The following is a 56,401-nucleotide window of genomic DNA, read 5'->3' as shown; positions in this document are numbered from 1 at the left end:
ATGAGATGGGTATCGCCCTAATTCCGCCTTTCCTCATTCAGCGGGAATTGGAGCAGGGGAGGCTGGTAGTCGCTAACAGGTACGCACTGTCTAGCGACAGGGCCTACTATCTGATGATTCCAGAGCGCAAGGTTGAGTCCGCCTCGCTTCGCGCCTTCAGGGACTGGCTTGTCAGCCAGGCGCAGCTCTACATCGCCTCAGAGCGATCTGAAGCAGCAAACCTACCCCTGTAGTCAATTATTTTGAACACCTACAGATGTAATTTAATGTCGCATTGAAGACAACTGTGCCGGTGAATCGAAAAACCCTTTGAAAGCCTCTAGAAATGGGGCTTTCAGAAGGATTTACGACATCTACCAAGCAATTCGCGAAATCATCGCAAAAAATTTCGAAATCTCCCCTAATCTGCCAATAGCCCATGTTTTATGGGCTGCGGGCTGTTGCTTGCGACATACGGTCACAGGGTGACTTGTAGTTTTAACTTCGTTTCGCTTCATAACTGGTTGAAGGCCTCTGGGTTCGCCTGCAAAATGCGTCGCCCGTCCTGGATTCGGTGGGCTCGGCGCTCAACAGCCGCCCCAGCGCACCATCCGCAGTGCGCTGGTTTCTACAAATACAAAAGGTCACCGCAGGAGAAATAGTCGTGCACATTGGTGTTCCTCTCGAGACGCAGACCGGTGAGACAAGGGTCGCTGCGACCCCAGAAACCCTCAAGAAACTGATTGGCCAGGGCCATCAGGTTACCGTCCAACGGGGGGCAGGGCTGAACGCCAGCATTCCGGACAGTGCCTATGAGGCCGTGGGTGCTTCCTTGGGAAGCGCAGCCGATGCCTACGGCGCCCAATTGGTGCTCAAGGTGGTGGCACCCAACGACCAGGAACTCGCCCTGATCAACAGTGGCAGCCTCTTGTTGGGCATGCTCAACCCCTTCAACAGCGAACTGATCAGCAAAATGGCCGAACGCGGAATCACCGCCTTCGCCCTGGAAGCTGCGCCGCGCACCTCACGGGCGCAAAGCCTGGACGTGCTGTCATCACAGGCCAACATCGCCGGCTACAAGGCAGTGTTGCTGGCCGCTCATCATTACCCCCGCTTCATGCCCATGCTCATGACCGCCGCCGGTACCGTCAAAGCTGCACGAGTGCTGATTCTGGGCGCGGGCGTTGCCGGGTTACAGGCGATTGCCACGGCAAAGCGCCTGGGTGCGGTGATCGAGGCGTCCGACGTACGCCCAGCGGTGAAGGAGCAGATCGAGTCGCTAGGCGCCAAGTTCATCGATGTGCCTTACGAAACCGATGAAGAGCGTGAATGCGCCGAGGGTGTCGGCGGCTACGCCCGGCCGATGCCGGCCAGCTGGATGCAACGTCAGGCCCAGGCGGTGCACGAACGGGCCAAGCAGGCCGATATCGTCATCACCACCGCTTTGATCCCAGGCCGCAAAGCACCGACGTTGCTTAGCGCCGAGACAGTGGCGCAGATGAAGCCAGGCTCTGTGGTCATCGACTTGGCAGCTGCCCAAGGCGGTAACTGCCCGCTGACCGTTGCCGACCAAGTGGTACAGGCCAGTGGTGTGACCATCGTCGGCCCAACCAACCTGCCGGCGCAGGTGGGTGCCGATGCCTCGGCGCTGTATGCGCGCAACCTGCTGGACTTCATGAAGCTGCTGTTCGACAAGGACGGCGCGCTGGTCATCAACCTCGAAGACGACATCGTCGCGGCCTGCCTGATGTGCCGCGATGGCCAGGTCGTCCGCAAGAACGGCTAAGGAGCACGACAAATGGAAGACATGCTGATTTCTCACGGCATCTACAACCTGATCATCTTCGTGCTGGCCATCTATGTGGGCTACCACGTGGTGTGGAACGTTACCCCAGCCCTGCATACCCCGTTGATGGCAGTCACCAACGCCATCTCGGCGATCGTCATCGTCGGCGCCATGCTGGCCGCAGCCCTCACCGTGACCCCGGCCGGCAAGCTGATGGGCACTCTGGCTGTGGCATTGGCTGCGGTCAATGTGTTCGGTGGCTTCCTGGTCACCCGTCGCATGCTCGAAATGTTCAAGAAAAAAACCAAAAACGAGGCGCAGAAGTAAGCATGAGCATGAATCTGGTAACGCTCCTCTACCTCGTCGCCTCCATATGCTTCATCCAGGCGCTCAAGGGCCTATCGCACCCGACTACCTCGCGGCGCGGCAATCTGTTCGGCATGATCGGCATGGGGATCGCGATCCTTACAACCGTTGGCCTCATCTATAAGCTTGCGGCGCTCTCGGTTGGTAACGGCGGGGCTACAGCCGGCATCGGCTACGTCATCGTTGGTTTGCTGGTCGGCGGCACCGCAGGCTCCATCATGGCCAAGCGCGTCGAGATGACCAAGATGCCGGAGCTGGTGGCCTTCATGCACAGCATGATCGGCCTGGCTGCGGTATTCATCGCCATCGCCGCCGTGCTGGAGCCACAATCGATGGGTATCGTCGCTGCAATCAGCGACCCGATCCCCACGGGTAACCGCCTGGAGCTGTTCCTGGGGGCGGCCATCGGTGCCATTACTTTCTCAGGTTCTGTGATCGCTTTCGGCAAGCTGTCGGGCAAGTACAAGTTCCGTCTCTTCCAAGGCGCGCCCGTACAGTTCAGCGGCCAGCACAAGCTCAACCTCATTCTCGGCTTGACGACTATCGCTCTGGGCCTGCTGTTCACCTTTACCGGGCACTACAGCGCCTTCACCTTGATGCTGGTACTGGCCTTCATCATGGGTGTGCTGATCATTATTCCGATCGGCGGTGCCGACATGCCGGTGGTGGTATCGATGCTCAACAGCTATTCGGGATGGGCTGCCGCCGGTATTGGCTTCTCACTGAACAACTCGATGCTGATCATCGCCGGCTCCCTGGTGGGTTCGAGCGGTGCGATCCTCTCGTACATCATGTGCAAGGCGATGAACCGCTCGTTCTTCAATGTGATCCTTGGTGGCTTTGGTGGCGATGTCGATGCTGGCGCCGCCCAAGGGTCGAAGGAGCAACGCCCGGTGAAATCCGGTTCGGCCGACGATGCCACGTTCCTGTTGAGCAACGCCGACAGCGTGATCATCGTTCCGGGCTATGGCCTGGCGGTGGCGCGCGCCCAGCACGCACTCAAGGAGCTGACCGAAAAGCTGAGCCACAATGGCGTGACCGTGAAATACGCCATTCACCCGGTGGCAGGGCGCATGCCTGGGCACATGAACGTACTGCTGGCCGAGGCCGAGGTGCCATACGACCAGGTGTTCGAAATGGAGGACATCAACGCCGAATTCGGCCAAGCCGATGTGGTGCTGGTACTGGGCGCCAACGACGTGGTCAACCCGGCGGCGAAGAACGATCCCAAGTCACCCATCGCCGGGATGCCTATCCTCGAAGCGTTCAAAGCCAAGACCATCATTGTCAACAAGCGCTCCATGGCCAGCGGTTATGCCGGTTTGGACAACGAACTGTTCTACCTGGACAAGACCATGATGGTATTCGGTGACGCCAAGAAGGTCATCGAGGACATGGTCAAAGCGGTGGAGTGACAACCACCACGGCAAACCAGCGTAACTAAAACAAGCCCCGGCCAGAATCTGCCGGGGCTTTTTTTGTTGATCCGGATCAACGGCTCTATTCTCAGGCTTCTCATACGACCATGGTCGCGGGACGGCATGGGGCGAAATCTCTAGACTGCGCTGCAGTAGTTTCAGTAGCCCGAGATAACAATCCATGTACCGTGATCGTATCCGCTTGTCCTCCCTGCACAGCAAGGTAATGAGTGCGGCTGATGCCGCTGGTCTGATCGAGGATGGCATGACCGTCGGCATGAGCGGTTTCACCCGCGCCGGCGAAGCCAAGGCTGTGCCCCATGCCTTGGCCGAACGCGCCAAGCTGTCGCCGCTGAAAATCAGCCTGATGACTGGCGCCAGCCTGGGCAACGACCTTGACAAGCAACTGACCGAAGCCGGCGTACTGGCTCGTCGCATGCCGTTCCAGGTCGACAGCACCCTGCGTAAGGCGATCAATGATGGCCAGGTGATGTTCATTGACCAGCACCTCTCGGAAACCGTCGAGCAGCTGCGCAACCAGCAGCTCAAGTTGCCGGATATCGCGGTCATCGAGGCGGTGGCCATCACCGAGCAGGGCCATATCGTGCCGACCACCTCGGTGGGCAACTCGGCCAGCTTCGCAATCTTCGCCAAGCAAGTGATCGTCGAGATCAACCTGTCGCACAACACCAATCTCGAAGGGTTGCACGACATCTATATTCCGACCTATCGCCCGACGCGCACGCCGATCCCACTGGTCAAGGTCGATGACCGGATTGGCAGCACCGCAATCCCGATCGACCCTGCAAAAATCGTCGGTATCGTGATCAGCGACCAGCCCGACTCTCCATCCACCGTGCTGCCGCCGGATAACGAAACCCAAGGCATTGCCGACCACCTCATCGACTTCCTCAAAAAAGAAGTGCAAGCGGGGCGCATGACCAACAGGCTCGGGCCCTTGCAGGCTGGCATCGGCAGTATCGCCAACGCAGTCATGTGTGGCCTGATCGAATCGCCGTTCGAAGACCTGACCATGTACTCGGAGGTACTGCAGGATTCGACCTTCGACCTGATCGACGCCGGCAAGCTACGCTTCGCCTCGGGCAGCTCGATCACCTTGTCGACCCGCCGCAACGCCGACGTGTTCGGCAACCTGGAGCGTTACAAAGACAAGCTGGTCCTGCGCCCGCAGGAGATCTCCAACCACCCCGAGGTGGTGCGCCGCCTGGGCATCATCGGTATCAACACGGCGCTGGAGTTCGACATCTACGGGAACGTCAACTCGACGCATGTGTGCGGCACTAGAATGATGAACGGCATCGGTGGCTCGGGTGATTTTGCCCGCAATGCTCACCTGGCGGTATTCGTCACCAAGTCGATCGCCAAGGGCGGAGCTATTTCCAGCGTCGTTCCGATGGTCAGTCACGTAGACCATACAGAGCACGATGTCGACATCCTGGTTACCGAGCAAGGCTTGGCTGACCTACGCGGCCTGGCTCCCCGAGAGCGCGCTCGAGCAATCATCGACAACTGTGTGCATCCAGATTACCGCGCGGCACTGAACGATTACTTCGAGCGCGCCTGCCAACGTGGTGGCCACACCCCGCACATCCTGCGCGAAGCGTTGAGCTGGCACGAAAATCTTGAAGAAACAGGACGCATGCTCGCCAGCTGAGTCCGTACCCACCCGCATCATTCAGGCCTTGTTGCACGCGCTGGAAGCCAAGGCCTGAACAGTTGACTCTCCCGCCTAAACACTTACGCAGCAAATCCAATAAAACTGTACTTCTGTACTGGTATTATTCGGGCCGCGTCGTGGTTAAAACAGCGAAAACCCCATAAATTGCACCAAAAACGCGCACACCAGTACAGTTTCGCCTAATTCGAGTGCAACAGTAGGGTTAAACAGTTAACTGGCCCATCTCATTACTGTTGAACTGTATCTACTGTTATGGACAGCAGGGGAGGATCATTGGCATCAGTTAAATCACTACCTAATCCCGCCATAAGCGGAAGGATGAAGCATCATGGAACGTACCCTCAGTTCCGGTCTGGTTTTTGAAAGCAATGCCCAGCAGTCCCAGGCCTCCCTGCCACTGCGCGCACTCTCCACTCTGCTGCTGTGGCAGCGCCGCATGTCGAGCCGCCGTCAACTGGCCCGCTTGGATGCCCGCCTGCTTGCAGACGCCGGTATCAGCGAGTCGCAGCGTTACGAAGAGCTAAGCAAGCCATTCTGGCGTTAAGCTCTGCTGGTCGGCTCTAGCCGGCACAGCTAATTTCCCGAAACCCGTTGCAGGAGACTGCAACGGGTTTTTTTTGCCTGCGAATTGGGGTGAGGAAGAAAAAACCTCCGACAGGTACAGTTAGTGACTTGTCACTAATCACCATAACAGTTGCACGCTGCAATGGTCGTCTGACCTTGCAAGGGGTGACCCCGTGACACGTTTCGCTTAGCATTCTGTCAGTTACGGTTGTCAAACCCGTACCGTAACGGGCAGTGCCAACGTCCATAGAGCAGAACCCTACCCAGGAGCAAACCGACATGTCCCACAAATATCTGATTGGTGCCGCCCTGTTGCTCGGCATGGTCAGCACTGCCAACGCCAGCAGTTTCGTCGTCACCACCGACGCCGTAGTCCGAGCCGTTGCCGCCTCCACCGACGCGACCTCAGACCTGACCTCATCTCTACGCGACGACAAAATCGTCCAGGCCGCGCGTGACGACGCCGCTAGCTTCGTGGGTAGCCAAGGCGCTATCCGTGGTGCCCGGCTGGAAAGTGCTTTACTGCACATCCGTTCGACCCAGCCACAACTGCAAGCCAGTGACGCCCAGTTGGCCCAGGCAATCCTGGCAATTTGACGATCACCTTGTCAGGCAGGCGCGTAGGCCAGGGCCTTCGCACTTGCGCTAGCCTCAGCTGCTCATTCATCCAGCCGCCGAACATGCTCATGCGTTATCTGTTGCCGTTACTGTTGACCGCTGGCATGGCCAGCGCCCAAGCCATGGATACCACCACCCAAGGCCTTGTCATTACTGGCTACGTGACCAGCCAAGTCACCACTGCCCCGTTTGATCGCAAGTTGGTCGGGCAAGCTCGGGACGACGCCGCGGTCTTCGTTGCCACAGATGGTTTGATACGCGGGGCGCGTCTGGAAGCCGCGCTCGACTCGCTGCGGCACACTGGTGTACGGCAATCTGTCGGCGACCTTGAACTGGCAGAAGCGATTCTCGTCCAATAACCAATCCTTACTCCCTGTATTCTTCGGAGATGCTCCATGCGTAAATCGCTGATTGCCGCTTCCCTCGGCACGTTGCTGCTGGCCGATCTGGCCCATGCACAGACCCTGGTGGCCACCAGCAACATCATCGTGCGTGCCTTTGGCCGCTCGATCGACTTCACCTCTGACACCACAACCTCGATCCGTGATTCCAAAGTTGTGCGCGAAGCCCATGACGATGCCGCCAGCTTCGTGGCGAGCAATGGTGATATTCGTGGCGCGCAACTGGAAGCGGCTTTCAGCACCTTGCGCGAGCGCGTACCTCAGGCGCGTGACGCCAGTGATCAGGTACTGGCAGAAGCCATCCTCGCACTGTGAAGCGCGTGCGTGCCTGGCTGCTCGGCTGCGCTCTGACGCTGCTAGGCACTCCCGCTTTTGCCGACCTGCAGCTCGAACTGCAGGCGGCAGGCCTGTCCTCACAACAAGCCCTAGCCAGCCAGGCTTTGCTCGACGAGGCCATGGCGAAGCTGCCCCCACGCTTCAAGCAACAGCTCGATCGCCGCGTGCAGGTCAGCTGGAGCGACAACATGCCAGCCGACGCCTACGGTCAGGCATCGCTGGTTTCCACGTTGCAGCTCAACCGTCGCCTCTTACCGGGGCTGACCGATGGCAGTGCAGCCACCCAACGCACCAACCGCCCCCATGGCACCGTGCGCGAAGAACTGCTCGCAACCGTGCTGCACGAGCTTACCCATATTTACGACCGCGCACGCCTGTGGCCCAGCGCGGAGCGCTCGCTGATCGCCCGCTGCGCCCGCCAGCAAAACACGTTGGGCAAAATAGGCCAGCTCCCAGCGTGCCGCGGCCAGGCAGAGCGCCGCTTCACGCTAAGCGATGACCCTCGCTTGCTGGACCTGGCCGGTTGGCCGCAATACGTTGGGCGCCGAGGTGAGCGTGAACAGCACAACGCCCAGTTCATGCGCAGCCCAGACAGCTACGAGCTGAGCAGCCCCAAGGAATACATCGCGGTCAACATGGAGTACTTCCTCCTCGACCCGAGCTATGGATGCCGTCGACCGGCGCTGAACCAGTACCTGCGTGATCATTTCGGCTGGGCGCCCCAGCAGACCACCTGCGCCCAGGGCCTGCCGTTCATTAACGCGGGCAGTGATTTTGCCCGCCAGCCGCTGGGTGAAATCGACCCCGAACGGGTCTATCAGGTCGACTTCCTGCTTGCCGAAGCCAATCAGAACCTGGTCAGCCGCTGGGGGCACAGCATGCTGCGCCTGGTGATCTGCAAGCCTGGTCGCCCACGTGGCCCCGACTGCCGTCTGGACCTCGACCAAAGCCTGGTGCTGTCCTATCGGGCCTTCGTCAACGATGTGCAGCTATCCAGTTGGGATGGGCTGGTCGGTGTCTACCCGTCTCGGCTGTTCGTACTGCCGCTGGGTCAGGTCATCGATGAGTACACTAAAACAGAACTGCGCAGCCTGGCCTCGGTGCCGCTGAAGCTCAACCGCGAAGAGATCGAAAACCTGGTACGCCAGGCTGCCGAGATGCACTGGAGCTACGATGGCAATTATTGGTTCTTGTCCAACAACTGCGCCGTGGAATCCTTGAAGCTGCTACGCAGTGGGACTGCCAACCCAGGCCTGAACGACCTCGATAGCATCATGCCGAACGGTTTGCTGGCGGTGCTCAAGGGCAGGGGACTGGCCAATACCAGTGTGCTCGATGACCCCCGGGAAGCTTTGCGCCTGGGTTATCGTTTCGATTCCTACCGTGAACGCTATCAGGCCATGTTCGATGTGCTGAGAAAGCAGCTACCAATCAAGCAGACCGAAGTCGAGGACTGGCTGGCGCAAGATGCAGAGCAAAGGCGCCCCTGGTTCGACAAGGCCGACCTGCGCACCAGTGCTGCCTTGCTTCTGCTCGAACAAGCCAGCCTGCGCCGGCAGCTGCTGCTAGCACAAGATGAAGTCAAGCAACGCTATTTGAACGCTGCAGCGATAAAGGACGGCAATATCAACAAGGCTGACGAGACGCTAAGGCAGATGCTCGCCAACAGTGGCTTCCTAAGCCGCCCGGCCGAGTTGCTCGACAGCCAGGGCTATGGCTTGCCACAACCGCAAGAGCGCCGCCACCTGGAGCAGGTCAGTGCCGAGCGCCAGGCAAAACTGCTGCGCCTGAGCAATGACCTGAATAAAGAGGTGAGGGCGCTGCTGGAGCCGTCGCGGGCCAAAGAAATCGCTGCGGTGGAAACCAATGTGAAACAGATCGGCGAGCACCTGCGGGCCTTACACAAGGCCGCTGGCGGCCTGCAGCTGCCCTGATACCTGCAACCGGCCTTGAGCGGCTGAGGCCGCCCAGGGCCGGCTAGCACGGCGCACTGTTAAAGATTTTCCTCAGGCTCCCCAGGCAGCTGCTCATCCAGGTGCAGCCAAGGCAGCTTGCTGGAAGTCCAGATATGTCGCTTGGCGGGTACCTGCTCCGGGTAATCCAGGGTCGCGACTGTCACATCGATGCTACCCGGGCTGTGCTCGGTCACCAGTGCTACGTGGGCACCACATTCCCCGCAGAAGTAGCGCTTACAACTGGTCGGCGCCATGTAGCATTGGGGCCTTCCCGCCAACCATCTGAAAGCAGAACGGGGCAGGGTGACCCAGGTCACCACCAACCCACCGCTGACCCGCCTGCAGATCGAACAATGGCAATGGGCGGCATCTGCCAACTCGCCCTGCAGCCGATAACGTAAAGCGCCGCAATGGCAGCCACCCTCGTGCATGTCCTGCATCACCTACCTCCCGTCGCCGTCTTTGCGGCGAAAGCTGGCTGAAAGCTTGTCCCCCTAGGATAGCTCCCACTACCGGCACAAGACCGGTCAGCCAGGGCACCGAAACCTATTCGAGCGCTGGCCCATCAACAACAACAATGGTGATTTCTGATGTCTTCCTGCGCCCGCCCTTCTGCACCAACCTTCCGCACGCTCCTGGCACAGCGTCAAACACGCTGACCCGCCCGAATCGAAAACCCTTTCGCCGCGCCCCGCCTGGAGTATTGCCATGCTGACCTTCCTCGGCTTTGCCATGGTCATCACCTTCATGTACCTGATCATGACCAAGCGCCTTTCGGCCTTGATCGCGCTGATCCTGGTACCGATCCTGTTCGCCCTGTTCGGTGGTTTTTCCGCCAAGATCGGCCCAATGATGCTCGAAGGCATCAGTAAGCTCGCACCCACTGGTGTGATGCTGATGTTCGCCATCCTCTACTTCGCCCTGATGATCGACTCCGGCCTGTTCGACCCGGCCGTGCGCAAGATCCTCAAGCTGGTCAAGGGTGACCCGCTAAAAGTCTCGGTCGGCACTGCCGTGCTGGCTCTGGTCGTGTCCCTCGACGGTGACGGCGCCACCACCTACATGATCTGCTGCGCCGCCATGCTGCCGCTGTACAGCCGTTTGGGCATGAGCCCGCGAATCATGGCCGGCCTGATCATCCTGGCCGGCGGCGTGATGAACATGACCCCGTGGGGTGGCCCGACCGCCCGTGCTGCCAGCGCTCTGCACGTGGACCCGTCGGACATCTTCGTACCGATGATCCCGGCGATGGCCTTCGGCGTGGTGGCAATCCTTGCCATCGCCTACATGTATGGCAAGCGTGAGCGCGCACGTCTGGGTGAACTGCACTTGCCGACCGATGACATCGACCACAGCGACATCAGCGTGTCGCAGTTCCCTGAAGCGCGCCGCCCCAAACTGATCTACTTCAATGGGGCCCTGACCGCCGCCCTGATGGTGGCCCTGATCGCCGGCGTGCTGCCGCTGCCAGTGCTGTTCATGATTGCCTTCAGTATCGCCATGATCGTCAACTACCCATGCCTGCAACAGCAGAAGGACCGCATCGGGGCCCACGCTGGCAGCGTGCTGGCCGTGACCGGGCTGATCTTCGCGGCCGGTATCTTCACCGGCATCCTGTCAGGTACCGGGATGGTCGATGCCATGTCCAAGAGTCTGCTGGCGGTCATCCCTGACGCCCTGGGCCCGTACCTGGCCGTGATTACCGCGATCGTGAGCATGCCGTTCACCTTCTTCATGTCCAACGACGCCTTCTACTACGGCGTGCTGCCGGTGCTGTCGGAAGCGGCGAGCCATTACGGTATCAGCCCGGTGGAAATGGCTCGCGCCTCGATCGTCGGGCAGCCGGTGCACTTGCTCAGCCCATTGGTGCCGTCGACCTATCTGCTGGTGGCCCTGGCCGGTATCGAATTTGGCGACCACCAGCGCTTCACGCTCAAATGGGCAGTACTGGTCTGCGTATGCATAATGCTGGCCGCGCTGCTGATGGGCATTTTCCCGCTGTTCAGTAGTCTTTAATAAACACGCATCACCCCACGCGGTGCACCGGTGAAAAGGTGCACCGCCTTTATCGTTCGAAGGAATACACATGGAATGGCTGACCAGCCCGGAAATCTGGGTTGCCTTTTTCACCCTCACGGCGCTCGAGATCGTACTCGGGATCGACAACATCATCATGATCTCGATCCTGGTCAGCCGCATGCCCAAGCACATGCAGCCGCGCACCCGGATCTTCGGCCTGGCCTTGGCCATGGTCACCCGCATCATGCTGTTGCTGTCGATCACCTGGGTCATGCGCCTGACCAACGATCTGTTCGTGGTGCTCGGCCAGGGCATCTCTGGCCGTGACCTGATCCTGTTCTGTGGCGGCCTGTTCCTGCTGTGGAAAAGCTCGCAAGAGATTTACCACGGCCTGGAAGGTGAGGAAGAAAGCGCCGATGAGCCCAAGGGCGCCGGTGGCAAGTTCCTCTACACCATCATCCAGATCGCCATCATCGACATTGTGTTCTCGCTGGACTCGGTGATCACCGCCGTGGGCATGGTCTCCCATGTACCCGTGATGATCGCCGCCATTGTGGTCGCAGTGCTGGTCATGATGGCCTGCGCAGGCGCTATCAGTGACTTCATCGACAAACACCCGTCACTGAAGATGCTCGCACTGTCGTTCCTGATCGTCGTGGGGACGGTACTGATCGCCGAGTCTTTCGACGTGCACGTCCCTAAAGGCTATGTGTACTTCGCCATGGCCTTCTCGCTGGCGGTCGAAGCGATCAATATCCGGATGCGCACGGCACTGGCCCGCAAGCAAGGCAAGGAGCACGATCCAGTCAAACTACGCAAGGACGTACCGGGTCAATAAAGGCCTGCACCTGCCACCTTTAGGGCCTGAAGGCTGATGCCAGTCAGCTGCAAGGCCCTATGTCCCATCCCTTGGGGCCGCGCGGCCCTTCGGGTAATCCGCCCTAGGCAGCCCTGCGCCGCCTTTGATCAACGCTCCGACCTGTAGGAGCGGCTTAGCCGCGAACAGGCCCGCAACGGTCAACGAGACCATCGCACCCGCGAGGGGCTGCACAGATTTCCCTTCGCAACCCTTCAACCCACAAGCTTTGATGACACAAATATTTCAAATGACTTCAAGGCGTGCCAAGCTGGCGCAAGGTCTACAGAACAACTAAAGCTTGAGTAAGCACTGGAATAAACAACCCACCCCCGGGCCAGGCTTACGGCTTCACATATTTAGGCTCCGCCACTGGAGCTCGAGAACAAAGGGGGGCTCGACCATGCTGACTCTGCTTAACCTGCTCAGCGCCGTGTCCTTGCTGGTGTGGGGCACGCATATCGTGCGCACCGGTATCCTCAGGGTGTTCGGCTCCAACCTGCGCCGCGTGCTCGGCCAGAACATGAACCGCCGACCCTTGGCGTTCCTCGCTGGTATCGTCGTCACCGCCGTGGTGCAAAGCAGCAACGCCACCGCCATGTTGGTCACCTCGTTTGTCGGCCAAGGCCTGATGGCGATGACCCCGGCCCTGGCAATCATGCTTGGCGCCGATGTCGGTACTGCACTGATGGCCCGGGTCCTGACCCTGGATCTTTCATGGCTGTCCCCACTGCTGATCTTCCTCGGCGTGATTTTCTTCCTTTCGCGCAAGCAAACCCGCGCCGGCCAACTAGGCCGGGTAGCCATTGGTCTGGGGCTGATCATCCTGGCGCTGCAGTTGATCGTGCAGGCAGCGGCGCCCATCACCCAAGCTCAAGGGGTGAAAGTGCTGTTCGCCTCGCTGACCGGCGACATCATGCTCGATGCCTTGGTGGGCGCTTTGTTCGCGATGATTTCGTACTCCAGCCTGGCTGCTGTACTGCTGACCGCAACCTTGGCCGGCGCTGAAGTGATCAGCTTGCCGGTGGCCATTGGCCTGGTGGTCGGCGCCAATATCGGCAGCGGCCTGCTGGCGTTCATCAGTACCAGCATGCAAAACGCTGCCGGGCGCCGCGTAGCCCTGGGCAGCCTGTTGTACAAACTGATCGGCCTGATCTTGATCATCCCGGTGTTGCACCCGCTGGTGGAGTGGATGGACAGCCTGAGCTTCAGCCCGCAAGAGCTGGTGATCGGCTTCCATTTGCTCTACAACACTCTGCGCTGCCTGATCATGCTGCCGACGGTCAGGCCCATGGGCCGCTTGTGCAACTGGATGTTGCCCGAGCGCGAGCCGAGCAATGGCCAGATACGCCCGCGCCACCTCGATGCCACGGCGCTCACCACGCCCAGCCTGGCCTTGGCCAATGCTGCACGAGAAACCCTGCGCCTGGGCGACATCGTCGACAGCCTGCTGGAAGCCATGCTCGGCGCCCTGCGCGGCACCCACACCGCCATACCGCAACAGGTACGGGCACTGGGCGAGGATGCCGAGGCACTGTACAGCGCGATCAAGCTGTATCTGGCGCAAATGCCACGGGAAGACCTGAGCGAACAGGACAACCGGCGCTGGGCAGAAATCATCGAGCTGGCGATCAACCTGAAATTGGCCTGCGACCTGATCGAACGCATGCTGCGCAAGGTGCAGCAGCAGAAAACCAGCCAGCGCCGCGAGTTTTCCCAAATAGGCCTGGAAGAACTGACAGGGCTACAGGAGCAGCTACTGGCCAACCTGCGCCTGGGCCTTTCGGTATTCCTCAGCGCTGACCCGCAAAGCGCACGCCTGCTACTGCGCGAGAAGCGTCGGTTCCGCGCCCAGGAGCGGCGCCTGGCGCATGCCCATGTCAGCCGTTTGCAGCGTAAGGTAGTGCAGAGTATCGAGACCAGCTCGCTGCACCTGGAGCTGATTGCCGACATGAAGCGGTTGAACTCTTTGTTCTGCAGCAGTGCCTATGTGGTACTGGGTGGCTCGGACACTGGCGGGCTTTTGCTCGATAGCGTTCCGGAAGACGCCCACCCGACCTGATCTCGCACACCTGGAGACCTTCGCTCGCCCATGCGTTGCCTGATGTTCGTTTGCCTGCTGTTTTGCAGCCTGTCCTCATTCGCCCTCGATCGTTCACGCGTCGAGGGCTACCTGTTGCCCAATGGCCTGCAGGTGATCCTCAAATCCGGCTACGAACGTGATCACGTGGCAATTCGCCTGGTGGTGGGGGTTGGCCTGGATGACTTCGACTGCGAGCAGAAGGAGTTACCACACCTGCTGGAACATCTGCTGTTCACCGGTATCGACGACACCGGCGAGGGCGGCCTCGAGGAACGCCTGCAGAGCTTGGGCGGTGAATGGAATGCGTACACCAGCAGCGCCGATACCACCTTCGTGATCGAGGCGCCGGCACGCAACCAACGCAAGGTGCTCGACCTGCTGCTGCAGATCATCCGTGACACGCGCATCGACGCCAAGGCTCTGGCCAAGGCCAAGCACATCATCGAACGCGAAGACGGCGGCCACTATGGCCACCTGCAGCGCTGGCTTGACCGCCAAGACATCGGCCACCCGGCCAGCGACCAGTTGGCCACCGAACTAGGGCTCAAATGCCCCGAGCGCTCCAATGTCGCAGACATGACGCTTGAACAGGTAAAAACACTGCGCGAACGTTGGTACGCGGCCAACAACATGACCCTGATCGTAGTGGGTGGCCTTGACCGCCTGCTGCCAGCCTACCTTGAGCGGTCTTTCGGTGAGCTACCTCCCACCGAACCGCAAGAGCGCCGCGACCTGGAAACCATCACCCATCAGGCCGAACAGCGCCGCGACCTTAGCCGCAGCCTGCTGGGCGATACCGTCAAGCTGCACTGGCTGTTCATCGAACCAGTACTCGACAATGACCATCAGCAGACTCTGGATCTGCTGTCGCGCTACCTCGACTGGGCTATCTACGACCAGCTGCGCCTACACAACGGCTTGTCATATGGGCCGTCCGTGCAACGCGAAAGCTTTGGCGACAGTGGCATGCTCAGCCTCAATGCTGACCTTGAACGCGACGACATAGACCAAGCCGTGAAAGTGCTGCAACAGTTGTTCGACCGGCTGCGCAAACAAGGCCTGGACCCGCAGACCTTCGAGCGCATCAAACAGGCCGCCGTCGCCAAGGAAAGCTGGAGCACCCAAGGCAACAGCGCGCTTGCCGACTATTACTGGGGCGCCCTGAACGACTATAACGACGGCCGCTTTGCCGACCCGGCACGCAAACTGCGCCAAGTGACGCTGGAGCAGGCCAATGCTGCCTTGAAGGATCTGCTCAAGGACCAGGGTTACTTGCGTATCGAAAAACCGTTTCTGGGCTATGACGAACTGTACGGTCTGCTGGCCTTACTGCTGGGGCTGCTTCTGGCGCTTGGGCTGTTGCGCTGGCGGCGGCACAAACCGCAGCAGCCGAGCGGCGCTACACGGCAGCAATGAATCGGCGGTATTCTTTTGCCAGTACCGGTTCTTTTTCGCAGGTTAACCTGCTTCCACAGGCATTCAACGCCTGCCCAGTGTCTGTGGGGGCGATTGTTCTGAGAAAAGGCTGGCGCAGCCACTTCATCCTTTTGTTGCAGACCCATGCCACCAATACCCCACTTCGTTCAACGCGTCATCGAGCTGCTCAAGCGCTACCCGGGCGTCATCGCCCTCGGCGGTTTCCTCTCTGGTATTGGAAGCTTCATTCTGGTCGATCGCCAGGCCAGCCTAGCTAGCTGGATCGCCATCCTGTTACTGGTCAGCTGGGTCTGGCTGATGCTGGAAAACACCCTGACGGGCTTGTTCGCACGTACCTTCAACCGCGAAATCCCGCAACCGCTGCTGCGCTACGCCACGCAGATGATTCACCAGGAAAGCCTGTTCTTCGTTTTACCGTTCTTCTTCATCACCACCACCTGGAACAGCGGGCAGCTGGTGTTCACCGGCTTACTCGGCGCCGCCGGGTTGATCTCGATCATCGATCCGCTTTATTACAAGTGGCTGGCCCCGCGGCGCTGGCTATTCCTGGCGCTGCACACCCTGACACTGTTCGCTGCACTGCTCACCGCGCTGCCGATCATCCTGCATCTGACCACCGCGCAAAGCTTCAAGCTGGCATTGATCATCGCCATGGCGCTGTCTTTCCCAAGCTTGCTGAGCAGTTTTCCGATCACCAGTTGGCGCCGCGGTGTAGCGCTGGTGGTGCTCACGCTGGCAGTCGGCGGTAGCGGCTGGTTGCTGCGCTCGTGGGTGCCACCGGCAACGCTTTGGATGACCGATGTGGCGGTAAGCACCGAAGTGCTCAATCGCCAGCCCGGTGCTTCACTCAAGGAAATCGCCGCCAGCCGCATCCGCAGTGGCGGCCTGTACGCCTACACCGCAATCAACGCGCCACGGGGCCTGGACGAGCGTATCTACCACGTATGGCAAAAGGACGGCCAGGAAGTCGATCGGATTGCCCTGGATATCCACGGTGGGCGCAAGGAAGGTTACCGGGCATGGACCCACAAGCAGAACTTTCCGCCCAACCCGGTGGGCAAGTGGCAGGTGCGCGTGTTGACCGAAGATGGCCAGGTGATCGGCGTACTGCGCTTCAAGGTCGTGGACGACGCAGCGTCCCAGTGAGGCAGGCATCGTCGATTTTAAGCCAACCGCTCTAGGCCCACTGCGCTATGATCAGCCTCTAGCCCAGCCGGATGCATGGAGCCTATGACCACCCCCAGTGCCACCCTGGACACCAGTCGCCAACCGGCCTGCCTACGCATCACCGGTGACTGGACCCTGGCTCACTATGCCACTCTCAAACGCGACAGCGAGCACCTGCGCACGCAGTATGGCGCCGACGCTGTTGCCGACCTCAGCCAACTCGGTCGTCTGGACACTGCCGGCGCCTCATTGCTGGCCGAATTACTGGGCGCAGAGCGGCTCTCGCACTGCACCAACGACCTGCCCGAATCCAGCCGTGCCCTGCTCAAGAATGTGTACTGCTCGGTGCAAGACTACTGCATCCCGGTCAAGGCGCCTGAGCGTAATGTGCTGGCGGTCTTGCTGGAGCGTATCGGCTGCGCGGTCGGCGCCATGTGGCAGGACACCATGCAGTTGCTCGGCTTCCTCGGCCTGATCATCGAAACCCTGCTACTGCGGCTGTTCCAACCGCACCGCTGGCGCGTCACCCCGGTGGTCGCGCATATCGAGCAGACCGGTCTGGATGCTGCCCCCATCGTCGCACTGCTGACGTTTCTGGTAGGCGCCGTGGTGGCCTTTCTGGGTGCCACGGTACTGGCCAACTTCGGCGCAACGGTGTTCACCGTCGACCTGGTGGCGTTCTCGTTTCTACGCGAATTCGCCGTGCTGCTGACCGCCATTCTGCTGGCCGGCCGTACTGCCAGCGCCTTCACTGCGCAGATCGGTTCGATGAAGGCCAATGAAGAAATCGACGCCATCCGCACGCTGGGCCTCAACCCGATCGAACTGTTGGTGGTACCACGGGTTCTGGCGCTGCTGATTTCGCTGCCATTGCTAACTTTCGTTGCGATGGTCTGCGGCATCGTCGGTGGCGCGGTGGTCTGCGCCCTGTCCTTGGGCATCTCGCCGGCCATGTTTCTCTCGCTGTTGCAATCGGACATCGGCGTGCAGCATTTTCTGGTCGGCCTGGCCAAGGCCCCAGTGTTCGCCTTCCTGATCGCCGCGATTGGCTGCCTGGAAGGCTTCAAAGTCAGCGGCAGCGCCGAATCGGTGGGCGCCCATACCACCTCCAGCGTGGTGCAGTCGATTTTCGTGGTCATCGTACTGGATGCGGTGGCTGCGCTGTTTTGTATGGAGATGGGCTGGTGAATGCCGAGCAAGCAGTGATCCAGGCGCGAGGCATCTGCAACCGCTTCGGCAGCCAAGTGGTGCACGAGAACCTGGACCTTGACCTGTACCGTGGTGAAATACTCGCGGTGGTCGGCGGGTCGGGCAGCGGCAAGTCGGTATTGCTGCGCAGCATCGTCGGCCTACGCAGGCCCAACGAAGGGCAAGTGAAGGTCTTCGGCGAGGACCTGGCGGGTTTGCCCGAGCAACAGCGGTCGCAGGTGGAACGCCGCTTTGGCGTGCTGTTTCAGAGGGGCGCGCTTTTTTCGTCACTGACCGTCACCGAAAATGTCGCGCTGCCATTGATCGAACATGCCGGGCTTTCACGCGAGGATGCCGAGCACCTGGCCGGAGTCAAGCTGGCACTGGCCGGTTTGCCAATTTCCGCGGCTGACAAATACCCCTCGTCACTGTCCGGCGGCATGATCAAGCGCGCCGCCCTGGCGCGGGCTTTGGCGCTGGACCCGGACATCCTGTTTCTCGACGAACCCACCGCAGGCCTGGACCCTATTGGCGCCGCTGCCTTCGACCAGCTGATCCTGACCCTGCGCGATGCGCTGGGGCTGAGCGTATTTCTGATCACCCACGACCTGGACACCCTCTACACCATCACCGATCGCGTCGCCGTGTTGTCACAGAAGAAAGTCCTGGTCGCAGGCCCTCTGACCGAGGTCGCACAAACTAACGATCCCTGGATCCACGAATACTTTCACGGCCCACGCGGGCGCGCCGCCGTGCAGGCTGCCGCGAACGCCGAGCAGGAGCGCTGACCCATGGAAACCCGAGCTCATCACGTTCTGATTGGCCTGGTCACCGTTCTGGTGGTGGCCGGTGCCATGCTTTTTGGCCTGTGGCTGACCAAGTCCAGCGTCGACGACGCCTTCAAGGATTACGAGGTGATCTTCAACGAAGCCGTGTCGGGCTTGTCCCGCGGCAGCCCGGTGCAATACAACGGTATCAAGGTCGGGGATGTCAGCAGCTTGCGCCTGGACCCAAACGACCCCCGTCGGGTGCTTGCCCGGGTACGCCTGAGCGGCGACACACCCGTCAAGGAAGACACCAAGGCCAAACTGACCCTGGCCGGGGTCACTGGCAACTCATTCATCCAACTAAGCGGGGGCACCCCGCAAAGCCCGGAGCTCAAAGGCAAGAACGGCAAGTTGCCGGTGATCGTCGCCTCACCCTCGCCAATCTCTCAACTGCTCAACGACAGCAGCGACCTGGTGACCAATATCAACCTGCTGCTGCACAACGCCAACCAGATGTTCTCACAAAGCAACATCGACAATCTCAGCAGCACCTTGGCCAATCTCGAGCAGACCACTGGCGCCTTTGCCAATCAGAAGGGCGGTATCGGCGATGTGATCGAGCAACTGAGCCAGGCCGGCAAACAGGCCAACGCCGCCCTTGCCGAAACCCAGGCTCTGATGCACAACGCCAACAGCTTGCTTGGGGCGCAGGGCAAGCAAGCCATCGGCAGCGCCGAGCAGGCCATGCAGTCGCTGGCCGCAAGTGCAGCAACTATCAACAGCCTGCTGCAAGACAACCGCCAATCCATCGATGATGGCGCCCAAGGGCTCAATCAGTTGACCCCGGCCATCCGTGAGCTGCGCGAAACCCTCAACGCACTCAAGGGCATCTCACGGCGTCTGGAGGCAGACCCAAGCGGCTATCTGCTAGGTCGCGACAACAACAAGGAGTTCCAGCCATGAGCCTACCGCTGCGCCTGTTGGTCTTGGCAGCTACCTTCACCCTGGCCAGCGGCTGCTCGGTGCTGCCGCAGAGCGAGCCAGTGGATCTCTATCGTTTGCCAGTCAACCAAGCCAGCCATAGCGTCACCGCGGTGGGCTGGTCGCTGCGCCTGAACAAGCCGCTGGCCAGCGAAGCGCTGGCCGGGCCACGTATCGCGGTGGTGCCGCAAGGCAACGTCATCAGCAGTTACAAGGGCGCCCGCTGGAGCGACCCGGCACCGGTGCTGGTGCGCAACCGGCTGCTCGATGGCTTCCAGCGCGATGGCCGAGTGCAACGCCTGAGCGCGGACGACAGCAACCTGCAGGCCGATTACGAACTGAGCGGCGAGCTGCAAGCCTTTCAGAGCGAATATCAGCCGGGGGGCAAGGTGGAGGTGGTAATCCGCTACGACGTGCGCCTGGTCCAAGGCCGCAGCCAGCGCATTCTCAGCAGCCAGCGCTTTGAAGTACGCCAACCGCTGGCAGATCCCCAAGTGTCAGCCGTGGTCGCCGGCTTCGGCGCGGCCAGCGACAAACTGGTAGGGCAGGTGGTGAACTGGACGGTGGCGCAAGGCACCCAGGCTCAGGCGAAGAACCAGTAGCACACGCAGATGGCAGCGATGACGCCGGACAACTCGGCCAGCAAGGCACAGCCAACGGCGTGGCGCACGCGCTGGATACCCACGGCGCCGAAATACACCGCTACCACGTAGAAGGTGGTTTCCGTACTGCCTTGGATGGTTGCTGCCACCAAGGCCGGGAAGCTGTCGACACCTTGAGTCTGCATGGTCTCGATCAGCATGGCCCGCGCCGCGCTGCCGGAAAACGGCTTGACCAGTGCGGTGGGCAGGCCATCGACGAAGCGTGTATCCAAGCCCATCCAGTTGACTGCGTGGCGGATGCCATCCAACAACAACTCCAGCGCGCCTGAGGCGCGCAGCACACCGACCGCCACCAGCATCGCCACCAGGTATGGCAGCAGGCTCTTGGCCACATCAAAGCCTTCTTTGGCGCCTTCAACGAAGGTTTCGTATACCTGCACCCGCTTCAATGCGCCGATGACCAAAAACAAAATGATCACCCCGAACAGCGTCAGGTTGCCGAGGATCGAGGAAAGGCTGGCGAGCGCGGCAGCCGACAGGGTGCCCAGGAAGGCCATGAAACCGCCCAGCAGCAGTGCGCCTGGGATCAGATAGGCGAGCACCACCGGGTCCCATAGGCGCAGGCGCTGCATCACAGCCACCGACAGCAGCCCTACCAAGGTCGATGCACTGGTCGCCAGGAGGATCGGCAAGAACACCAGGGTAGGGTCAGTTGCCCCTTGCTGGGCGCGGTACATGAAAATGGTTACCGGCAGCAGGGTCAGCGACGAGGCGTTGAGCACCAGGAACAGAATCTGCGCATTGCTGGCCGTCGTACTGCTGGGGTTGAGTTCTTGCAGTGCACGCATAGCCTTCAGGCCAATGGGTGTTGCGGCATTGTCCAGGCCCAGGCCATTGGCGGCGAAGTTCATGGTGATCAGGCCCAGGGCCGGGTGGCCAGGGGGAACTTCCGGCATCAGGCGGGCGAACAGTGGCCCCAATACCTTGGCCAACCATTCGACGATACCGGCTTTTTCGGCGATCTTCAGAAAGCCCAACCACAGGGTCAGGGTGCCGAAAAGCAGCACCATGACCTCCACCGACAGCTTGGCCATGGCGAAGATACTCTCGACCATCGCCGCGAAGATCCCGGCATTGCCACCCACCAGCCACTGGGCCAGCGCGGAAACTGCCGCTACGAGGAAAAAGCCGAGCCAAAGGCCGTTGAGCATCCGCATGTACCCCTTGAAAAATGCCCGAATGATAGCGCATCGCAGCTTATGGAACGTTGATCGTTGCAGGCGCGGGGTTACCCGCGAAGAGCTCGGCACACAATGACAAGACAATTGCCACTATAGGTCCGGCAATGGACACACAGACAACAAAAAGCCCCGACAAGTCGAGGCTTTTTGTTCGAGTGAATCAGGGTCAGCGCTTGGCAGCTTCACCAACGACGACGGCCTGCTGCTTGTCCGCCATCAGCGAGGCATAGTACTGCTCACCTTTGGCGGCATCGTACATACCTTCCCATCGTGCAATTACCAGGGCGGCCAGGGCGTTGCCGATCACGTTCAGGGCAGTACGTGCCATATCCATGATACGGTCGACACCGGCGATGAACGCCAGACCTTCCAGCGGAATACCCACGCTGCCCAAAGTAGCCAGCAGCACTACGAAGGACACACCCGGTACCCCGGCAATGCCTTTGGAGGTGACCATCAGGGTCAGCACCAGCAGCAACTGCTGGCTCCAGGACAGGTCGATGCCATACAGCTGGGCGATGAAGATGGCCGCGATGCTCTGGTACAGGGTGGACCCATCAAGGTTGAACGAATAGCCAGTCGGCACCACGAACGAGCAGATCGACTTCGGCGCGCCGTACTTTTCCATCTTCTCGATCACGCGCGGCAGCACGGTTTCGGAGCTAGAGGTGGAGTACGCAAGAATCAGCTCATCTTTCATGATGCGCATGATCTTGATGACCGAAAAGCCGAACAGGCGTGCTACCAAGCCCAGCACCATGAAGGCGAAGAAGGCGATGGCGAAGTAAACCAGCAGCACCAGCTTGGCCAGCGGCAGCAACGAGCTGAAGCCGAAGTTGGCAACGGTAACGGCGATCAGGGCGAACACACCGATAGGCGCGTAGTTCATGATCATGTGGGTGACCTTGAACATGGTCTCCGACACAGCCTGGAAAGTACGCACCAGCGGCTCGCGCAGGTCGGCCTGCAGGCTCGAAAGACCAAGGCCGAACATTACCGAGAAGAAGATGATCGGCAGCATCTCGCCACGCATCAGCGCTGCGAAAATGTTCGACGGGATCAGGTTGAGCAGGGTTTCGATGAACGCATGCTCATGCTGAACCTCCGCCGCAGTAGCTTGATACTTGGAGATGTCGACGGTGCCCAGGGTGCTCATGTCGATGCCGGCGCCCGGGTGGAAAAGGTTGGCCAGTACCAAGCCAACCACGATGGCTATGGTGGTAACCACTTCGAAATACAGAATGGTCTTCAGGCCGATGCTGCCTAGTTTCTTCGCATCGCCAACCCCGGCAATACCCACGATCAGCGACGAAATCACGATCGGGACGACGATCATCTTGATCAGGCGAATGAAGATGTCACCGGCGGGCTGGAGAACGTTACTGATCCACCAGGCCTTTTCAGCGCTGAAGTGGTTCAGCAGCGCGCCGATTGCAACACCCAGAACCAGACCGATAACGATCTGCCAGGCGAGGCTCAGTTTTGCCTTCTTCATGTCTTTACCCTTTGTTGTAGTGGTCACGGGTACCGACAGGAAAAGCGCGCAACAAAGCCGGTGGCAATGTCACGGGAGCTTTTGGCTTCCGTCCGGAGACCTCGTGTAAGGACACCGCGAGCGAGCGACAAGGCGCTCGTGCCAGCGAAAAAGGCGGCAACTATTGCGATGGCACAGCACGAAATCTAATGCCGGAAGCGCATAACCTATACCGTTTCGGCATGGGCAAAGCGCCAGCGTTTAATTGCATGTAAGTCATTGATTTATAACGTTCGGGAATCCGAACAGAGCTAAACCGCTATTTTTAGCCAGTTTTAGCGGGGGAAGGAGTGAGGTTCAAAAAGGCCTGTTCGGCAATCCGAATGGCAGAAATGGCACTTGCCTGGACTCTCTCGATCACTAAAAAAAGTGACGTGTGGTCGCAACAAAATGTGTCTTAACAGAGAAAGTAAGAAAGGTACTCATTGAGCTGTGGGATGGCGCCTCGGAAGCTCCGCCGGCGAGACATATTCAGCACGCCTGACCGGAAGCTTCCGATTCTGCCTTTCCTGACCCGGCCCACTACTGGAGGCACTCCCTGTACCCCTAGGCCACTCCGATCCTGCAACAATCAGAACAGCCCGGCCCCATGGTCATGCGTTACCCCTCCTCGGGGCGGCGCATCATAGAAGCGAAAACGATACGAAAGTTTCGCTTCTATTGCGTGACAGAGCGCGAAACCTGGTTAGTACCAGTTGGGATCGCGCTTGAGTTGCTCCTGCAACATCGCCTTCATGCCATCGTCTGGCTTACCCAGCCAGCGATACTGCGCATGACGGGTCGGCGATTTGTCCTTGGGCAGGCCTTCGGGTACCTCCACGAGCATCCCGTAGGCATCTTCCTTGTCCCAACTGAACGCGACGATCAGGCGTTTGTAGGTGCAGTTCTGTGGCGACTCGCATAGCGGGCCAACCAAGTATTTGTCACCGTCCTCAGTGAGGGCAGTCATTTGCTCCTGCCCACTACCGCTGAGGTTGATCACCCAATCGGGCAGGCGCTCCTCACCTTTGATCGCGTCTTGCCATGCCTCTCGATACTCGGGGTCCGAGCCGAGCAGTTGCTCGACCCGAACCTGGCCATCATTGGCCGCCAGCACTGTTGCACTACCACCCGACATCAGGGCAGCGAAAACCAGTGCCGTGCTCAGCTTCCTGCTCATCGTCAACCTCGACCACGTCCAAAGAAGAAGGAGGCTACGAACAGGACCAGGAAGACGATGAACAAGATCTTCGCAATGCCTGTAGCGGCGCCAGCGATACCACCGAAGCCGAGCACGGCGGCAACAATGGCGATGATGAGAAAAGTAATTGCCCAGCTCAGCATGATGCTTCTCCTTTCTTTTTGAAAAATGTTCAGAACACCCAGCGATCCTGAGGCACAACGTTTGCGACGGTGGCCGGCGAGGTGTTGACTGCAGGACGCTGCCCTGCAGGCTCATTGGCTTGGACCAGCGAGCTGGTCCGGTTTGCCTGAATTTGAGCCAGCAGCGCAGTTTGCGCGGCGACTTGATCGGCCAGACGCGAGGTCTGCCAGCTGTAGTAGAAGAGGCCGGCGGCCAAGGTCAGCAGCAAAGCCATCCCAAGCAACAGGAACTGGCGCACTGGAAGTGCGACATTGAGCGAGCGGTTGACGTTTGGGCGGTTCATGCCGGCTTCTCCTGCTGTAATTTTTCTGTTCAAACCTGAACAAGTAATTGCAGCCTGCATGCCAGCTTTGGAAGCTTATAAAAATCGTTATAAATCAATGACTTATACAGTTAACCCGGCAGGAGTGAGGACGTATACTGCACGATACCCCTGCCAGGGTCGTGCGAAATGCACGACTCAGGCTTCGGCCTTGGCGGCTACCTTTAGAAGATCAACGTCCACACCGCGTACGCCAATGATCTGCCGAGCGATCTCCAGAGCGATGGTCTTCTGTTCGCGGCTCAGTACTTCACCGCTTAGCCTGACCATGCCTTTGTCGCTGGCGACTTTGATATTCAGGCCATCGAGATTGCGACTGAAACGCAGGCTGGTCTGGATTTTGTCGACTATCCAACTGTCGCTCGGCTGAGGCTCGCTGTCGGCGCCAACGGGGGTCTCCCTAGCTTTTGCCATGGCAGCGCTATCCAGGCTGACCAGGTTATTGACCAGATACACACCCGCTGTGCTGCCCGCCAGTACGCCTGCCAACGCCTTCGCCTCTGCACTGTCCACTTTGCCGCGCAGGGTAATCACGCCATCACTGCTCTGAACCTCGATGGGCGCCTTGCTCGTGATGCGACTCCACTGCAGCCGCGCCCGTACAACTGCGGCAAGGGTCGCATCCTCAAGGCGCTGAGCGTAAGCGCGACGCTCCAGCGGGCGCTCGACCAGTTGGGCGTTAACCCGTAACTGGTTATCAACCTGTTCGATGCCATGGGTTGCCAGTGCTACTTCCTCTGCGAGCTGTCGCTCGACCTGGTTTTCGACTTCGCCCGACAAACGTGCCTGTTGGCCATCGACGGCGACCTCGATACGAAACAGGTTGAGCATAGGATTGAGCGCCAAGGCCGTTTGCACGGAGCCCAGCCGCCGCGCGTCCTGCACTGGATCAGCCAACGCAGATGTGCAAATGGGTAGAAGGCTGGTTGCCAATACGGTCATTCGAATGAGAGGGCGCATGGATATACCTCGTTGATAGGCAAAAACTGAAATACTTCGCAACCAATGTGCCAGGTAAGGGCTCTAAGGAAAGCATAGTGATATCCAGCTTCACGGCATTAAACGGACATTGGCTAGCATGCAAAGGACAGAATCCGTCACAATTGACCGTGCAACTTGCCCGATTTTTCCCACACTAATTACAGAACCATCCCAAGGAGCGCAGGAAATGCAACCAGCCCAGGACAATCAAGGCCGCATTCTGCTGGTGGATGATGAGTCCGCAATCCTGCGCACCTTCCGCTACTGCCTTGAAGATGAAGGCTATAGCGTCGCCACGGCCAACAGCGCCGCACAGGCTGAAGCCTTGCTGCAACGCCAGGTGTTCGACCTGTGCTTCCTGGATTTGCGCCTGGGTGAGGACAATGGGCTGGACGTGCTAGCGCAGATGCGTATCCAAGCGCCCTGGATGCGGGTAGTCATCGTCACCGCGCATTCGGCGATCGATACCGCCGTGGACGCCATCCAGGCCGGCGCCGCCGACTACCTGGTCAAACCCTGCAGCCCCGACCAGCTACGCCTGGCCACCGCTAAGCAGCTCGAAGTACGCCAACTCTCGGCGCGACTGGAGGCGCTCGAAGGGGAAGTACGCAAGCCTAAGGACGGCCTGGACTCACACAGCCCAGCGATGATGGCAGTGCTGGAAACTGCCCGCCAAGTGGCCACAACCGATGCCAATATCCTGATCCTTGGCGAGTCGGGTACCGGTAAAGGCGAGCTGGCCCGCGCCATTCACGGCTGGAGCAAGCGGGCGCGCAAAGCCTGCGTGACCATCAACTGCCCATCGCTCAATGCCGAGCTCATGGAGAGCGAATTGTTCGGCCACACACGCGGGGCCTTCACTGGCGCCAGTGAAAGTACCCTGGGGCGCGTCAGTCAAGCGGATGGTGGCACGCTGTTTCTTGACGAGATCGGTGATTTCCCTCTCACGCTACAACCGAAATTGCTGCGTTTCATCCAGGACAAGGAATACGAGCGGGTGGGCGACCCCGTTACCCGCCGCGCCGACGTGCGAATTCTTGCGGCGACCAACTTGAACCTGGACGACATGGTGCGCGAGAACCGCTTCCGTGAAGATCTGCTGTATCGCCTCAACGTCATTACTCTGCATCTGCCGCCCCTGCGCGAGCGCAGCGACGACATCCTCACCCTTGCCGACCGCTTCCTGGCCCGCTTCGTCAAGGAATATGCCCGCCCGGCGCGAGGTTTCAGCGATGAGGCACGCAGTGCACTGCTCAACTACCGGTGGCCGGGCAACATCCGGGAGCTGCGTAACGTCATCGAACGCGCAAGCATCATTTGCCCACAGGAGCGCGTTGAAGTGAGCCACTTGGGCATGGGTGAGCAGCCCACCAGCAATGCACCCCGTGTAGGTGCTGCGTTAAGCCTGGATGAGCTGGAGCGCGCCCACATCGGCGCGGTGCTTGCCGCCAGTGACACCCTAGACCAGGCGGCCAAAACCCTTGGTATCGACGCCTCGACGCTTTACCGCAAGCGCAAGCAGTACAACCTATGAGGCTGCCGATGAAGCTGCGTACGCGGCTGTTTCTCAGCATTTCGGCGTTGGTGACCGTGGCCCTGCTGGGGCTGTTATTGGGCTTGGTCAGTGTGCTGCAGATGGCGGCGGCTCAGCAGCAATCGGTACTGGAAACCACCCACTCCTTGGAAGTGGGCTTGAAGCTCAGGCAGAACCTTGGGGACCAGCTGGTACTGCTGCTGGACAAGGACAACTCCCCGAACAACTTGCCCACGCTGCAGGAGAACTTCCAGGCGCTGCTCGACCACGGCTTGGCCCAAAGCGGTGACCGCGTCGGTTTCAGTAAGGCCAATGAGAACTACCAGGCCTTTCTGCAAGCCTATCGTGCCACTCCGGACCCGGCTCGGAGCATGGATGTGGAGCAACCGCTGGGCGCTGCATTCAACCAAGTGCGCACAGACCTCATCGATTCACACAAGCAAGCCCTCGATCAAATCCTCAATAGCGAAGCGCACACCCGCGATCAGGCGCTTCTGGTCAGCGGCGCGCTGGGCCTGATGGGCCTTGTGGTGCTAGTGCTGGGTTTTATAACTGCCCACAATATCGCCCGGCGTTTCGGCCAGCCTATCGAAGCCTTGGCCAAGGCTGCAGACCAGCTCGGCCAAGGAGACTTCGAGATCACCTTACCGGTGACCCACGCTATCGAGCTCAATCAGCTGACCCGTCGCTTCGGGCTAATGGCCGATGCGCTGCGCAAGCATCAGGCTACCAATGTCGATGAACTGCTGGCAGGTCAACAGCGCTTGCAAGCCGTGCTCGACAGTATTGACGATGGCTTGCTGATCATCGACCGCCAAGGCCTGTTGGAGCACCTCAACCCAGTCGCTCAGCGGCAGTTGGGCTGGGACAACAGCCGTGTCGGTACTGGCTTGGCCGAGGCCTTGCAACGCCCGGAACTCAATCAGCAACTGCACCAGGTACTGCGAGGCGGCAGTCTGGACCGGCCTCCTGAGGACCTGAGCATCGAGGTTGAAGAGGAAGCCCGGCTGCTCACCTACAGTCTGACTCCGGTCAGCCATCCCCAGGGGCCGATTCTCGGCGCGGTCATGGTGTTGCACGACGTCACCGAGCAACGCGCCTTCGAGCGCGTACGCAGCGAGTTCGTGCTGCGCGCTTCGCATGAACTGCGCACACCAGTGACCGGCATGAGTATGGCGTTCGGCCTGCTGCGCGAACGATTGAAGTTTCCGCCTGAGGCTCGTGAAAACGACTTGCTGGAGACCATCGGCGAAGAAATGCAGCGCCTGACTCAGCTGATCAACGACCTGCTGAACTTCTCCCGTTACCAGAGCGGCCTGCAGAAGCTCGAACTTGCACCTTGCGCCATCGACGAGCTGCTCGACAGAGCGCTGCTGCGTTTTGCTGACCAAGCAGCCAGCAAGCAGATTGAACTGGTCAAAGCGCTGGAGCCCCCGCTGCCACGTATTCAGGCCGACATCGGGCAACTGGACCGCGTACTGGACAACCTGTTGCTAAACGCTATTCGCCATACACCTAGCGGCGGGCATATCCGCCTGCATGCTCGACGCCACGCAGAACGCGTGATCGTCAGCGTCGAGGACGATGGGGAAGGTATCGCCTACGGTCAGCAAGGGCGGATCTTCGAGCCGTTCGTGCAGGTCGGGCGCAAAAAAGGAGGGGCTGGACTGGGGCTGGCACTGTGCAAAGAAATCGTGCAGTTGCATGGAGGGCGCATGGGCGTGTTTTCCCGACCGGGGCAGGGCACGCAGTTCTACATGGCGCTGCCGGTCTGAACAGGCTCCCCCTCAAGGCTCATCATTGATCCGCGCCCGCCTGGGCTGGCGGCCGCGGGTCACGAGTTCGGCAAACTGCCGGGCATTGAGCGGGTGAGCGAACAGCCAACCTTGGCCGTAATTGACGCCCTCGCTATTCAGTAGCACCGCCTGCTCCTCGCTTTCGATGCCTTCGGCAATCACTCGCAGATGCAGGTCATGAGCCATACGAATGATATGCGGCGCTACACCGCTGCTGGCGGCGTCGTGGCCCAGTGCGTCGATGAACGCCTTGTCGATCTTCAGGCAATCCACGGGCAACGTCTGCAAATAGGCCAGGCTGCAATAGCCGGTGCCGAAGTCATCGATCAGCACCTGATGCCCAACCGCCCGCAGCGCCTGCAGGTTATCCCGCGCTACCACTACATCGATCAAACCGCGCTCGGTGACTTCAAAAGCGATCTGACTGGGCGCGACGCGGTGTAGCGCCAACAGTCGAGCAGCAACACTGCCGATACGCGGCACCATGACGTCACAGGCTGCCAAGTTGACGGAGATATAGAGGTTGCGGTGTGAGCGTAGCAACTGCCCTAACTGTTCGAGCACCCGTTGCAGCACAAAGTCGGTGATTTGCCGAATTTGCCCGGTATTTTCCGCAAGCGGGATGAACAAGTCAGGGCTGGTCAACGAGCCATCCGGCCTGCGCCAGCGCACCAGGGCTTCTGCGCCGACACAGCGGCGACTGTCGAGCTCGAAGATCGGTTGATACAGCACCTGCAGCTCGCCCCGGCGCAACGCATTTTGCAACTCCGAACTCATCGAACGCCGCTGCTGGATCAGTTGCAGTACCAGCCAGCCGATACAGCATGCGGCTAAAAGACTTCCGGGGAATAACAGCCAGAGCATGCCATTCATGCGTAACGGCAAGCTGGCACGGGGTGCAATCAATGCCAACTGATAGTCCGGTGACCGGGTGGGCATCCGATACACCAGCCGATCTTGCAGCTCGATCAAGGATTTTTGGCTGGGGGGCGGCCAGCCATTGGTCGGTGGCCACGCCTGAGGTGGGCCCAGAACCGGTATGGCGCGGGTGCCGTTATCCAGCACGACCAACAAGCTGCCCCCTGGCGGCAGATCGACTACATCAGTCAGGTGCCCGCGCGAGGTAGATACCAGAAAATTGCCCCGTGCGAGCATCAGGGCAGCGAGGTTCTCGTTGGGTTCAGTAGTGGTATTGAGCCAATAGCTATAGGTCGGCCCCTGAATATCCGGCGCCCGGGTGGGCACGAAGGCCCTGGCCCCGCCCCTGTTGGAGCAGGCGACATTGGCGTCCACATACGCGGCTTCATAGATGAAGCGCGAGCCCAGGCCAACCTGCTGCAGCACCGAAACCATCGCCGGGCTGCAACCGCGCACTGGCTGAGCCTGAAGCTCGTCGACACCCTCGCGCAGTTGGCCGAATACCTGCTCCAGACGCTCGAGAAAGCGCTCGCCCTGGGCGTTCATCTGCGCCATTTCGCTGTCTTTCATCTGCTGCAATGCAATTGCGATGCTGGCGGCCAGCAACACCGCAGCGCTGGCCAATGCTGCAAGGGTGGCCAGCATCCAGGGACGGTAGAAAAATTGGCGCAATGCAGAAATCAGAGCAGACATGGGCAGCATCCAGTTGATTAACAAGGTATAGCAACTGGAATGAGAATCGGCTCTGCCGTTTGGCGCCCGGCTGCAATGCGCTTATCGCATGCGGTTGAGCACCGCCAGCATGGCTGCAGTCTGGGCGTCCGGCATCCCGTCGAAACGCTGCGGGCGGAAGTGCATCTGGAACGCGGCTATGACGTGGCGGGTGGCGACATCCAGCTGCCCAGTCTGCTCGATGGCATAGCCGAAGCGGGCCAACTCCTGCTGATACCAGCCAATGGTCGGTGGGTTGACGTTGAAGTAGGCCTGCTGGCGGGCCACGGCGTTGGGCTCGGGCCAGATTCCCAGGCCAGCATCGGCCAGGCGCTTCCAAGGGAACAAGGGGCCTGGGTCAAGCTTGCGCAATGGGGCGATATCACTGTGGCCAATGATGTGCCGCGGCTCGATATTGTTGCGCTTGACGATGTCTTTGAGCAAAGCGATCAGTGACTGGACCTGAGCTTCGCTGTAGGGGTACCAGACACGACCATTGGCGGTTTCATCGAACCCCGGGTTGACGATTTCGATGCCAATGGAGCTGGAGTTGAGCCAGGTACGCCCCTGCCATTGGCTTTCACCAGCGTGCCAGGCACGGCGATTCTCATCCACCAGTTGGTAGACCGTGGCTGGGCCATCGCCAATCAAGTAGTGCGCACTGACCTCGCCTTTGGTCAGCAACGCCAGCGAACGCTCCAGCGAGGCGTTGGTGTAGTGCAGGACGACGAACTGGATACGGTTGTCCTGGTTGGCAGAGGGGTGGCTGCGGTCGATGCGCAGGCCGGTCGAACAACCAGCCAGTGCAATTAGCAGCAAGGCGGAAAATAGCGCTTTCATGTGGGGAGCCAAAGTCAGCAGTCAGTAATGCAATAGCATAACGTATACATGGGTTGGCTACCCCCTCAGCTTTGTTCGACTCGGTTACGGCCAAGATCCTTGGCCCGGTACAACGCCGCATCCGCGCGCTTGAGGACCTGGTCGCCGCGCTCGCCTGAACGCCAGGCGCTCAGGCCGATTGAAGTGGTGATGACAACCCGCTCGCCTTTGAAGTGAAACGGGCAGGCCTCGATGGCGGCGCGCATTGCCTCAGCAACTTGGCTAGCCGCCGCCGGCGAGGTCTGCGGCAACAACAGTACGAACTCTTCGCCGCCGAACCGAGCAATGAAGTCACGGGGGCGCAGCCGTTTGCGCAATTGGTCGGCAACTATCTTCAGCACCTTGTCGCCTGCCAGGTGGCCGTAGCTATCGTTGATCCGCTTGAAGTGATCCAGATCGAGAATGGCCATGGCCAAGTGCCCACCTTGCTCCTGCCAGTCACGAGTTTCGCGCTCGACTTGCTCGGCCCAGGCTGCGCGGTTGGGCAAACCGGTCAACGGGTCGATCAACGCCTTCTGGCGCTGCTCTTCAAGGTGTTCGCGATAACCCAGCGCTTCTTGTTCCATGCTCGCAACACGCTCGGCCAGGCCTTGAAGGCGCCCGGCAAGCTCTTGCTCGCGACGGTCCCGCTCGCGCTGATGCTCGTCCATGGTGCCAAGCAGCCCCTCCAGGCGGCTTTCAAGAATGTGCTTGAGGCTGTCCACATCCACTGCCCCCTGCACACTGCTTTGCAGGCCATCGACCTGTTCGCGCAGTTGGCTGTCCAGTTCGCGGGCGGCGGAGCTGTTATCGGCATGGCCTGCACTGGCTTCGTGCAGGTGGCTCTGGAAGCCTTCGAGGCGTTCATTGAGCTGTTGCAAGTAGGTTTCGAACTCATGCTGCCCGCTGTCGGTGATAGCCAGCATCAGTACAGCCAAGTCATCCAGCACCGGGATCAACTCATACCAGTTGAGCCCGCGCGCCACCCGTTCGCGCATCTGCAAGGCTTGGGCTTTGTGGCGTTCTGGCAGGCTGAGGTCGTCCAGCAGGCCGATCAGGGTCTGCTCGATGTGCGCTGCCACCTGGCTATACGGCGGCTCTACCGCATCGGGTAGCGAGTACGGCCCGTCTTCCCCGAGCGGGTCATCGACCGGGGCCGCTAGCCACTGCGCCAGCGGCTCGTGTGCCTGATGCTGCTCGCGGGCTTCTTGGTCGGTGCGTTCAGGCTCAGGCGGCAGCTCCGCCCTAGGCTCGACTGCAGGCTCAGGTGCCGAGTAGGCCTGAGGTACTGTGGGGTCGGCAGTTTCTTCAATTCGTGTTGCAGCCTCGGGCGGTACAAGCGGCAAAAGCTCATCGGCATCTTGCACTGGCAAATCAACCAGTACCGGGCCGCTCGGCTGCGGGTCGGCGGCTGAGGCGATGGCCGAGGGGGGCGGTGACACCTGCTCTCGCTCAGCCTGCGGTTCGCTTTCACGGTTGCCAAACAGCCGTTGGAGAAAGCCAGGCCTGGCCTCGTCGTCGGCTTTGCTCAAAGAGGAAAGGGCGCGGCCCTGCAAGCCACTGAGCTCACCCAGCAGGGGCGGCAGTTCTCGGGACTGGGCAACACCGCCGTCGAGCTTCTTCGCCAACTTTTTCAATTGGCGGGCGACGTCACCGGGCAACGGCAGGCCTTGAAGTTGGGTCACCAACGCGTTGAGGGCATCACTGACCTGGTTCATGCGCGTTTCACGACGCTGCTCGGAGTCCAGCACAGCCTTTTCCAAGCGCGGGATCAAGCCGGCGAGGCCGGCGTCCATGTTGTCGCTGCGAATGACCTCACGCATTTCCTTCATGCACTGGTCCACGACCTTGTCGCTGCCTTCTGCAGCCAGCGTACTGCGCACCAGGCCGCGACGCAGCAGGTCAAGGCGAGCATCCCAACGGCGCTCGAGCTTTTCCTGCTTTTCGATGCTTTTTAAGTATTTTTCTTTCCAGCGCTCGGCTTCTTCGGTCATGCCTTGATCCGCGACGGGTAATGCATCTGGGGGCTGTGTAATGACACGCTGTCGGCGGCTCCCTCAAACACTTGAGGGCTGGCCGTAATCGAGCTGATCTAGCTCAAGACCGGCAGCGTATCCACAGTCAATGCATCAGGCAATCGGATCTCGACCGCAACGGGAAGATGATCGGAAATCGGCTGGGCCAGGACTTCGACCCGCTCCAAGGTAAGGCTTGAGCTGAGCAGGATGTGATCGAGACAGCGCTGGGGGCGCCAACTGGGGAAGGTGGCCTCGACCTGCGGGGCAATCAGGCCCAGGTCACGCAAAGGCGAGTGCTCCAGCAGGTCGGTGGCATGGGTATTCATATCGCCCATCAGCACCTGGTGACGATAACCGCCAATCAGCTCACGGATATAGGCCAGTTGCCGAGCCCTCGTCTTGGCGCCAAGGGCCAGGTGCATCATGACCACGATCAGCGCGTCCTCGCCCTCACCGAAGCGCACCAGGATAGCGCCACGTCCAGCCGGGCCGGGCAGTGGGTGGTCTTCCAGCTGGTTTGGCTTGAGCCGGCTGAGCACGCCGTTGCTGTGCTGGGCAAAGCGCCCAAGATTACGATTGAGCTGCTGATACCAGTAGGGGAAGGCACCCAATTGAGCCAGGTGCTCCACCTGGTTCACATAGCCTGAACGCAAGCTGCCGCCATCGGCTTCCTGCAGGGCCACCAGGTCGAAATCGCTGAGCAACTGGCCAATTTTCTGAAGGTTCCCCGCCCGCCCGGTATGTGGCAGCAGGTGCTGCCAGCTGCGGGTCAGGTAATGCCGGTAGCGCTCGGTGCTGATGCCAACCTGGATATTGAAACTGAGCAGCCGCAGCCGTCCATCTTCCGGCAGGCCTGGGGCCTGCAGGTGATGCTCATTGACCTGCGGCTGGTGCAGGCCAATGCCACGCGCGGATCTGAAGCGCCGCATGGTTACGCCGCTTACTTAGCGGCGCGCTCCTTGGCGATCAGCTGGTCGGCAACGCTCAGCACACCTTCCGGCCCGCCGGCGGTGCCCAGGTCGAAGCGATATTTGCCGTTGACAACCATGCTAGGCACGCCGGTGATCTCGTACTTCTTCGCCAACTCCTTGGCCTGATTGACCTGGCCCTTGATCGCGAACGAGTTGAAAGTGGCAAGGAATTTGTCCTTGTCGACACCCTGGGTGGCGAGGAAGTCGGCCATGTCTTTCGGATCGGTGAGGCGCTTGTGCTGATTCTGGATGGCGTCGAAAACGGCCGCATGAACCTGATGCTCGACACCCATGGCTTCCAGGGTCAAGAACATCTGACCGTGAGCATCCCATGGCCCACCGAACATGGCTGGCACCCGCTTGAAGTTGACATCTTTGGGCAGCTTGTCGACCCAGGGGTTGATGGTCGGCTCGAAGTGGTAGCAATGAGGGCAGCCATACCAGAACAGCTCGACCACTTCGATCTTGCCTGGCTGGGATACCGGAACAGGGTTGCTCAGCTCGATGTATTGCTTGCCGGCAGTGGCAGGCTCGGCGGCCTGGACGGCAGTCATACCGAGTACGCTGGCAGCGACCAGCGCGGCGCTGAGAATCAGTTTACGCATGCTTAACTCCTGAGCATTCATTGGTCGCCTCGACGCGACCTGTGCTGAGACCGGTGGCGAAGGGCCCGAGTTCTGTAGTGTAACGGCTGCGGACAGAAAAAAGGGCGGCCCGCGCCGCCCTTTCATCTTTAGCGTTACAGCATTAACCGAATGTTAATGCAGGCCCTGGATGTAGCTGGCCAATGCTTCGATCTCGTGATTGCTCAGCTTACCGGCGATGGTGCGCATGGTCATGGCATCGCCATCGTTGGTGCGGTTGCCTTCGCGGAAGTCAGTGAGCTGCTTGGTGACGTACTGCGCATGCTGGCCGCTCAGGTGCGGGAAGCCAGCCAGGGCAATACCTGCACCGTTGGGCGAGTGGCAACCGGTACAGGCGGGCATGCCTTTTTCCAGGTTACCGCCATTGAACAGCGCGCGGCCGCGGTCGACCAACTTGGGATCGGCAGCCCCGACACTGGCCTTCTGGCTGGCGAACCAGGCAGCGATGTCGGCGAGGTCCTGGTCATTGAAACTGGCCAGCATGCCGGTCATTTCCAGCACGGTGCGCTTGCCCGACTTGATATCGTGCAGTTGTTTTTCCAGATAGCGCTGGCCCTGCCCGGCCAGTTTCGGGAAGTTCGGTGCCAGGCTATTGCCGTCGGGGTTGTGGCAGGCACCACAAACGGCAGTTTTGGCCTGGCCGGCAGCGGCATCGCCTTTGAGGGGTTCTGCAGCAGTGGCCGCACCTGCGACCCCCAGGGTCAACAGCAGACTCACGACTAGTTTGTTCATCAGCTAATCCAACACGGCTAAGGGTGAAATGTTATGTATCGGGACTGCCGCTCATCCAAAGAATGACCGAACGGTAGTCCTCGGTACTGCAGTCCATGCACAATCCACGCGGCGGCATAGCCTTGAAACCCTGGGTAACATGCACTAGCAGTTGCTCCATGCCTTGCGCCAGCCGTGGCTCCCAAGCTGCCGTGTCACCCCTCTTGGGTGCCTGCGGCAACTGCCCGGCGTGACAGGCCGCACACGTGCGGTTGTACAACGCCTCGGGATCCTGTGTAGCCTGTGCGCTGAAAACCGGCAGGAACATACCGACAGCTAGCAGCCACTTCGCCATGCGAAACGACCTGACAGGGTTGGGGGACGCGCTGCGTTCTGATGCGCGAGCTATTGTTCGACACCCCATGCCCATTCCCCTTCGCTGGGAGAATGAGCACACAAAAACTGGGGCATTATATACTTCCGCCATCCAAACGGAAACGACACCGCTTGCCAGCCTAGGCTTTGGCAACACCCACATCGGATATCCCATGCAAGTCAAGAACCCCATCCTCGGCCTCTGCCAGAAAGCCAAATTCGCCCTCAGCGCAGCCAAGGTCGAACAATGCCCGGACGATCAAGGTTACGAGGTGGCTTTCGCCGGCCGCTCCAACGCCGGCAAATCCAGCGCCCTCAACACCCTGACTCATGCCAGCCTGGCGCGTACCTCGAAGACCCCAGGGCGCACCCAGCTGTTGAATTTCTTCAGTCTGGACGATGAACGGCGATTGGTCGACCTGCCGGGTTACGGATATGCAAAAGTCCCGATCCCGCTCAAGCAGCACTGGCAGAAGCATTTGGAAGCGTACCTGGGCAGCCGCGAATGCCTGCGCGGTGTCATCCTGATGATGGATACGCGTCACCCCATGACCGATTTCGACAAGATGATGCTCGACTGGGCCAAAGCCAGCGGCATGCCGATGCACATCCTGCTGACCAAGGCCGACAAATTGACCCACGGTGCAGGCAAGAACACCTTGCTCAAGGTGCAGTCGGAAATTCGCAAGGGCTGGGGGGATGGTGTGACCATCCAGTTATTCTCGGCACCCAAACGTCTGGGCCTTGAAGAGGCGTACCGGGTGCTGGCGGATTGGATGGAGTTGGAAGACAAGCCAGCTGTTTGATAGCAGAGATGGACCCGCGACTGCGACGCTCTATGGGCCGGCGCTTTTGCGGGTCAAGCTGTGTCCACGGGGCGTCTCTACAGACCAGATGACAAATTGCGGGCAAAAAAAACCCCGGACTTCGTATGGGGAGGGGGAAGTTCGGGGTTCAAGTCTGGACCGCTAGGGCGGGGTCCAGGTATCTGCCAACACTTAACACAACATAGGAGCATCGAAAGGCTTCACCAGCCATTCAGTTACTCTGAGTCCCGCTTCACCGGTTTAGTTCCTGAGCCCTCAAAACTATTTGCGATAGTTTCATGAAACTCGGGAACTAATGGCATAGAGCCATGCCGGGATCTGCGGCACCACGCAGCAGATCCTACACAGCTTCCCAAGCTCAATCAGTGAGCTTCGTCCCAATTCGCACCAATACCTGCTTCGACCACAAGCGGAACATCCAATTGTGCAGCGCTGCTCATGTGCGCGCGTATTTCATGCTGCACCTGGTCGACCAGGTCCTCACGCACTTCAAGCACCAGTTCGTCGTGCACTTGCAGGATCACCCGTGCATCCAGGCCGCTATCGCTGAGCCAGTTGTCGACGTTGACCATGGCACGCTTGATGATGTCGGCAGCAGTGCCCTGCATCGGCGCGTTGATCGCAGTGCGTTCAGCGCCCCGGCGCAAGGCTGGGTTCTTGGCGTTGATATCCGGCAGGTACAGGCGTCGGCCAAACAGGGTTTCGACAAAGCCTTGCTCCGCTGCCTGGGTGCGGGTGCGCTCCATGTAGGCCAGCACGCCTGGGTAACGAGCGAAATAACGATCGATGTAGTCCTGCGACTGCTTGCGGTCCACGCCGATCTGTTTAGCCAGGCCGAACGCACTCATGCCGTAGATCAGGCCGAAGTTGATCGCCTTGGCGCTGCGCCGCTGGTCTGTGGTGACCGCTTCAAGCGCCACGTTGAACACCTCTGCGGCAGTGGCACGGTGCACGTCCAGGTCATTACGGAAGGCGTGCAGCAAGCCTTCGTCCTTGGCCAGGTGCGCCATGATGCGCAGTTCGATCTGCGAGTAGTCGGCGGCCAGCAGCTTATAGCCGGGGCTGGCAACGAAAGCCTGACGGATGCGTCGCCCCTCGGCGGTGCGGATCGGAATATTCTGCAGGTTCGGGTCGCTGGAAGACAGCCGACCGGTTGCGGCCACGGCCTGTTGGTAGGAAGTATGAATGCGCCCGGTACGCGGGTTGATCTGCCCCGGCAGCTTGTCGGTGTAAGTACTCTTGAGCTTGCTCAGGCTGCGGTACTGCATCAGCACTTCGGGTAGCGGGTAGCCTTGCTCGGCGAGCTCATCGAGCACCGCCTCGGCGGTGGAGGGCTGGCCCTTGGCAGTCTTGCTCAGCACCGGCATGCCCAGCTTGTCATACAGAATCGCCCCCAGCTGCTTGGGCGAACCGAGGTTGAATTCCTCACCGGCCAGGGCATAGGCGCGCTGTTCGAGCTCGGCCATCTTCACCCCCAGTTCGCCGCTTTGCACCTTCAGTAGCGCGGCGTCCACCAGTGCACCCTGGCGCTCGATCTTCGCCAGTACCGGCACCAGAGGCATTTCGATGTCCATCAGCACCGGCTGCACGCTTGGGGTCTGCGCCAGGCGGGCTTGCAGCGCATGATGCAGGCGCAGGGTGATGTCAGCGTCTTCGGCGGCATACGGGCCAGCCTTGTCCAGGGGGATCTGGTTGAAGGTCAGTTGCTTGGCACCCTTGCCGGCAATGTCCTCGAACGCGATGGTGGAGTGCTCGAGGTATTTGAGCGCCAGGCTATCCATGTCATGGCGTGTGGCGGTCGAGTTGAGCACGTACGATTCGAGCATGGTGTCGTAGGCCACGCCGCGCAGCTCGATGGCGGGCGAGTTGTTGGCAAGAATGTTGATGTCGTACTTGGCGTTCTGCCCGACCTTGGCCTTGGTCGGGTCTTCCAGTAAAGGCTTGAGCGCCAGGAGCACAGCCGTGCGGTCTAGTTGAGCCGGAGCACCCTCGTAGTCGTGGGCCAGCGGCACGTAGGCGGCTTCGTGGGGCTCGACGGCGAACGAAAGGCCAACCAGCTGCGCCTGCTGAGCATCGAGGCTGGTGGTTTCGGTGTCGAAAGCAAAAAGCGGCGCTTCACGCAGCTTCTGCAGCCATACATCGAAACGCGCCTGATCCAGGATGGTTTCGTATTTAGGCTCGACCTTCGCAGCTGGCGCTTCGACTGGGGCGACCACCTCGCCTACCTTGGCCGCATCGCGCTGGATGTCGGCGATCCAGCTCTTGAATTCCATTTCGGTGTACAGCGCCAGCAGTGCTTCGCGGTCTGGCTCCCCGCACACCAGCGCCTCGACTTCAACATCCAGCGGCACGTCGCACTTGATGGTGGCCAGCTCATAGGACAAAAACGCCGCGTCACGGTGCTCTTGCAGCTTGGCCGGCAATGACTTGGCACCTCGGATGGCCAGGCTCGGAACCTTGTCGAGGTTGGCATAAAGGTCGCTCAAACCACCGCCAATACCCGTCAGCAGGCCAACCGCGGTTTTTTCACCGACGCCAGGCACGCCGGGGATGTTGTCGACCTTGTCGCCCATCAGGGCGAGGAAATCGATGATGTGCTCCGGGCCGACACCGAATTTCTCGTGCACGCCGGCGATGTCCAGCACGCTGCCGGTCATGGTATTGACCAGGGTGACGTGGCCGTCCACCAGCTGCGCCATGTCTTTATCGCCAGTAGAGATGATCACCGGACGACCTTGAGTGGCACTGCTGCGCGCCAAGGTGCCAATCACGTCATCGGCTTCGACCCCTTCTACGCATAGCAGCGGATACCCCAGCGCCCTGACGCTGGCATGCAAGGGCTCGACCTGCACTCGCAAATCTTCGGGCATGCTCGGGCGGTTGGCCTTGTATTCGGCGAACATGGCATCGCGGAAGGTCCCACCCTTGGCGTCGAACACAACGGCGAACAAGCTGTCAGGGTATTGCTTGCGCAGGCTCTTGAGCATGTTCAGCACACCCTTGACCGCGCCAGTCGGCATGCCTTTGGACGTAGTCAGCGGCGGCAGGGCGTGGAAGGCGCGGTAGAGGTAGGAGGAACCGTCCACCAGGACGAGGGGCGCTTGGCTCATGAGCAGAATCAACCTTTTCGGCGGGTCCGGAGCTAGAATAGCCGGATCAATGACGACAAAGGGACTAGGTTATCATGCGTACACTCAATCGCCTGTTACTGCTCGGCCTGTTGGCAACCATGCCGGTCGTTACCCTGGCGGCGGAAGACGCCCCCTCGGCCGATCCCGAGGTGACCATTCGCACGGAAGGCGATAAAACCATCCAGGAATACCGGCAAAACGGCTTCCTGTATGCAATCAAGATCACGCCGAAAAACGGCAAGCCGTATTTCCTGGTCCGCGCCGATGGCACTGATGCCAATTTCATTCGTTCCGACCAACCGGACATGCTGATTCCGTCCTGGAAGATCTTCGAGTGGTAATCTGACGCGCGCACCGTTCACATCAACCCGGCACTTCCCGGCGGAAGTGCCCGTATGGGCTTTTTTTCATCATGTCAGTCTTCACCCCCGTGACCCGGCCTGAGCTGGAAACCTTTCTGGCGCCGTACGAGCTGGGCCGTCTGCTCGACTTCCAGGGCATTGCCGCCGGTACCGAAAACAGCAATTTCTTCGTCAGCCTCGAACAAGGGGAGTTCGTCCTGACGTTGGTAGAGCGCGGGCCAGTCGAGGACATGCCGTTCTTCATCGACCTGCTAGACGTGCTGCACGATGCCGACATGCCGGTGCCCTACGCCCTGCGCGACCGTGACGGCAATGCCCTGCGCGAGCTCTGCGGCAAGCCTGCGCTGCTGCAACCCAGGCTGTCGGGCAAGCACATCAAGGCGCCCAATGCCCAGCACTGCGCCCAGGTCGGTGAACTGCTGGCACACATTCACCTGGCTACCCGCAAACGGATCATCGAGCGCCGCACCGACCGTGGCCTGGACTGGATGCTGGCAGCGGGTGAAGAACTGCTGCCACGCCTGAGCGTAGCTCAGGCGGCTTTGCTGCAACCGGCGCTGGACGAGATCCGCGCGCACAAGGCGCAAATCCTGGCGCTGCCAAGAGCCAACCTGCACGCCGACCTGTTCCGTGACAACGTGATGTTCGAAGGTACGCACCTGACCGGCGTGATCGACTTTTACAACGCCTGTTCCGGGCCGATGCTGTATGACATCGCCATCACCGTGAATGACTGGTGCCTGGATGAGCAGGGTGCGATCGACATGCCGCGTGCCCAAGCGCTGCTGGGTGCCTATGCGGCGCTGCGACCTTTCACTGCCGCTGAAGCCGAGCTGTGGCCGCAGATGTTGCGGGTCGGTTGCGTACGCTTCTGGCTATCGCGGCTGATTGCGGCAGAGTCGTTTGCCGGGATGGACGTGATGATTCACGACCCAAGCGAATTCGAGGTGCGTCTGGCACAGCGCCAAGAAGTGGCTTTGCACTTGCCGTTTGCCCTTTGAGGTTTACGACCGGAGGGCTTCAGCGCCTGTGAAATCGAGCGCCGCGCGGGCGGCGCTCGCTCTCACAGCCGAAGAACAACCCAAGGCTTATAGCTGTTCCAGGCACCCCGCCAGGCCATCGCCGAGCTTTTCCAGCAAGCGCTCATAGCCCTTGGCATCTACCGGGTCTGTGCCCCCCAGGGCATCCAGCTCGGCCAGACGCACTGGAAGTCCGGCGGTCAGCGTCTCGGCCAGGCGCGGGCGCAGCGGCGGCTCGCTGAACACACAGGTCTTACCCACTTCCTGCAGGCGCTTGCGCATCGCAGCCACATGCTGAGCACCGGGCTGAACTTCCGACGCCACACTGAACACGCCGGTGTGCTGCAGGCCATAGGCCGACTCGAAGTAGTCGAAGGCTTCATGGAACACGAAGTACGGCTTGCCAGCGATACCGGCCACCCGCGCCTTGATCCGCGCATCCAGTGCATCCAGGCGCTCGGTGAAGCCCTTGAGGTTGCTTTGGTAGCGCGCGGCATTGCCCGGGTCGACCGCCGCCAGGTCTGCGGCCATCTTCGCCGCGATCACCCGGGCATTGACCGAGGACAGCCAAAGGTGAGCGTCCAGGCTGCCTGGGCGATGATCATGATCGTGGTCGTCATGATCGGCCTGCTCGTGGGAATGGCTGTCCTCGCCGAAATGGCGCAGCTGCATCCCCGCCAGGGACTGCAGGGCTACCGTGGGCTTGCTACGGCTACCGAGCACACGTGGCAAGAAGCTCTCCATGTCAGGGCCGATCCAGTACAACAGGTCGGCATCACCAACCTTGCGCACATCCGAGGGGCGCAGGGCGTAGTGGTGTGGCGATGCGCCCGGGGGCAGCAAAACATCCGGGCTGCCAACGCCTTCCTGCACGGCAGCGGCAATCTGTTGCAGGGGCTTGATACTGGTCAATACACGCACATCAGCCTGGGCTGAACAGGCGATGAAAGCGACAAAAAGCACTAGGAATCGGGACACGATCAATACTCGACTCGTCAGAAACAGGTAACATAATAACGTCTCTATCCAGAACCGTCGCTGCCCATGTCCATCACGCCGCTGGCTCACCGTCCCCACGATCATTCCCATTGCGTGCACAGCGCCTTGTCCGAGGCCGATGCTTTGTGCACGCGCCAGGGCCTGCGCCTGACCGCGCTGCGCCGGCGCGTGCTGGAGCTGGTTTGGCAGAGCCACAAACCGCTGGGCGCCTATGACATCCTGGCAGTGCTTAGTGAGCAGGATGGCCGCCGCGCCGCGCCACCCACGGTATATAGAGCATTGGATTTCCTCCTGGAAAACGGCCTGGTACACCGCATCGCATCGCTCAACGCCTTCATTGGTTGCAGCCACCCCGAGCACGCTCACCAGGGTCAATTCCTGATTTGCCGTGAATGCCACGTGGCCATCGAGCTGGAGCAGGACAGCATCAGCAGCGCCATCACCGATAGCGCCAAAGACGTGGGTTTCAGCGTCGAGACCCAAACCGTTGAAATCGTCGGCCTGTGTGCCAACTGCCGGAGTGCGGCATGAGTGACGCCCTGATCCGCCTGGAGCAGGTCGGCGTCAGTTTTGGCGGCGAGGCCGTGCTCGACAGCATAGATTTGGCCGTGGCGCCTGGCCAGATCGTGACCTTGATAGGCCCCAACGGAGCCGGCAAGACAACCCTGGTGCGGGCAGTGCTCGGCCTGCTCAAGCCCCACCGCGGCAAGGTCTGGCGCAAGCCCAAGCTGCGCATCGGCTACATGCCGCAAAAGATCCAGGTCGACGCCACGCTTCCGCTTTCGGTGTTGCGTTTCTTGCGCCTGGTGCCGGGGGTCGACCGCGCGGCGGCTTTGTCGGCATTGCAGGAAGTAGGCGCCGAGCAGGTCATCGACAGCCCGATCCAGACCATCTCCGGCGGCGAAATGCAGCGCGTACTGCTGGCGCGGGCATTACTGCGCGAGCCGCAACTGCTGGTACTGGATGAACCTGTGCAGGGCGTTGACGTGGTCGGCCAGACCGAGCTGTACAACCTCATCACCCGCCTACGCGACCGTCACGGCTGCGGCGTGTTGATGGTTTCCCACGACTTGCACTTGGTGATGAGCGCTACCGATCAGGTGGTGTGCCTGAATCGCCACGTATGCTGCTCGGGCCACCCCGAGCAAGTCAGCAACGACCCGGCCTTCGTTGAACTGTTCGGCCAGAACGCGCCGAGCCTGGCCGTCTACCACCACCATCATGACCACAGTCACGACCTGCACGGCTCGGTGATTGCGCCCAACACCCATGTTCACGGAGAGCACTGCAAGCATGGCTGATTTTCTTCTCTACGCCTTGCTTGCGGGTTTGTCTCTGGCAGTGGTGGCGGGCCCGCTCGGATCGTTCGTGGTGTGGCGACGCATGGCGTACTTCGGCGACACCCTGTCACATGCCGCACTGTTGGGCGTGGCCATGGGCTTCGTGCTGGACGTGAGCCCGGCCTTGGCCGTGACCGTGGGCTGTCTGCTGCTGGCGATCCTGCTGGTGACCTTGCAGCAACGTCAGCCGCTGGCCTCCGACACGCTGCTCGGCATCCTCGCCCCCAGTACCCTGTCACTGGGCCTTGTGGTGCTGAGTTTCATGCATGACGTGCGCATCGACTTGATGGCTTACCTGTTCGGCGATCTTCTGGCCATAAGCACCAGTGACCTGGGTTGGATCCTGGGCGGCAGCGCGTTGGTATTAGTGCTGCTCGCGCTGCTATGGCGGCCGTTGCTGGCAATCACTGTGCACGAAGAATTGGCCATGGTCGAAGGGCTGCCGGTGGCGGGCCTGCGTATGGCGCTGATGCTGCTGATCGCCGTGGTGATTGCCGTGGCCATGAAAATTGTCGGCGTGCTGCTGATCACCTCGCTGCTGATCATCCCCGCTGCGGCCGCTCAGCGTCACGCCCGCTCGCCCGAGCAGATGGCCTTGGGCGCGAGCCTGCTGGGCATCACTGCCGTCTGCGGTGGCCTGGCCATGTCCTGGTTCAAGGACACCCCTGCCGGGCCATCGATCGTGGTCTGCGCTGCAGTGCTATTCTTGCTGAGCCTGGCCCTGCCCAAACGCTGACGATCAGGGTACATCCCGGTGTACCCTGCAACCTTTTCCCAGGTAAAGGGTCTGTAAGACTTATTTTCGAGCGTGCGCACCTGGGTGTAGACTTGCTCGCTTTTTGCGCAAATAGAGAGTCGCAGGAATGAAGCCGTTCGCATCCCGTTATCTGCTTGTTGCCGCGTTTTCCCTGCTCCTGGCCGCTTGCTCCAGCGCGCCGGTCGAACAGGCCGATGCACCTGCCCAAGTCGATGCCTGGCAGCAGCTGCAACAGAGCATCGCCAGCAATGAGCTGGCCACCGCCGAAGACCAGTTGACCGCCCTACAAGCGCAGTCACCTGATGACCCACGCCTGGAGCAAAACCAACGCCAGTTGGCCGAAGCCTATCTGGCGCGTAGCCAGATCGTGCTGCAGAAGGGCGATGTCAATGCCGCCGCCACCGCCCTCGCGCGGGCACGAGCGCTGATGCCACAGGCGCCGGCCGTCACCGGCGGTGACGCCGTAAGCCAGGCACGCAAGGCCGAGCTGGAGAAGGCCGAGGCGGCGTTGAAGGCCGCCGAAGCCAAGCCCCAGGCGCGAGTGATCGACCCTACGGCACCAAGCACGGTCATTGCACTGAAAACCACTGATATCCAAGCCATGCGCCGCCAACTCGACGACATCGCTAAAGACGTAGTCAATTATGGTTGCGACGTGGTCTTCCAGGTACCGCGCACGCAGGACGCGCCCTGGTTGAAGAATTTGCTGGCCAAGCGTGTGCACAAGCTAGACAGCAGCTTCGAGCTCAAGCAGAAACATGAGATCCAACGCTCGATGCCAGCCCAAGTGGTGCTAGTACCGCATCAGCGCTGAGTACCTTGGGCATGCTGCCCTGGATTTGGCGATAAAAGGCCGCCCTTACAGATCCTGTAAGGGTGGCCTTGGTCCATTTAGGCTGGTACCGCTTCAGCCGCGGCTTCGCGCTCCCACACTCGATGCCCTTCAACCGCTTTGACGAAGGCATCCAGGGTTTTCTGCTCGTCACCGAGTAATAGGCCTTTGTCTTCCTTGAGCCCCAGCCCCGTGAGCAGGTCCTTGGTCAGCACCATCGCCTTGAGGTGCTTGTAGCCTTCGAGTAGGAAGTGCTTGGACAACCCGCTCGAAAGCAGCCCCTTGTCCGCACCTTTGGGCACGACAATGCCATCGAACATGATCGACGGCATGCCTTCCATGGACGCATCCACCGTCAGCTGCTTGCCATCTGCCGTTTTCACCGGCGCCGAGGTCGGCCCCAACAGCATAGGTCGAGCGCTGTGTGCTTCGAGCGCCTTGATCAGCTTGTCTGCGCTGGCGCCATCAACGCCATCGGTCACCAGCACTGCAATCTTGCGCCCCTTGATGCCCACATCACCGGGGTGGTTCATCTGGCTGAGGGCAGCCGATTGCTTGAGTTTGCTTTCCTTGACCGCGACAGACCCTTGCTTGGGCGCCGACAAGCCCAGGTTGGCCGCTACGGCCGCCGCCAGTTTCAGGTCGATGTTGGCCAGGATCTCGTCCACTTCGCGCTGGCGGATGTATTCGCGCTCTACCTTGCCCAGTTCAAAGCTATAGGCCTTGATGATGTGCTGCTGTTCGGTAGGGCTCATGCTGTTGAAGAACAGCCGGGCCTGGGAGAAGTGATCGCCAAACGATTCGCTGCGCTGGCGGATCTTGTGCGCGTCGATACGCTCTTGATAACTCTCGAAACCGCCGTCCTGTGCGGCAGGTGGGGTTTCCTTGGGCCAGCCACCATCGATAGAGTTGGGCTCGTAAGAGGCACGGCCTTTGTCGATGGTCATGCGGTGCATGGCATCGCGCTGGCCGCTATGGTTGGGCGCGACCGGGCGGTTGATCGGGATTTCATGGAAGTTCGGCCCACCCAGGCGGCTGATCTGGGTGTCGGTGTAGGAGAACAAACGGCCTTGCAGCAGTGGGTCGTTGGTGAAGTCGATGCCCGGCACGATATGGCCTGGGCAGAAAGCCACTTGCTCGGTTTCGGCGAAGAAGTTGTCAGGGTTACGGTTGAGCACCATCTTGCCAAGCAGGGTGACGGGCACCAGCTCTTCGGGGATGAGCTTGGTCGGGTCGAGCAAATCGAAGTCGAACTTGTGCTCGTCGGCCTCGGGCACGATCTGCACCCCCAGTTCCCACTCTGGATAATCGCCAGTCTCGATGGCCTCCCAAAGGTCGCGGCGATGATAATCGGTGTCTTTCCCCGCAAGCTTTTGCGCCTCGTCCCACAATACTGAGTGCACGCCCTGGCGTGGTTTCCAGTGGAACTTGACGAAACTGGCCACGCCCTGTGCGTTGATCAGGCGGAACGTGTGGATACCAAAGCCTTCCATCATACGCAGGCTGCGTGGGATGGCGCGGTCGGACATGGCCCACATCACCATGTGCGCAGATTCAGGCACCAGCGAAACGAAATCCCAGAAGGTGTCATGGGCTGAACCGCCGGTGGGCATCTCGTTGTGCGGCTCGGGTTTGACCGCATGCACGAAGTCGGGAAACTTGATCGCGTCCTGGATGAAGAAGATCGGCATGTTATTGCCAACCAGATCGAAGTTGCCTTCATCGGTGTAGAACTTGACGGCAAAGCCGCGTACATCTCGCACCGTATCGCCAGAGCCACGCGGCCCTTGTACGGTGGAAAACCGCACGAAAACCGGGGTGATCTTTTCAGGGTCCTGAAGGAAGCCGGCCTTGGTCAGTTCGGCGTGGCAACCATAGCTCTGGAAGTAGCCGTGGGCGCCGGTCCCGCGGGCGTGGACGATACGTTCAGGGATGCGCTCGTGGTCGAAGTGGGTAATCTTCTCACGCATGATGAAGTCTTCGAGCAGCGAGGGGCCGCGGGCACCGGCCTTCAGGCTATTCTGGTTGTCGGCAATCTTCACTCCCTGATTGGTGCGCAGCGCCTGGCCTGTGGCGTCGCTGCGAAAAGCCTCCAGGCTTTGCAATTTGGCATTGGTATTGGCCCGGTCAGGGGTTTGAGTACCTGCCGCCTCGCTGTGCTTGGGCGTATCCGGCTTCTTGCTGGGCATGATCGGTTCTCCTCGTCAGTCTTCAGGCGTGCCCTGGGCGGGCTAGTTCTAGTAGTGACTGGAACCCTTCACCGAGCGTTCAATCTGAAATACCGATTGTCGCCATATGCCCGAAGCATTGGTCCAATACGAAATAAATGCTAAGAACAGCTATGGGAAAAGGCTAAAATGCGCGACCCAGCCAACCGCTGACCCAAATTCCATGCGCCCCACAAGGTTCGCTACGTGATCGAGTTCCAAAACGTACACAAGACCTACCGCGTCGCCGGTAGGGAAATCCCCGCACTGAATCCGACCACCCTGACCATCGAAGATGGCCAGGTATTCGGCCTGATAGGCCATTCCGGTGCCGGTAAAAGCACGATGCTGCGCCTGATCAATCGCCTGGAAGAGCCTTCCGGGGGCACGATCATCGTCGACGGCGAGGACGTTACGGCGTTCAACGCCAATCAGCTGCGCGGCTTCCGCCAGCAGGTCGGGATGATTTTCCAGCACTTCAACCTGCTAGCGTCCAAGACAGTCGCCGACAACGTCGCGCTGCCGCTGACCCTGGCCGGTGAGCTGTCGCGCAGCCAGATAGACAAACGTGTCACAGAGCTGCTGGCGCGCGTGGGCCTGTCGGATCATGCAAAAAAGTTTCCGGCTCAGCTTTCGGGCGGGCAAAAGCAGCGTGTAGGCATTGCCCGCGCCTTGTCCACCAACCCGAAGATTCTGCTGTGCGACGAAGCCACCAGCGCACTCGACCCGCAAACCACTGCATCGGTGCTGCAACTGCTGGCCGAAATCAACCGTGAGTTGAAGCTGACCATCGTGCTGATCACCCACGAAATGGACGTGATCCGCCGGGTCTGCGACCGCGTGGCAGTAATGGATGCTGGGCAGATCGTCGAGCAAGGCTCGGTGGCCGAGGTGTTCCTGCACCCGCAACATCCCACCACCAAGCGTTTCGTCCAGGAAGACGAGCAGGTCGATGAAGGCGAGCAACGTGATGACTTCGCCCACGTGCCGGGGCGTATCGTGCGCCTGACGTTCCAGGGCGACGCCACCTACGCGCCGCTGCTGGGGACCGTGGCCCGCGAAACGGGTGTGGACTACAGCATCCTCGCCGGGCGTATCGACCGCATCAAGGATGTCCCCTATGGCCAGCTGACCCTCGCTTTGATTGGTGGGGACATGGAAGCGGCATTCGCCCGCTTCACGGCAGCTGACGTACATATGGAGGTACTGCGTTGATGGACGCTCTGAATTTCTTCGCCAATGTCGACTGGGCCGAAATCTGGCTGGCCACTGTCGATACCCTGATCATGCTGTTCGGCTCGCTGTTCTTCACCGTACTGCTGGGCCTGCCGCTGGGCGTGCTGCTGTTCCTGTGCGGCCCGAAGCAGATGTTCGAACAGAAGGGTGTTTACGCACTGCTGTCGCTGGTGGTCAACATCCTGCGCTCGCTGCCGTTCATCATTCTGCTGATCGTGATGATCCCGATCACCGTATTGATCACCGGCACCTCCCTGGGAGTGGCCGGCGCTATCCCGCCGCTGGTAGTGGGCGCCACACCATTTTTCGCGCGCTTGGTCGAAACTGCCCTGCGTGAGGTAGACCGCGGCATCATCGAAGCGACCCAGTCGATGGGCGCCACTACCCGCCAGATCATCACCAGCGCACTGTTGCCAGAGGCCCGTCCGGGCATCTTCGCGGCGATTACCGTCACCGCCATCACCTTGGTGTCGTACACCGCCATGGCCGGTGTGGTGGGTGCGGGTGGCCTTGGCGATTTGGCCATCCGCTTCGGCTATCAGCGTTTCCAGACCGATGTAATGGTAGTCACCGTGGTGCTGTTGCTGGTGCTGGTTCAAGTCCTGCAAAGCGTGGGCGACAAACTGGTCGTGCATTTTTCCCGTAAGTAACCCCAATGGGGTCGGCCAAGCCGACCCGTTCGGGGGCCGTCGCGGCCCTCACAAGGAGTGATCAATGAAGAAGCTGCTTGCTGTTGCTGCCGCCGTTGCGGCCTTTTCGGCCCACGCCGATACCCTGACCGTGGCCGCCACCCCGGTGCCGCACGCCGAGATTCTCAATTTCGTCAAACCCCAGCTGGCCAAAGAGGGCGTGGACCTGAAGGTGAAGGAGTTCACCGACTACATCCAGCCGAACGTGCAGGTTGCCGAAAAACGCCTGGACGCCAACTTCTTCCAGCACCAGCCGTACCTGGATGAATTCAACAAAGCCAAGGGCACCGATCTGGTCAGCGTGACGGGCGTGCACATCGAACCACTGGGCGTGTACTCCACCAAGCTCAAGAAGCTGGACGAGCTGCCTTCTGGGGCCACCGTAGTCATTCCCAACGACGCCACCAACGGTGGCCGTGCCCTGCTGCTGTTGGACAAAGCTGGGGTGATCAAACTCAAAGACAACAAGAACATCCTCTCCACTGTGAAGGATGTGGCCGAGAACCCGAAAAGCATCAAGTTCCGTGAGCTGGAAGCGGCCACCATCCCGCGCGTGCTGACTCAGGTAGATGCCGCCCTGATCAACACCAACTATGCGCTGGAAGCCAAGCTGAACCCGGAGAAGGACGCGCTGGCCATCGAAGGCAGCGACTCGCCGTACGTGAACATCCTGGTTGCGCGCCCGGACAACAAGGACTCCGAAGACATGAAGAAGCTGGCAGCGGCGTTGCACTCGCCTGAGGTCAAGCAGTTCATCAACGAGAAGTACAAAGGCGCAGTAGTGCCTGCGTTCTAAACCGAACGCGCTTGTTTACCCGCTAAGCGTTCGACGCAATGTACGGCACGGGCTATGCCCGTGTTCGCGGCTCAAACCGCTCCCACAGGTTGGCTTATCTCCAAGCTTGCCCCTAGCCCGTTGGGAGCGGATTTACCCGCGAAACGCTCGAAAACCACTCAGTCTCGCTTTACCAGCCCAGGCAACTGCGCCACCAGCTTCTGGTTGTTGAACGGCGCACGAATGAACCCACGCTGACGCCCATCCGGCCCGACGATTGCCAGGTTCCCGCTGTGATCGACCGTGTACCCAGGCTTGCTGGTGTCTGCGGGGATGAATGGAATGCTCAGGGCATTGGCCAGCTTCTGGGTATCGTCTATGGTCCCGGCCACACCGACGAAATCCTTGTCGAAATAGCCCAGATACTGTTTCAGCTGATTAGGCGTGTCGCGGTTCGGATCCACGCTTACCAACACCACCTGCAACCGGTCCACGGCCTCCTTGGGTAGCTCGCTCTTGACCTGGCGCAGCTGGGCCAGGGTAGTCGGGCAGATGTCCGGGCAGTAGGTGTAGCCGAAGAACAGCAGTGACCATTTGCCTTTGAGCTCGTCCATCTGCACCGGCTGGCCATTCTGATTGGTCATGGTTACATCAGCCACTGCGCGGCTTTGCGGCAGCAAGATGATGCCTGCGTCGATCAGCTCGGCCGGGTTGGCCTGGCCGCGCCCACTGAGCACCTTGTTGACGGTAAGGCCCATGATCAGCGCGACCAAGGCAACGAGGATGAAGACGGTTTTCTGGGTTCGAGTCATAGATTCAGCAATAGGTAGTGGTCAACGAGCAACGCGACGAACAGCGCGAACAGGTAGCCGATGGAGTACTTGAACGTAGCGATCGCCGCGTGCGGCCGGCTGCCACGGTACAACACCCAGGCCCAATGCAGGAAGCGCAGGCCCAATGCCAGGGCACAAGCCAGATACAACGGGCCGCTCATGTGAATGGCGTAGGGCAGCAGGCTCACCGCCAGCAATATCAGCGTGTACAACAGGATATGCAGCTTGGTGTAACGCTCACCATGGGTCACTGGCAGCATCGGAATTTCGGCCGTGGCGTACTCCTGCTTGCGGTGGATGGCCAGGGCCCAGAAGTGCGGGGGTGTCCAGGCGAAAATGATCAGCACCAGCAGCAGGGGCTCGGCACTGACATGGCCGCTTACCGCAACCCAGCCCAGCAAGGGCGGCGCGGCGCCAGCCAGGCCTCCGATGACGATATTCTGCGGTGTGGCGCGCTTGAGAAAGCCGGTGTAAAGCACCGCGTAACCCAGCAAGGAGGCCAGGGTCAGCCAGGCCGTCAGCGCGTTGGTGAATGTCAGCAGCAAGCCCATGCCAAGCAGCGCCAGAGCCAGGGCAAACAGCAAAGCCGACACCGGGCCAACCCGGCCCTGGGCCAATGGCCGCTTGTGGGTACGTGCCATCAGCGCATCGATGCGCCGGTCCACCACATGGTTGACCACCGCTGCGCTGCTGGCACACAGGCCGATGCCCAGGTTACCGAACAACAGCACGCTGAGGCTTACCCCAGCACGGGTCGCCAGGAACATGCCCGCCAGCGAAGTGATCAACATCAGCACCACCACCTTCGGCTTGGTCAGCTCCAGGTAATCGCGCCAGCTCGCACCCTTCGTCCTCAGAAGCGTCGCCACGAATCGTTCCTCATGTGATGGGTGATACCGACCCCGGCCACCGGTCGTAACCGCCAGCCATGGCCAACCCCAGCCCGCACCTTGTCGACCACACGAATGCGGTAGTTCACCAGCACCATGCTCAATAGCAGCAGCGCACCCCCGGCGTTATGCGCCACAGCCACAGCCAGCGGCAAGTGGAACAGCACGTTGCTCAGCCCCAAGCCGATCTGCACGGCCAGCGCCAGCAGGACCAACCGCGCCAAACCCGGCAGGCCACAACGCTGCAGCTTCCAGCTCAGCAGTAGCAGCACACAGGTCACCAGCAAGGCGCCCAGGCGGTGGCTCATGTGGATGGCGGTGCGCGCGTCGCTGTCCAGCTGCCCACCCAGGTAGTTGGGGCCAACGTGCTGGGTCAGGTGAAAGCCATTGCTGAAGTCTGCCGCAGGCCACCACTGCCCATGGCAGGTGGGCAGGTCAATGCAGGCAACCGCTGCGTAATTGGCGCTGACCCACCCCCCCAAGGCTATCTGGCCGATCACCACCAGCAAGCCCAGCGCCGCTATGCGCCTGAGGCTGAGCGGCAACTTCGGCAAGGGCGCAAAGGCCCGGGATAGACGCAGAGACAGCAGGAACAGCAGGCTAAGGGTGGTAAAGCCGCCAAGCAGGTGTGCCGTGACCACCTGCGGCCATAACTTCAGGGTAACGGTCCACATGCCAAACGCAGCCTGCGCCAGCACCACCCCTAACAGCAACACGGGTAGGCGGTAAGGCTGGCCATCATGAGCATGCCGGCGCACGGCCTGCACCGCCAGGATAGCGATCACCACCGCCAGAGTACCGGCGAAATAGCGGTGCACCATCTCAGCCCAGCCTTTGGCCTCTTCCACCGGATGATCAGGGAAGTGCTGTTCGGCATGGGCAAGCTGCGCTTGGCTTTTGGGTACGCTGATAAAGCCATAACAGCCGGGCCAGTCGGGGCAGCCAAGCCCGGCGTGGGTCAACCGCGTGTAGGCCCCGAGCAGAACGACCAGCAGTGCCAGCAAGGTGGCGAAAACAGCGAGGCGGAATCCAGGTCTGGCCATGGCAGGCTCCTAGCCAATGTTGGACAGCTTGAGCAGATGACGTAGGTCGTCGAGCACGTGCTTGCCGTTGACCTTGGCGTCGTAACGCAGCACAAGATTGCCGTGTGGGTCGACTATCCACAGTTGTGGGCCGGCTTCGCCAACCTGTTGCAGATAGCGCTGGGCATCCAGTGAATAGCGCTGCAGTTGCGGATACTCACGGGTCAGCAGCGCCTGGTAGTCACTGGCCAACGGCTGAGCGGCCGCCAGGGCATGGCTTGCGCGGCTGGCATCACGGCCCAGGCCCACCTGGATCTGCCGCACCAGGTACACCAAGCGCTGACAATCCTCGGCGCAGGCTGCCGGGGCGCTGACCAGCAGCTGCCAGCGCTGATCCTCACCAGCAATACCGATATCGGCGCGGCTCTGGCCGTTGCCAATCATCGCGCCGTGGTAGCTGCGCCCCTCTGGCACCCAGAACTTGAGCTTGTACATGCAAGTAGCCAGGACCATCGGGCCGAGCACCACCAGTAATATCAGTATCAGCTGCAAACGCCCGCGGGCTCTGGGCTTGCTACGTTCAGGCAGGCCCAGTGGAGTGGCGGTGGCCATGCTGTTTCTCCTTGTTGTTGTGCCAGCCGTAATAGAGGTAGAGCAGCACCAGCGCGGCGGCCAGAGCAAACCACTGAACGGCGTAACCGAGGTGTTTTTCAGGGCCCATGGCAACCACCGGCCACTGCAGCCGATAAGCCGCGGGGCCTGGTTCCAGGCGTAACTCATGGGCATAACCTTCGCGCTCGAGCTGTTGCCAGAGCTGTATGGGGTCGACTGCGGTGAGCAGATGCGGCCATTGCCCGCCTACCGGGTCCGGGTGCAGCTGGAAGGTACTACCTGGCGCCACATAGACCGACGCGCTCAGTGCCAAGGCCTGTTCGGGTGTCTGGAAAAACACCGGGACTCGGCGATCGGGCCAGGCCAGCCAGCCGCGATTGACCAGCACCCACAGCCCGCTGGCCTGGTCATGGAAGGGCTGCAATAACTCGACGCCGGCCTGGCCGTCACGCATGCGGTTGTCCAGTAGCAGGCTGTGCTCGGGATCGAAGCGGCCATAAAGATGCACCCGTCGAAACGCCGCGTCCTGGGTCTGCTGTAGCTCAGTACTAGGCAGCGGGGCATCGACCTCGTGCGCGGTGTAGGTCGCCAGCAATTCACGCTTTTGCTCGGCGCGGCTTAGCTGCCAGCAACCAAGCCCGACCAACCCCGGCAGCAGCGCGAGCACCACCAGGGTCGGGATCCAGCCTGGGCGAAACGGCCTCACCGACGCCTCGCTATACTTGTCCACATACCGCACCCCCCGGAGAAGCGCCATGCTCAAGGCCGCGATAGTCCTGCTGCTGCTGGCCACGATCGCCAGCCTGTTCAGTGGCCTGGTGTTTCTGGTCAAGGACGATGACCACTCGACCCGCCTGCTCAAAGCCCTGACCGTGCGAGTGACCCTGGCGGCCCTGACCATCGGCCTGGTCGCTTGGGGCTTGATCAGTGGCCAGTTGGTGTCACATGCACCGTTCTGATCAAAGCACGTAGACGAAGATGAAAAGCCCGACCCACACCACATCAACGAAGTGCCAGTACCAGCTCGCCGCCTCGAAACCAAAATGTTTGTCAGGGTTGAAGTGGCCACGCAGGATGCGCACGAACATCACGATCAGGATGATCGTGCCCAGGGTCACATGGGCACCGTGAAAGCCTGTGAGCATGAAGAAGGTCGCGCCATAAATCCCTGAACCCAGCGTCAGCCCCAGCTGGGTGTAGGCCTCGTGATACTCGTAAGCCTGCAGCGCGATGAAGCACAGCCCCAGCACAATGGTCAGTGCCATCCAGAGTTTCAGCGCACCGCGGTGGCATCGGCGCAGCGCATGGTGGGCGAGGGTGATGGTCACGCTGGAGCTGACCAGCAAGATGGTGTTGATCAGTGGCAAGTGCCACGGGTTGATCACTTCCTTAGGCGGTGGAAACAACTTTGGGTCCGGTGTGTTCAGCAAGGGCCAGGCAAATTCGAAACTTGGCCAGAGCATGTGGCTAATGCCCTTGTGCCCTTCGCCGCCCAGCCATGGCCCGGCCAGCACGCGCACATAGAACAGCACGCCGAAAAAGGCCATGAAGAACATCACTTCCGAGAAAATGAACCAGCTCATGCCCCAACGGAACGAGCGATCCAGTTGCGGGCTATACAACCCGGCGCGGCTTTCGCGCACCACGGCGCCGAACCAGCCAAACAGCATATAGGCCAAGAACAGCCCACCTATAAAGAAGATCAGCGGCCCGTGTGAAGAAGGGTGGCCAGCCTTCAGGTCGTTGAACCAGGTGCCCAGGCCAAACACCGTAATGAATAGACCGATGGTGGCGATGATCGGCCATTTGCTCTGTGCCGGAACGTAGTAATGCTCATGACTTGCCATTGCTGTTCTCCTTCCCTCAGCGGGCGCCCTGAACGTCCTGTACCGCGGCATGGGCGACCGGCGGGTGACGCGCAGTGATGTCGAACAAGGTGTAGGCCAGTGTCAGGTGCTTCACGCTGGCCGGCAGGTCGCGGTCGACGATGAAGCGCACGGGCATCTCGATGCGCTCGCCCGGCTGCAGCACCTGCTGGGTGAAGCAGAAGCACTCGGTCTTGTGGAAATACGCCGCGGCCTCGGCTGGGGTGATACTGGGTATCGCTTGCGCACTCATGGGCCGGTCGGTCGGGTTGTGCGCAATGAAGATCATCTGGTTCACCGCGCCAGGGTTGACCTCGAGTTGGTCGGCGGTGGAGTAGAAGTCCCAGACCATGTCGCTGGCGTTGGTGGACATGAACTGCACCCTCACCGAACGCGTCGGGTCGCTGACCTGGCTGCCCTCGTACTGCCCGCCGGTCTTGCCATTGATGCCGAACGACTTGCACATCACGTCGTAGATCGGCACCAAGGCAAAACCAAAGGCGAACATCACAACCGTCAGCATCAGCAGGCGCGTGACCAAGCGTTTGAGCGACGGGCTGTTCATCACAGCGCTCCTATTTCACGTGCGGTGGTGTCTGGAAGGTGTGATAAGGCGCAGGCGAGGGGATCGACCATTCAAGCCCCTCGGCGCCATCCCAAGGCTTGGCCGGGGCAGGTGCTCCACCGCGGATGCACTTGATGACGATGAACAGGAAGAAGATTTGGGTGGTGCCAAACAGGAAGGCACCGATCGACGAAACCATGTTGAAGTCGGCGAATTGCAGGTTGTAATCGGGAATACGCCG

At 60.5% G+C, this 56,401-nt stretch carries 57 protein-coding genes (2 of these 57 running past the window's edge); 32 read left to right on the top strand and 25 right to left on the bottom strand.

Going from position 1 to position 56,401, the window contains the following annotated elements; genetic code table 11:
- The 10 genes from HU725_RS00555 to HU725_RS00510 all read left to right on the top strand — a co-directional run.
- Positions 1 to 233 carry the final stretch of a LysR family transcriptional regulator gene (locus HU725_RS00555; protein ID WP_186476043.1) on the top strand. 694 nt of this gene lie to the left of the window's left edge, so 233 of the gene's 927 nt are visible here — the last part of the coding sequence; its start codon lies beyond the left edge, outside the window; its stop codon occupies positions 231 to 233.
- 410 nt (positions 234 to 643) lie between these two features.
- Positions 644 to 1,765, top strand: a complete 1,122-nt coding sequence (locus tag HU725_RS00550) for a Re/Si-specific NAD(P)(+) transhydrogenase subunit alpha (RefSeq protein WP_060480113.1) — start codon at positions 644 to 646, stop codon at positions 1,763 to 1,765.
- A 12-nt stretch (positions 1,766 to 1,777) separates the two neighbouring features.
- Entirely contained in the window at positions 1,778 to 2,092 is a 315-nt protein-coding gene (locus HU725_RS00545) for an NAD(P) transhydrogenase subunit alpha part 2 (protein WP_003256966.1), read from the top strand.
- A gap of 2 nt (positions 2,093 to 2,094) precedes the next feature.
- Entirely contained in the window at positions 2,095 to 3,546 is a 1,452-nt protein-coding gene (locus tag HU725_RS00540) for an NAD(P)(+) transhydrogenase (Re/Si-specific) subunit beta (RefSeq protein ID WP_186476044.1), read from the top strand.
- A gap of 184 nt (positions 3,547 to 3,730) precedes the next feature.
- Positions 3,731 to 5,224, top strand: coding sequence for a succinyl-CoA:acetate CoA-transferase ScpC (gene scpC / locus HU725_RS00535; protein ID WP_060480115.1), 1,494 nt, complete (start codon positions 3,731 to 3,733; stop codon positions 5,222 to 5,224).
- Between the two features lie 352 nt (positions 5,225 to 5,576).
- Positions 5,577 to 5,792 carry a DUF1127 domain-containing protein gene (locus HU725_RS00530; protein WP_060480116.1) on the top strand — a complete coding sequence of 72 codons (216 nt, stop codon included), beginning with the start codon at positions 5,577 to 5,579 and terminating at the stop codon, positions 5,790 to 5,792.
- A 299-nt stretch (positions 5,793 to 6,091) separates the two neighbouring features.
- Entirely contained in the window at positions 6,092 to 6,409 is a 318-nt protein-coding gene (locus HU725_RS00525) for a DUF2388 domain-containing protein (RefSeq protein WP_186476045.1), read from the top strand.
- An 89-nt stretch (positions 6,410 to 6,498) separates the two neighbouring features.
- Positions 6,499 to 6,789, top strand: coding sequence for a DUF2388 domain-containing protein (locus tag HU725_RS00520; RefSeq protein ID WP_060480131.1), 291 nt, complete (start codon positions 6,499 to 6,501; stop codon positions 6,787 to 6,789).
- Positions 6,790 to 6,825: 36 nt separating this feature from the next.
- A complete protein-coding gene (locus tag HU725_RS00515) occupies positions 6,826 to 7,146 on the top strand; it encodes a DUF2388 domain-containing protein (protein ID WP_060480118.1) in 321 nt (106 codons plus the stop codon).
- Entirely contained in the window at positions 7,143 to 9,101 is a 1,959-nt protein-coding gene (locus tag HU725_RS00510) for a DUF7844 domain-containing protein (RefSeq protein ID WP_186476046.1), read from the top strand. The genes HU725_RS00515 and HU725_RS00510 overlap by 4 nt, the downstream gene beginning before the upstream one ends.
- Positions 9,102 to 9,160: 59 nt before the next feature.
- Here the strand turns inward: HU725_RS00510 and HU725_RS00505 are convergent, their stop codons facing one another.
- On the bottom strand, positions 9,161 to 9,562 hold the full coding sequence (locus HU725_RS00505) for a GFA family protein (protein WP_186476047.1): 402 nt from the start codon (positions 9,560 to 9,562) through the stop codon (positions 9,161 to 9,163).
- A gap of 268 nt (positions 9,563 to 9,830) precedes the next feature.
- On the opposite strand from HU725_RS00505, the gene HU725_RS00500 reads away from it, so the two are divergent.
- The 9 genes from HU725_RS00500 (at position 9,831) to HU725_RS00460 (ending at position 20,222) form a co-directional block, all read left to right on the top strand.
- On the top strand, positions 9,831 to 11,138 hold the full coding sequence (locus tag HU725_RS00500) for a CitMHS family transporter (protein WP_186476048.1): 1,308 nt from the start codon (positions 9,831 to 9,833) through the stop codon (positions 11,136 to 11,138).
- Between the two features lie 70 nt (positions 11,139 to 11,208).
- Entirely contained in the window at positions 11,209 to 11,979 is a 771-nt protein-coding gene (locus HU725_RS00495; RefSeq protein WP_060480122.1) for a TerC family protein, read from the top strand.
- A 421-nt stretch (positions 11,980 to 12,400) separates the two neighbouring features.
- Positions 12,401 to 14,059, top strand: a complete 1,659-nt coding sequence (locus HU725_RS00490) for a Na/Pi cotransporter family protein (protein WP_186476049.1) — start codon at positions 12,401 to 12,403, stop codon at positions 14,057 to 14,059.
- Between the two features lie 30 nt (positions 14,060 to 14,089).
- Positions 14,090 to 15,496: a M16 family metallopeptidase gene (locus HU725_RS00485; protein WP_186476050.1), complete on the top strand. Its 1,407-nt coding sequence runs from the start codon at positions 14,090 to 14,092 to the stop codon at positions 15,494 to 15,496.
- Positions 15,497 to 15,640: 144 nt separating this feature from the next.
- Positions 15,641 to 16,663 carry a DUF5924 family protein gene (locus tag HU725_RS00480; protein ID WP_186476051.1) on the top strand — a complete coding sequence of 341 codons (1,023 nt, stop codon included), beginning with the start codon at positions 15,641 to 15,643 and terminating at the stop codon, positions 16,661 to 16,663.
- 75 nt (positions 16,664 to 16,738) lie between these two features.
- Positions 16,739 to 17,872, top strand: a complete 1,134-nt coding sequence (locus HU725_RS00475; protein WP_186476052.1) for an ABC transporter permease — start codon at positions 16,739 to 16,741, stop codon at positions 17,870 to 17,872.
- Complete coding sequence (locus HU725_RS00470) at positions 17,869 to 18,660, top strand: ABC transporter ATP-binding protein (protein ID WP_186476053.1); 792 nt, start codon at positions 17,869 to 17,871, stop codon at positions 18,658 to 18,660. Before HU725_RS00475 ends, HU725_RS00470 begins: the two co-directional genes overlap by 4 nt.
- Before the next feature lie 3 nt (positions 18,661 to 18,663).
- Positions 18,664 to 19,602, top strand: coding sequence for an MlaD family protein (locus HU725_RS00465; RefSeq protein ID WP_060480128.1), 939 nt, complete (start codon positions 18,664 to 18,666; stop codon positions 19,600 to 19,602).
- A complete protein-coding gene (locus tag HU725_RS00460; RefSeq protein ID WP_186476054.1) occupies positions 19,599 to 20,222 on the top strand; it encodes an ABC-type transport auxiliary lipoprotein family protein in 624 nt (207 codons plus the stop codon). Before HU725_RS00465 ends, HU725_RS00460 begins: the two co-directional genes overlap by 4 nt.
- Here the strand turns inward: HU725_RS00460 and HU725_RS00455 are convergent.
- The 6 genes from HU725_RS00455 to HU725_RS00430 all read right to left on the bottom strand — a co-directional run bounded on the left by HU725_RS00455 (position 20,204) and on the right by HU725_RS00430 (position 25,642).
- The gene (locus tag HU725_RS00455) at positions 20,204 to 21,433 is read right to left on the bottom strand and encodes a nucleoside recognition domain-containing protein (protein WP_186476055.1); all 1,230 of its coding nucleotides are present in this window, start codon (positions 21,431 to 21,433) and stop codon (positions 20,204 to 20,206) included. The two genes, HU725_RS00460 and HU725_RS00455, sit on opposite strands and share 19 nt — an antisense overlap.
- Before the next feature lie 196 nt (positions 21,434 to 21,629).
- Positions 21,630 to 22,958, bottom strand: coding sequence for a glutamate/aspartate:proton symporter GltP (gene gltP / locus HU725_RS00450; RefSeq protein WP_186476056.1), 1,329 nt, complete (start codon positions 22,956 to 22,958; stop codon positions 21,630 to 21,632).
- 724 nt (positions 22,959 to 23,682) lie between these two features.
- On the bottom strand, positions 23,683 to 24,156 hold the full coding sequence (locus tag HU725_RS00445) for an inhibitor of vertebrate lysozyme family protein (protein WP_060480207.1): 474 nt from the start codon (positions 24,154 to 24,156) through the stop codon (positions 23,683 to 23,685).
- A gap of 2 nt (positions 24,157 to 24,158) precedes the next feature.
- On the bottom strand, positions 24,159 to 24,320 hold the full coding sequence (locus tag HU725_RS00440) for a DUF1328 domain-containing protein (protein WP_003252966.1): 162 nt from the start codon (positions 24,318 to 24,320) through the stop codon (positions 24,159 to 24,161).
- Between the two features lie 29 nt (positions 24,321 to 24,349).
- Complete coding sequence (locus HU725_RS00435; RefSeq protein ID WP_060480208.1) at positions 24,350 to 24,643, bottom strand: hypothetical protein; 294 nt, start codon at positions 24,641 to 24,643, stop codon at positions 24,350 to 24,352.
- A gap of 177 nt (positions 24,644 to 24,820) precedes the next feature.
- Entirely contained in the window at positions 24,821 to 25,642 is an 822-nt protein-coding gene (locus HU725_RS00430) for a BON domain-containing protein (protein ID WP_186476057.1), read from the bottom strand.
- Positions 25,643 to 25,850: 208 nt separating this feature from the next.
- Here HU725_RS00430 and algB point away from each other — a divergent pair, with 208 nt between their 5' ends.
- Positions 25,851 to 27,197, top strand: a complete 1,347-nt coding sequence (algB, locus tag HU725_RS00425; protein ID WP_060480210.1) for a sigma-54-dependent response regulator transcription factor AlgB — start codon at positions 25,851 to 25,853, stop codon at positions 27,195 to 27,197.
- Positions 27,194 to 28,972, top strand: coding sequence for a KinB sensor domain-containing domain (locus tag HU725_RS00420; protein ID WP_186476058.1), 1,779 nt, complete (start codon positions 27,194 to 27,196; stop codon positions 28,970 to 28,972). Before algB ends, HU725_RS00420 begins: the two co-directional genes overlap by 4 nt.
- Before the next feature lie 12 nt (positions 28,973 to 28,984).
- Here HU725_RS00420 and HU725_RS00415 read toward each other — a convergent pair whose 3' ends face one another.
- The 7 genes from HU725_RS00415 to HU725_RS00385 form a co-directional block, all read right to left on the bottom strand.
- Positions 28,985 to 30,604, bottom strand: coding sequence for an EAL domain-containing protein (locus HU725_RS00415; RefSeq protein WP_186476059.1), 1,620 nt, complete (start codon positions 30,602 to 30,604; stop codon positions 28,985 to 28,987).
- A gap of 81 nt (positions 30,605 to 30,685) precedes the next feature.
- Positions 30,686 to 31,462 (bottom strand): N-acetylmuramoyl-L-alanine amidase, encoded by a 777-nt coding sequence (locus HU725_RS00410; protein WP_186476060.1) that lies wholly within the window; start codon positions 31,460 to 31,462, stop codon positions 30,686 to 30,688.
- A 65-nt stretch (positions 31,463 to 31,527) separates the two neighbouring features.
- Positions 31,528 to 33,474 (bottom strand): GGDEF domain-containing protein, encoded by a 1,947-nt coding sequence (locus tag HU725_RS00405; protein WP_186476061.1) that lies wholly within the window; start codon positions 33,472 to 33,474, stop codon positions 31,528 to 31,530.
- Between the two features lie 98 nt (positions 33,475 to 33,572).
- Positions 33,573 to 34,427: an endonuclease/exonuclease/phosphatase family protein gene (locus HU725_RS00400; RefSeq protein WP_060480215.1), complete on the bottom strand. Its 855-nt coding sequence runs from the start codon at positions 34,425 to 34,427 to the stop codon at positions 33,573 to 33,575.
- Between the two features lie 11 nt (positions 34,428 to 34,438).
- A complete protein-coding gene (gene dsbA / locus HU725_RS00395) occupies positions 34,439 to 35,074 on the bottom strand; it encodes a thiol:disulfide interchange protein DsbA (protein ID WP_186476062.1) in 636 nt (211 codons plus the stop codon).
- A gap of 153 nt (positions 35,075 to 35,227) precedes the next feature.
- Positions 35,228 to 35,845, bottom strand: coding sequence for a c-type cytochrome (locus HU725_RS00390; protein WP_060480217.1), 618 nt, complete (start codon positions 35,843 to 35,845; stop codon positions 35,228 to 35,230).
- 31 nt (positions 35,846 to 35,876) lie between these two features.
- Positions 35,877 to 36,179 carry a c-type cytochrome gene (locus tag HU725_RS00385; protein WP_186476063.1) on the bottom strand — a complete coding sequence of 101 codons (303 nt, stop codon included), beginning with the start codon at positions 36,177 to 36,179 and terminating at the stop codon, positions 35,877 to 35,879.
- Between the two features lie 193 nt (positions 36,180 to 36,372).
- On the opposite strand from HU725_RS00385, the gene yihA reads away from it, so the two are divergent.
- Positions 36,373 to 37,005, top strand: a complete 633-nt coding sequence (yihA, locus tag HU725_RS00380; protein WP_027917188.1) for a ribosome biogenesis GTP-binding protein YihA/YsxC — start codon at positions 36,373 to 36,375, stop codon at positions 37,003 to 37,005.
- A gap of 383 nt (positions 37,006 to 37,388) precedes the next feature.
- Here yihA and polA read toward each other — a convergent pair whose 3' ends face one another.
- Positions 37,389 to 40,136 (bottom strand): DNA polymerase I, encoded by a 2,748-nt coding sequence (polA, locus tag HU725_RS00375; protein WP_186476064.1) that lies wholly within the window; start codon positions 40,134 to 40,136, stop codon positions 37,389 to 37,391.
- Positions 40,137 to 40,210: 74 nt separating this feature from the next.
- On the opposite strand from polA, the gene HU725_RS00370 reads away from it, so the two are divergent.
- Both HU725_RS00370 and HU725_RS00365 read left to right on the top strand, forming a co-directional pair.
- Positions 40,211 to 40,498, top strand: coding sequence for a DUF2782 domain-containing protein (locus HU725_RS00370; protein ID WP_027917186.1), 288 nt, complete (start codon positions 40,211 to 40,213; stop codon positions 40,496 to 40,498).
- 71 nt (positions 40,499 to 40,569) lie between these two features.
- Positions 40,570 to 41,520 carry a homoserine kinase gene (locus HU725_RS00365; protein WP_186476065.1) on the top strand — a complete coding sequence of 317 codons (951 nt, stop codon included), beginning with the start codon at positions 40,570 to 40,572 and terminating at the stop codon, positions 41,518 to 41,520.
- A gap of 87 nt (positions 41,521 to 41,607) precedes the next feature.
- On the opposite strand, the gene HU725_RS00360 is transcribed toward HU725_RS00365, so the two are convergent.
- On the bottom strand, positions 41,608 to 42,516 hold the full coding sequence (locus HU725_RS00360; protein ID WP_225915508.1) for a zinc ABC transporter substrate-binding protein: 909 nt from the start codon (positions 42,514 to 42,516) through the stop codon (positions 41,608 to 41,610).
- A 66-nt stretch (positions 42,517 to 42,582) separates the two neighbouring features.
- On the opposite strand from HU725_RS00360, the gene zur reads away from it, so the two are divergent.
- From zur to HU725_RS00340, 4 genes are all read left to right on the top strand, one after another.
- Positions 42,583 to 43,068, top strand: a complete 486-nt coding sequence (zur, locus tag HU725_RS00355; RefSeq protein WP_060479040.1) for a zinc uptake transcriptional repressor Zur — start codon at positions 42,583 to 42,585, stop codon at positions 43,066 to 43,068.
- Positions 43,065 to 43,838, top strand: a complete 774-nt coding sequence (gene znuC, locus HU725_RS00350; RefSeq protein ID WP_060479041.1) for a zinc ABC transporter ATP-binding protein ZnuC — start codon at positions 43,065 to 43,067, stop codon at positions 43,836 to 43,838. Before zur ends, znuC begins: the two co-directional genes overlap by 4 nt.
- A complete protein-coding gene (gene znuB / locus HU725_RS00345; RefSeq protein WP_060479042.1) occupies positions 43,831 to 44,613 on the top strand; it encodes a zinc ABC transporter permease subunit ZnuB in 783 nt (260 codons plus the stop codon). The genes znuC and znuB overlap by 8 nt, the downstream gene beginning before the upstream one ends.
- Positions 44,614 to 44,740: 127 nt before the next feature.
- Positions 44,741 to 45,448, top strand: a complete 708-nt coding sequence (locus HU725_RS00340; RefSeq protein WP_186476066.1) for a PA5502 family lipoprotein — start codon at positions 44,741 to 44,743, stop codon at positions 45,446 to 45,448.
- Positions 45,449 to 45,525: 77 nt separating this feature from the next.
- On the opposite strand, the gene katE is transcribed toward HU725_RS00340, so the two are convergent.
- A complete protein-coding gene (gene katE / locus HU725_RS00335; protein WP_060479044.1) occupies positions 45,526 to 47,655 on the bottom strand; it encodes a catalase HPII in 2,130 nt (709 codons plus the stop codon).
- 225 nt (positions 47,656 to 47,880) lie between these two features.
- Here katE and HU725_RS00330 point away from each other — a divergent pair, with 225 nt between their 5' ends.
- From HU725_RS00330 to HU725_RS00320, 3 genes are all read left to right on the top strand, one after another.
- Entirely contained in the window at positions 47,881 to 48,888 is a 1,008-nt protein-coding gene (locus HU725_RS00330) for a methionine ABC transporter ATP-binding protein (protein WP_060479045.1), read from the top strand.
- Positions 48,888 to 49,559, top strand: a complete 672-nt coding sequence (locus tag HU725_RS00325) for a methionine ABC transporter permease (RefSeq protein ID WP_060479046.1) — start codon at positions 48,888 to 48,890, stop codon at positions 49,557 to 49,559. Before HU725_RS00330 ends, HU725_RS00325 begins: the two co-directional genes overlap by 1 nt.
- 64 nt (positions 49,560 to 49,623) lie before the next feature.
- Positions 49,624 to 50,394: a MetQ/NlpA family ABC transporter substrate-binding protein gene (locus HU725_RS00320; protein WP_186476067.1), complete on the top strand. Its 771-nt coding sequence runs from the start codon at positions 49,624 to 49,626 to the stop codon at positions 50,392 to 50,394.
- 158 nt (positions 50,395 to 50,552) lie between these two features.
- Here the strand turns inward: HU725_RS00320 and HU725_RS00315 are convergent, their stop codons facing one another.
- The 5 genes from HU725_RS00315 to HU725_RS00295 are packed head-to-tail and all read right to left on the bottom strand — an operon-like array spanning position 50,553 to position 54,436.
- Positions 50,553 to 51,185 (bottom strand): SCO family protein, encoded by a 633-nt coding sequence (locus tag HU725_RS00315; protein ID WP_060479048.1) that lies wholly within the window; start codon positions 51,183 to 51,185, stop codon positions 50,553 to 50,555.
- Positions 51,182 to 52,075: a heme o synthase gene (cyoE, locus tag HU725_RS00310; RefSeq protein ID WP_186476068.1), complete on the bottom strand. Its 894-nt coding sequence runs from the start codon at positions 52,073 to 52,075 to the stop codon at positions 51,182 to 51,184. The genes HU725_RS00315 and cyoE overlap by 4 nt, the downstream gene beginning before the upstream one ends.
- Complete coding sequence (locus HU725_RS00305; RefSeq protein WP_186476069.1) at positions 52,060 to 53,139, bottom strand: COX15/CtaA family protein; 1,080 nt, start codon at positions 53,137 to 53,139, stop codon at positions 52,060 to 52,062. Before HU725_RS00305 ends, cyoE begins: the two co-directional genes overlap by 16 nt.
- A gap of 9 nt (positions 53,140 to 53,148) precedes the next feature.
- A complete protein-coding gene (locus HU725_RS00300) occupies positions 53,149 to 53,730 on the bottom strand; it encodes a PA_0111/PP_0108 family redox-active disulfide protein (RefSeq protein WP_060479051.1) in 582 nt (193 codons plus the stop codon).
- Complete coding sequence (locus tag HU725_RS00295; protein ID WP_186476454.1) at positions 53,699 to 54,436, bottom strand: SURF1 family protein; 738 nt, start codon at positions 54,434 to 54,436, stop codon at positions 53,699 to 53,701. The genes HU725_RS00300 and HU725_RS00295 overlap by 32 nt, the downstream gene beginning before the upstream one ends.
- A gap of 49 nt (positions 54,437 to 54,485) precedes the next feature.
- Between HU725_RS00295 and HU725_RS00290 the strand changes: the two genes are divergently transcribed.
- On the top strand, positions 54,486 to 54,689 hold the full coding sequence (locus tag HU725_RS00290; protein ID WP_060479052.1) for a twin transmembrane helix small protein: 204 nt from the start codon (positions 54,486 to 54,488) through the stop codon (positions 54,687 to 54,689).
- Here HU725_RS00290 and HU725_RS00285 read toward each other — a convergent pair whose 3' ends face one another.
- The 3 genes in view from HU725_RS00285 to ctaD are tightly spaced (at most 16 nt apart) and all read right to left on the bottom strand, a layout consistent with a single transcriptional unit that may run on beyond the window.
- On the bottom strand, positions 54,690 to 55,577 hold the full coding sequence (locus HU725_RS00285) for a cytochrome c oxidase subunit 3 (protein WP_186476070.1): 888 nt from the start codon (positions 55,575 to 55,577) through the stop codon (positions 54,690 to 54,692). It abuts the gene before it with no gap.
- A 16-nt stretch (positions 55,578 to 55,593) separates the two neighbouring features.
- Positions 55,594 to 56,160, bottom strand: coding sequence for a cytochrome c oxidase assembly protein (locus HU725_RS00280; protein ID WP_186476072.1), 567 nt, complete (start codon positions 56,158 to 56,160; stop codon positions 55,594 to 55,596).
- 10 nt (positions 56,161 to 56,170) lie between these two features.
- Positions 56,171 to 56,401: the final stretch of a cytochrome c oxidase subunit I gene (ctaD, locus tag HU725_RS00275; protein ID WP_060479055.1), read on the bottom strand. The gene runs 1,359 nt beyond the window's last position; only the last 231 of its 1,590 coding nucleotides appear in the window; its start codon lies off the right edge, out of view — the gene reads right to left on this strand; it ends in the stop codon at positions 56,171 to 56,173.

It is taken from the genome of Pseudomonas promysalinigenes, from assembly GCF_014269025.2.
In the GTDB taxonomy this organism is placed as follows: Bacteria; Pseudomonadota; Gammaproteobacteria; order Pseudomonadales; family Pseudomonadaceae; genus Aquipseudomonas; species Aquipseudomonas promysalinigenes.
Note: the sequence above shows the minus strand (reverse complement) of the source record. Positions and strands in the feature narration are given on the sequence as shown.

Bases quoted from the DNA above. Each gene is read 5' to 3' on its own strand.
- HU725_RS00525 (WP_186476045.1), top strand. From the start codon at position 6,092: ATGTCCCACAAATATCTGATTGGTGCCGCCCTGTTGCTCGGCATGGTC.
- HU725_RS00500 (WP_186476048.1), top strand. From the start codon at position 9,831: ATGCTGACCTTCCTCGGCTTTGCCATGGTCATCACCTTCATGTACCTG.
- HU725_RS00420 (WP_186476058.1), top strand. From the start codon at position 27,194: ATGAGGCTGCCGATGAAGCTGCGTACGCGGCTGTTTCTCAGCATTTCG.
- yihA (WP_027917188.1), top strand. From the start codon at position 36,373: ATGCAAGTCAAGAACCCCATCCTCGGCCTCTGCCAGAAAGCCAAATTC.
- HU725_RS00315 (WP_060479048.1), bottom strand. From the start codon at position 51,185: ATGACTCGAACCCAGAAAACCGTCTTCATCCTCGTTGCCTTGGTCGCG.
- HU725_RS00415 (WP_186476059.1), bottom strand. From the start codon at position 30,604: ATGTCTGCTCTGATTTCTGCATTGCGCCAATTTTTCTACCGTCCCTGG.
- znuC (WP_060479041.1), top strand. From the start codon at position 43,065: ATGAGTGACGCCCTGATCCGCCTGGAGCAGGTCGGCGTCAGTTTTGGC.
- znuB (WP_060479042.1), top strand. From the start codon at position 43,831: ATGGCTGATTTTCTTCTCTACGCCTTGCTTGCGGGTTTGTCTCTGGCA.
- HU725_RS00385 (WP_186476063.1), bottom strand. From the start codon at position 36,179: ATGGCGAAGTGGCTGCTAGCTGTCGGTATGTTCCTGCCGGTTTTCAGC.
- HU725_RS00325 (WP_060479046.1), top strand. From the start codon at position 48,888: ATGGACGCTCTGAATTTCTTCGCCAATGTCGACTGGGCCGAAATCTGG.
- HU725_RS00340 (WP_186476066.1), top strand. From the start codon at position 44,741: ATGAAGCCGTTCGCATCCCGTTATCTGCTTGTTGCCGCGTTTTCCCTG.
- katE (WP_060479044.1), bottom strand. From the start codon at position 47,655: ATGCCCAGCAAGAAGCCGGATACGCCCAAGCACAGCGAGGCGGCAGGT.
- HU725_RS00285 (WP_186476070.1), bottom strand. From the start codon at position 55,577: ATGGCAAGTCATGAGCATTACTACGTTCCGGCACAGAGCAAATGGCCG.
- HU725_RS00300 (WP_060479051.1), bottom strand. From the start codon at position 53,730: ATGGCCACCGCCACTCCACTGGGCCTGCCTGAACGTAGCAAGCCCAGA.
- HU725_RS00435 (WP_060480208.1), bottom strand. From the start codon at position 24,643: ATGAACCGCCCAAACGTCAACCGCTCGCTCAATGTCGCACTTCCAGTG.
- HU725_RS00305 (WP_186476069.1), bottom strand. From the start codon at position 53,139: ATGGCCAGACCTGGATTCCGCCTCGCTGTTTTCGCCACCTTGCTGGCA.
- HU725_RS00515 (WP_060480118.1), top strand. From the start codon at position 6,826: ATGCGTAAATCGCTGATTGCCGCTTCCCTCGGCACGTTGCTGCTGGCC.
- algB (WP_060480210.1), top strand. From the start codon at position 25,851: ATGCAACCAGCCCAGGACAATCAAGGCCGCATTCTGCTGGTGGATGAT.
- dsbA (WP_186476062.1), bottom strand. From the start codon at position 35,074: ATGCGTAAACTGATTCTCAGCGCCGCGCTGGTCGCTGCCAGCGTACTC.
- HU725_RS00290 (WP_060479052.1), top strand. From the start codon at position 54,486: ATGCTCAAGGCCGCGATAGTCCTGCTGCTGCTGGCCACGATCGCCAGC.
- HU725_RS00490 (WP_186476049.1), top strand. From the start codon at position 12,401: ATGCTGACTCTGCTTAACCTGCTCAGCGCCGTGTCCTTGCTGGTGTGG.
- HU725_RS00370 (WP_027917186.1), top strand. From the start codon at position 40,211: ATGCGTACACTCAATCGCCTGTTACTGCTCGGCCTGTTGGCAACCATG.
- HU725_RS00465 (WP_060480128.1), top strand. From the start codon at position 18,664: ATGGAAACCCGAGCTCATCACGTTCTGATTGGCCTGGTCACCGTTCTG.
- scpC (WP_060480115.1), top strand. From the start codon at position 3,731: ATGTACCGTGATCGTATCCGCTTGTCCTCCCTGCACAGCAAGGTAATG.
- HU725_RS00540 (WP_186476044.1), top strand. From the start codon at position 2,095: ATGAGCATGAATCTGGTAACGCTCCTCTACCTCGTCGCCTCCATATGC.
- HU725_RS00405 (WP_186476061.1), bottom strand. From the start codon at position 33,474: ATGACCGAAGAAGCCGAGCGCTGGAAAGAAAAATACTTAAAAAGCATC.
- HU725_RS00505 (WP_186476047.1), bottom strand. From the start codon at position 9,562: ATGCAGGACATGCACGAGGGTGGCTGCCATTGCGGCGCTTTACGTTAT.
- HU725_RS00410 (WP_186476060.1), bottom strand. From the start codon at position 31,462: ATGAAAGCGCTATTTTCCGCCTTGCTGCTAATTGCACTGGCTGGTTGT.
- HU725_RS00545 (WP_003256966.1), top strand. From the start codon at position 1,778: ATGGAAGACATGCTGATTTCTCACGGCATCTACAACCTGATCATCTTC.
- HU725_RS00480 (WP_186476051.1), top strand. From the start codon at position 15,641: ATGCCACCAATACCCCACTTCGTTCAACGCGTCATCGAGCTGCTCAAG.
- HU725_RS00530 (WP_060480116.1), top strand. From the start codon at position 5,577: ATGGAACGTACCCTCAGTTCCGGTCTGGTTTTTGAAAGCAATGCCCAG.
- HU725_RS00280 (WP_186476072.1), bottom strand. From the start codon at position 56,160: ATGAACAGCCCGTCGCTCAAACGCTTGGTCACGCGCCTGCTGATGCTG.
- HU725_RS00455 (WP_186476055.1), bottom strand. From the start codon at position 21,433: ATGCTCAACGGCCTTTGGCTCGGCTTTTTCCTCGTAGCGGCAGTTTCC.
- HU725_RS00495 (WP_060480122.1), top strand. From the start codon at position 11,209: ATGGAATGGCTGACCAGCCCGGAAATCTGGGTTGCCTTTTTCACCCTC.
- HU725_RS00430 (WP_186476057.1), bottom strand. From the start codon at position 25,642: ATGCGCCCTCTCATTCGAATGACCGTATTGGCAACCAGCCTTCTACCC.
- HU725_RS00460 (WP_186476054.1), top strand. From the start codon at position 19,599: ATGAGCCTACCGCTGCGCCTGTTGGTCTTGGCAGCTACCTTCACCCTG.
- HU725_RS00485 (WP_186476050.1), top strand. From the start codon at position 14,090: ATGCGTTGCCTGATGTTCGTTTGCCTGCTGTTTTGCAGCCTGTCCTCA.
- HU725_RS00520 (WP_060480131.1), top strand. From the start codon at position 6,499: ATGCGTTATCTGTTGCCGTTACTGTTGACCGCTGGCATGGCCAGCGCC.
- HU725_RS00365 (WP_186476065.1), top strand. From the start codon at position 40,570: ATGTCAGTCTTCACCCCCGTGACCCGGCCTGAGCTGGAAACCTTTCTG.
- HU725_RS00400 (WP_060480215.1), bottom strand. From the start codon at position 34,427: ATGCGGCGCTTCAGATCCGCGCGTGGCATTGGCCTGCACCAGCCGCAG.
- zur (WP_060479040.1), top strand. From the start codon at position 42,583: ATGTCCATCACGCCGCTGGCTCACCGTCCCCACGATCATTCCCATTGC.
- HU725_RS00440 (WP_003252966.1), bottom strand. From the start codon at position 24,320: ATGCTGAGCTGGGCAATTACTTTTCTCATCATCGCCATTGTTGCCGCC.
- gltP (WP_186476056.1), bottom strand. From the start codon at position 22,958: ATGAAGAAGGCAAAACTGAGCCTCGCCTGGCAGATCGTTATCGGTCTG.
- HU725_RS00320 (WP_186476067.1), top strand. From the start codon at position 49,624: ATGAAGAAGCTGCTTGCTGTTGCTGCCGCCGTTGCGGCCTTTTCGGCC.
- HU725_RS00390 (WP_060480217.1), bottom strand. From the start codon at position 35,845: ATGAACAAACTAGTCGTGAGTCTGCTGTTGACCCTGGGGGTCGCAGGT.
- polA (WP_186476064.1), bottom strand. From the start codon at position 40,136: ATGAGCCAAGCGCCCCTCGTCCTGGTGGACGGTTCCTCCTACCTCTAC.
- HU725_RS00445 (WP_060480207.1), bottom strand. From the start codon at position 24,156: ATGAGCAGGAAGCTGAGCACGGCACTGGTTTTCGCTGCCCTGATGTCG.
- HU725_RS00475 (WP_186476052.1), top strand. From the start codon at position 16,739: ATGGAGCCTATGACCACCCCCAGTGCCACCCTGGACACCAGTCGCCAA.